Origin of the sequence: Photorhabdus aballayi (assembly GCF_026153155.1) — a bacterium.
Classification (GTDB): Bacteria; Pseudomonadota; Gammaproteobacteria; order Enterobacterales; family Enterobacteriaceae; genus Photorhabdus; species Photorhabdus luminescens.
This window is the reverse complement of sequence record NZ_JAPFCD010000032.1, coordinates 1-57,671: the sequence shown is the minus strand read 5'-3', so window position 1 is coordinate 57,671 and position 57,671 is coordinate 1. Positions and strand designations below refer to the sequence as shown.

The following is a 57,671-nucleotide window of genomic DNA, read 5'->3' as shown; positions in this document are numbered from 1 at the left end:
ACGACATATCTGGAATCTGATTCATTCCATTGCCTACTTTCAAGTTTACAGCTTTATCTAAACCTAAGTTTTTCACAAACTCATTTTTATTAGGAATATCTGCGCCATTTTGCGTTTTTTCCAGTCTGTTATTGGCATTATTATTGATATCGGAGACAAGCTTTTGTGTTGCAGCCAGTGTATTACTATTGCCAATGATATCTGTGAGTTGAACAACACCTTTTTGTGTTAATGAGGCATCGGGAATTTTTCTTGTAATTTTTTGTTCTAGCGCTTTATTTAATTGTGCAGTGAGTTTGGCTATATTACCATCATCCAAAACATCACTGCCAGATTCTGCCGAAATAAAATCAGCTACAACAGATGATATTGTTGATGACTGACGTAATGCCTTATTTAATACATGAGTGGTAAGACCTATTGGCGGAAATCCAGACTGTAGTTCTGGAAGCTCTTCATATAAATTTTGAGCCACCACATTAGCACCATCTCTAACAGAAAACGCTTTAAAATCATTCTTGAGATTCATATATATTTCCCTAAAGTTCTATAGGTCATTTTTAAAATTATTGTAAGGATGATTTCCTATCGCTCATAGTCTAGAGATAAAAGATAATAATTAAATATTTTTATATCTCATGGGATTAATTATTTTTCATATATTTTAGTGATAAATAATTTCTATGCTGAAATGTTTATTATGGAAAGTAAATTCCAATGACATATAATTTACTAATATCGCATGAGCTGAAAAATATTGGCGTAAAATAGCTTATACCCTATGGATTTCAAGATGCATCGCGACGGCAAGGGAGCGAATCCCCGGGAGCATAGATAACTATGTGACTGGGGTGAGTGAGCGCAGCCAACAAAGAGGCAACTTGAAAGATGACGGGTATATATAATGACAGAGCATTTACTGCTGTAATATTAGCAATAATAAAATGATTAAGACCGGGTTCTTCCTGAATCCCGGTCTTTCTATTAATTACGATAATGGCGTAATTGGCCAGTCAATTTCTGGTGCATTTGACGTATCAACCCGGTTAAGCATGACGCGGTATTTTTTCCATTCTTTGAGTAATAGCATTTCTTCGTCTGTTGCTATATCAAGTTCTTCTGCATCAGAAAGTGGGGTTATTTTTTCATTTGCAATAGATATAAATTGCGCTCTTTGGGCTTCTGCAATAGCTATCAATTCCTCTTTTGTCGGTGGTGGAATATCTTCCCAACAAGGAAGAGCATCTTCTCCAGAGGACAGTATTTTTCCTTCTGGCGGTATTCCTGAAAACTTATGGAATATATTATCAGTTACAGATATGGGATCGTTTGGCCATGAGTCTGCTGCAATGTAATCCTGCTGTAATGATAGCGGATAAAATGCTTTATTTAATGCACTAAATACGTAGTTTTTCTCGTTCATATTAATACCCTATTGCCCTATAAAATGCTGCTACAGGAATTTGTAAATATGGAATACTGCTAAAACATTGGAATTGGGAATTATTGACCGTCATTATTGAAAATGTGCCAGCATGTTGAGGGGCGTTACCAACGTGAGTTAACGTGACGTTGAGACATTTATTAGGAAAGGGAATTGGAAAGTTATTTAAAGTACCTGGTTCGGCATAAGCATTGCCTTTAACTGATGCTATTCCCCACATTTCAATTAAACCCGAAGGTAATTTTTGCCATCCGACCTGATTCAGATTAGAGGTGAAAAACGACATATTAGGTACTTGATTTTCACCATTCCCTATCGTTATATTTGTTGAATCTGATAAACCAAGGTTCTTTATAAATGCAGCTTTATCAGGAATGTCTGCGCCGTTTTGGTCTTTTGCCAGTCGATTATTAGCATTATCATTTACATCAGAAACAAGCTTCTGAGTTGGCGCGAGTGTATTACTGTTGCCTATTTGATCTGTGAGCTGAATAATTCCTTTTTCTGTTAATGAGGCATCGCGAGTTTCTGTTGTGTTTTTTTGTTCTAAGGCTTTCTTGAATTGAGTGGTGAGTTTGTCTACATCCCCATTATCCAGAACGTCTTCGCCAGATTGTGTTGCGATAAAATTAGCGACGACAGTGGATATGGTTGACGACTGACGTAATGCTTTATTTAACAGTTCAGCGGTAATATCTCCTGTTGGAAACCCAGTTTGCAATTTTTGCTCTTTTTCATATGCGTCTTGTTTCACTATATTTGCATTGTCACTAACAGAAAAAGCCTTAAAATCATTCTTTTGACTCATATATTTTTCTCCAATTAAGTATTGCATTTTATAAACAATATAGTGAATTGTTATAAAAATAATTTCTCCCTATTCACGGCAGCTACAGTTTAGTTAGAAAAAAGAATAATGGAATATTCTTATAGCTTATAGGGTTAACTATTTTTATATAATTGATGGTAATGAATATGTTAATGATTTGTAATATTAAATGTTTACATTTGATATTTGAAAATAATTTTTATTAATTCCATTTGTGGTCTGAGAAGGTTGGGTAATTGCTATTATTTAAGTCTATTTGTTCTAATTATTTGTAGTGGGTATGTATATATGTGGTATTACTGAATGGGTTTAATATTTTAATGATTATTGATGTTGAATAGATACAAAATACCAGAATCAATAAAATGATAAAGACCGGGTATTATCCTATTCCCGGCCTTTTTATTAATTACGATAATGGAGGAATTGGCCAATCAATTTCAGAGGCCGTTGAAGTATCAACTCGATTAAGCATCACACGGTATGTTTTCCACTCTTTAAGCAATAGTGTTTCTTCATTTGTCGCTATATCAAGTTCGACAGCATCGGCAAGCGGCGTTATTTTCTCATTTGAAAGAGATATGAATTGTGCTCTTTGGGCTTCTGCTATCGATATCAATTCCTCTTTTGTTGGAGGTGGGATATCTTCCCAACAAGGAAGACCATCTTCGCCAGAAGAAAGTATTTTTCCTTCTGGCGGTATTCCTGAAAATTGATGGAATATGTCATCAGTTACAGATATAGGATCATTTGGCCATGAACCTGCTGCAATATAATCTTGTTGTAATGATAGTGGATAAAATGCTTGATCTAACGCACTGAATACATAATTTTTATCGTTCATGATTTTTTTTTGCCAATTTTAGTTAAATAATCATCATAGTAAATTAATTATTTTTAATTAATATCCTATTGCTATAAAAGCTGTCTGAACAGCGGGAGTATAACCAGTATTACTTCTATAACACCGAAATTGACTCTGGTTTTCTACTTTTGCTCCAAATATTCCTGCTGCGCCAGGGTCCCAGCCAGTGTGAGTTAATGTGATACTAAAACATTTATTTGGAAATGGTATTGGAAAGTTATTAAGATATCCGCTATTAGGTTGTCCACTTCCACCGAAAGCAACTAGTGCTATTCCCCACATTATAATTAGACCTGAAGGTAACTTTTGCCAACCATTCTCAACTAAGTTTGCGCTAAAAGACGACATATCTGGAATCTGATTAATTCCAGTTCCTACTTGCCGTTTGGCGGCTTCATTTAAACCTAAGTTTTTCACAAACGCGTTTTTATCAGGAATATCTGCGCCGTTTTGCGCTTTTTCTAGTCTTTTATTAGCGTTATCATTTATATTGGAAACAAGCTTTTGAGTTGCAGCCAGCGTATTACTATTGCCAACCACATCTGCAAGCTGAACAATACCTTTCTGTGTTAATGAGGCATCGGGAATTTTTGTAGCAATTTTTTTTTCTAACGCTTTATTTAATTGTGTAGTAAGTTTGGTTGTATTACCATCATCCAAGACATCACTGCCAGATTCTATCGCAATAAAATCAGCTACAACAGAAGCTATTGTGGATGACTGGCGTAATGCTTTATTTAATATATGAGTAGTAATATTTTCTGGGGGAAACCCAGTTTGTAAATTCTGACTTTCTTCGTATCTTTCTTGACTCACTACATTAGCGTTATTACCAATAGAAAACGCCTTAAAATCATTCTTTGGATTCATATATATTTTCCTTAAATAAAATAATGTTCTTCTGTAATTAACATATTGAGTTATAGTATAGGTAATTTATCGAGATTAATTTCAATTATAGTCTACCCCAAAAAGAGGATAGTAAGATTACATTATAAATCAAATGATTAATTATTTTTGTATAATTACTGGCAATAAATCGTTTAACATCTTGTAATCTAAAATATATTCGAAATGTTTATATTTTACATTTTGAAGTTATTTTATCTTATCTGTTTTGTGAATTTTTTAAATAGTTTTAACAAGGTTTATTAAAAATATAGGGTGTCAGAATGGTTGCTATGAAAATAATATTGTTTTTTCTGTTGGTTGGATTGTTATATTTGTTTTGTGTTTGTTCGATAAATATAGGTAAATATCTTTATTAGATAGGGGGATAAATTATCTCCTAAAAAATAAATGGGAAAAGGGCCGCCATGCAGCCCATAATTCTAGTCAGCAATATAAATTTCTATGATATCAGGGCAATCTTCTTTGTTTACTATAGATAATCTCAATCCGCCATCTGACGAATGCACAACAAGCCACCCTTTTGATCCATATCCAGTACCAACCAAAATATTATCGATCGGAGGCATTTGTAAAGGTAAAAATATACCAGGGTTACCAGTACGTAAATATATACATCTTCCTCTTATGTCCTGACTTAGTAATATGCTACTTCCGCTATCTCTGCTGGTTCCTATTTTCTGCCATCTCTGATTAGAGCCTTTCTTTTGATATCGTTCGTCAACTTCCGCACGTGAATACGCCCCCACATCTCCGGCTACCAGATTGATGTCTTCAGTTAACGCTTTGCCGTTAATTCTCCTGCTATTAGGAACCGCATTTCTCGCCAATGCTACGGTTTCTGATAAACCAAGTTCGTTGACAGTAGGTTTGTTTTTTGTTGTATAAATGTTAGTCCAATCTTCTTCAAATCCATAATTATCACGCGCCGAGCGATAAGCAATACCGCCGTTTTTGTAATGCACTTTCAACTGAAAAGCTGGACAACTCCCAACGCCATTATAGAAGTGCACAACATGATCACTAAATTTCGGATGCAGTAGGTCATATGATCCTGAATCTACATTCCACGGAACTTGGTTATCAACAGAATATTTTCCTGTTAATCCGAGCCTAAATGCTCCCACATCGCCAGCCTCTAAATTGATATCTCCAATCAGCGATTTACCATTAATTTTCCTACTATTCGGCACAGCATTTTTCGCCAAATTGACGGTTTCCAATAAGTCGAGATTTTTCACAAACTCATTTTTATTGGGAATATCCGCCCCATTTTGGTTTTTGGCTAATCTATTGTTAGCATTATCATTGACATCAGAAACAAGCTTTTGAGTTGCAGCGAGTGAATTACTATTACCAACCACATCTGTAAGCTGAACAATACCTTTCTGTGTTAATGAAGCATCGGGAATTTTTGGTACTATTTTCTGTTCCAGCGCCTTATTTAATTGAGCGGTGAGTTTCTCTATATTGCCGTCATCCAGAACATCATTACCAGATTGTGTCGCGATAAAATTAGCGACGACAGAGGATATTGTGGATGATTGACGTAATGCCTTATTTAATATATTAGTGGTAATACCATCGGGTGCAAACCCAGTCTTCAAATTCTGACTGTCTTCATATTTTTCTTGGTTTACTACATTAGCATTATTACTAATAGAAAAAGCCTTAAAGTCATTTTTAGGACTCATATTATACTCCTTAAATTAAGTGATGAACTTTATAAATAACATATTGAATTATTGTAAAAGTAATTCCTTATTTAATGCGTTGAATACATGGTTTTTATCGTTTATAGTCTTTTGCCATTTTAATTAAATGATCATGGCAATTTGATTTTTATTAAATTAATATCCTATCGCCCTAAAATATGTTATAACAGCAGGAGTCCAATTAGTAGGGCTTCTAAAACATCGAAACTCACGCTGATTTTCTATGATTACTGAAAATATTCCCGCTGCGTTAGGGCTATGGCCATTATGAGTTAACGTGACATTAAAACATTTATTTGGGAATGGTATTGGAAAGTTGTTTAAATATCCAGACGTGTAAGAGCCATAACCATTAACTTGAGCTATTCCCCACATTTCAATTAAACCCGAAGGTAACTTTTGCCAGCCGCTATAATTCAGATTTGCATTGAAAAACGACATATCTGGAACCTGATTAACTCCAACGCCTATTCCTCTTTTTGCAGCTTCATTTAAACCTAAGTTTTTCACAAATGTATTTTTATCAGGAATATCTGCGCCGTTTTGTGCTTTTCCCAATGCGGAGGTGGAAATTTTAGTTATAATTTTTTGTTCTAATGCTCTATTTAACTGGGCGATTAGTTTAACAATATCCCCATCATCCAGAACATCATCGCCAGATTGTGTCGCGATAAAATCAGCCACGGCAGAGGCTATTGTTGACGATTGACGTAATGCTTTATTTAGCACGTGAGTAGTAATATCTTCTGGTGGAAATCCAGTTTGTAAATTCTGGCTTTTTTCATATTCTTTTTGACTCACTACATTGGCATTATTATTGATAGAAAAAGCTTTAAAATCATTCTTGGGACTCATATACACTTTCCTTAAATAATATTATGTTATAATTAATATGTTAAGTTATAGTATAGGTAATTTATCGAGATTGATTCTAATTATAGTCTACTCCAAAAAGAGGAGCGTAAGATTCTATTATAACTTAAGTGATTGATTATTTATATATGACTGATGACAATAAATCGTTTAACATATTGTTATCGAAAGTATATTCAAGATGTTTATATTTCACGTCTGGAAATTATTTTATCTTATTTATTTTAGGAAATTATTTTAGGAAATTTTAAATATCTTTCATAAGTATTGTTAAAATACATGGTGTAAAAATATTAGCTACGAAAGTATTATAATTTTGTCTTTTGGTTAGGTTATTATATTTGTTTTATATTATGTTCCATAAGTATAGAGGATATATCCAGTATTAACTTAGTGGTAATATAATCGGGTACAAACCCAGTCTTCAAACTCTAACTTTCTTTATGTTTTTATTGGTTCATATTATACTCCTAAAGTTAAGTGATAATCTTTATAAATAATATATGGAATTATTGTAAAAATAATTCCATATCTAATATACTGAATACATGGGTTTTATTGTTTATAATTTTCCGCTAATTTTAATGAAGTAATTGTAGTGGTTTGATTTTATTAAATTAATATCCTACTGCTCTAAAATATGTCAGAACATAAGGTTGGCTGTCATTTATGCCTCTATAACATTTGAACTGCTGTTGATTTTCTACGATTACTGAAAATATGCCTGCTGACTGAGGGCCATAACCAAAATGAGTTAATGTGACATTAAGACATTTATTTGGAAACGGTATTGGAAAATTATTCAAATATCCACCATAAGAAGCATTACCCATTCCCCACATTTCAATTAAACCTGACGGTAATTTTTGCCAGCCATTCTGAGTTAAATTTGCAGTGAAAGACGACATATTTGGAATCTGATTAATTCTATCATTTATATCGGAGACAAGTTTCTGAGTTGCAGCCAATGTATTACTATTGCCAACCACATTTGTAAGTTGAACAACACCTTTCTGTACTAATGAGGCATCGGGAATTTGTGTTGTAATTTTTTGTTCTAACGCTTTATTTAATTGGATAGTGAGTTTAGCGGTATCACCATCATCGAGAATATCACTGCCAGATTGTGTCGCGATGAAATTAGCCACAATAGAAGCTATTGTTGACGATTGACGTAGTACTTTATTTAATAAGTGAGTGGGAACATTATCTGGGGGAAATCCAGAATACAAACTCAGGCTTTCTTCATATCTTTCTTGGCTCACTACGTTAGCATTACTACTAGTAGAAAAAGCTTTAAAATCATTCTTGGGGCTCATACATTTTCCTCGAGTTAAATGATGTATTTGATGATTAGTACATTGAGTCGTTGTAGAAATAATTTCCTGCCATTTATAGTTTAGTTCGTAAAAAGAATAATGAAATACTTTTATAACTCAGAATTCTGACTATTTATGTGTATTATGTGCGGTTGGTAGTAATAAATATTCAATATTTTTTTGGTCGAAAATATATCAAAGTTATTAATGTCTTATTTATAGAAACTATTTTCAATAGTTTCTATACTGAGAGATTTATACTGGAGGTTGGAATAATATGGGGACAGAAAGAGATGAAAAAGGGTTAGATGATTTATTATTTTTCGTGCCGAAGTATCAGTGATATTAAATAATGCTTTCTATATTGGAAAAATATAATTAACTCTTGAAATCCTATTTTTAATTAAATTTATGTTCCATCATCATATTGTTTCCTTGTTATTACAATTTTCTGGTGTATTTTCTTTAATAATATAATGGTTAAAATAGATTGATTGTTTGCACACAGATGTTAGCTTTGTATTTTAAAATTCTTATGTAAGCAAGCTTTTAGTAAATGAAATATATTATTTTTTTGTAAGGGGAATAAATGAGTAATAAAAATGATTTTAAAGCATTTTCTATTAAAGATGGTGCTAATGTGGTGTCTCAATATTTATATGAAAATAGTCCAGAGTTGCAGACTGGATTTCCTCCAGTAGGTCTCACCACGCATGTATTAAATAAAGCATTACGTCAGTCATCAACAATAGCCTCTGTTGTGGCTAATTTTATGTCCACGCAGTGTGGCAAGGATGTTTTGGATAATGGTGATTTGGCAACCCTTAATCAGACGTTTACTGATTCATTACAGTGTCATATGAATAAACAGCTTCCTGGTAACTTATCACCTAATGGTTATCAACAACTGCCTGGTGGATTAATACTTCAATGGGGAAGACATAATTTTACTCCGTTAGCGAGAAACAAGGTTGTTTTACCAACACCTTTTAAGCGTGGTTGTTTGAAAGTTTTTATGTCACCTGTTGGTGATTGGATATTTCCGATGTCAGCAGCACCTAACGGAACGTTGAATACTTTTGATTCTTGGGTTGCTGCGCGAACAGTTAACGCTTATGGAACTGAAATCAAGTTATCTGCTAATGATACTTATGTATATGGAGATTATTTCGCAATTGGTTTTTAATTAATGTTTTAGAATGAATAATAAGCCGAACTTGTTTCGGCTTATTATTGAAATGGAATATGTTAATGTCATGGAATAGAACGGTGTTATATATTTTCCTATTAATTTTTTGGATATTATAGTAATAATGGATATATAAAATTATCTCGAGGGTATATTCCCAATGGATTAATAAGAAAATATATCTGGAAAACAGGTAAAACAAATCGTTATAATTGCCCCTGATGTAATCAAATGAGATACCGTAGTGATTGAAATATATAGTGACGAATATTGGATGCAGCAGGCGATAGAACGAGCAATGAACGCGCAAGAACAGGGGGAAATACCTGTTGGCGCTATATTGGTTGCTGATAATAAAATCGTTGCGGAAGGTTGGAATCAATCTATTATTGCGCATGATCCTACCGCTCATGCTGAAATTATTGCGTTACGTAAAGGGGGAGAGCAGTTACACAATTATCGTTTGATAAATACCACCTTATACGTCACCCTCGAACCTTGCACTATGTGCGCTGGCGCCATGATACATAGTCGAATACAGCGGTTGGTTTATGGCGCCAGTGATATGAAAACTGGCGCCGTAGGTTCTTTGGTTGATATATTGCGCCATCCTGGCATGAATCATCAAATTGATATTACCAGCGGCGTGCTTGCTGAGGAATGTTCGACGATGTTGAGCGCTTTTTTCAAACAACGTCGGCTGCAACATAAAGCAGTAAAAGCCGCCAGAAAACAGCAGGAAGAAAATCAATAGATATTATTGACTCACTCTTTTAGTACCCATATATGGTACTCGCCGTTTATCATCTCTGCACCTTCCAGGATTTTTTCAAAGCCTGGGAACTTTTTATTCCATTCACCGATCTGGCGAATATATTGTAACCGGGGAGCATGTTCATCGCCAAAACGTTCTCCCGGTAGGATTATTGGTATACCTGGCGGATAAGGAATGACACTAACAGCCGATATGCGCCCTGCCAGTTCATTAAGCGGTATATGTTCAGTACGGCCTCCCATATGATCAAGGTGTGCTTGTCGGGGCAGTTTCACTATCTCAGGTAATTGGCTAAATGATTTCTTTTGCTCAATATCTATTTCATATTGTTTTATATACGCAAATATTTTATCCGAAATATCTTTTAGCCCCATATTTTCATAATATTCAGGGTATTGCTTCGCGAGTTTTGGCAAACATTGTTTAAGTGAAGTGTTAGCGTCATAGTGTTTCTTAAAATTCAACAATACATTGATCAACGTTCCCCATTTACCTTTGGTGACGCCGATAGAAAACAGGCAAAGAACAATAAAATCGGTGGTACGTGCCGGCACAATATCATGCTGACTGAGATAAGCGGAAAGAATTTCGGCTGGAATGCCATTTTCCAGCAATTCATCATTATCATTCATTCCTGGGCACAAAATACCGACTTTTGTCGGATCTAGCAGGCACCATTCTTCTGATAGATTGGTAAATCCATGCCATTTATCTCCCTCTTTTAATACCCAACAGGCAGGATCTGTTGCCAATTGTTCTTTGTTTGCTTCATGGAAAGGAATTAATTTACCGTTATCTGAGCTGATAATCTCTCTGGCATTCCAGGGCGAGAAGAACCAATCATCTTTTTGTTTAAATTGATGATGGGTTTTTGCTAATGTCAGACGGAAGTCGACGGCTTCATTAATCGCATTTTGTATTAGTCTTTGCCCTTGTGGGCCATCCATCATGGCAGCGCCAATTTCATTAGTGGCGATCAGCGAATATAGCGGTGAAGTTGTAGAATGCATCATATAAGATTCGTTGAAACGAGAATGTTCAACGGGTTTTTTACCATTGCGAATATGGATATACGATGATTGTGATAATGCTGCCAACATCTTATGCGTAGATTGAGTGGCAAATATTGTCGGGCCATGACTGTCAAAATCTTTTGGGTCATCACGCATTGAATAACGGTGTTTATACATAGGGTTAAAACGAGCATAAGCAAACCAAGCTTCATCAAAGTGAATTTGATCAACACTTTTTGCTAGTAAATTTTGTGCTTGTTCTGCGTGATAACATATTCCATCGTAAGTACAGTTGGTCACGACCGCATAAACAGGTTTACTGTCTATCGCGATCGCTTTTAACGGATGTTCATCAATGATTTGTTGGATATATTCTGGTTGAAATTGATCTCTGGGTATGGGACCAATAATGCCATAGCGATTGCGTTGAGGAATAAGATATACGGGCAAAGCCCCAGTCATTATTAAACCTTGTCCAATGGATTTATGGCAATTGCGATCGCATATAACAATCTCTTTCTCGCCAATAATGGCTCCCATGATAATACGGTTAGAACCCGAAGTGCCGTTAAGAACGCAATAACTTTGATGCGCGCCAAAAACCATTGCTGCATATTCTTCTGATTCTTTAATCGCACCTGTATGATCTAGCAGTGAGCCAAGTGTTTTTCTTTCTATGCCAATATCACTCCGGAATAAGTTTTCCCCAAAGAAATTAATTAATTCTCTTCCTGCCGCCGTCTTAGTCAGCGCGACACCGCCTTGATGTCCCGGCGCAGTCCAGGAATATTCCGGTGATTCTTGAGTATATTGCAGTAATGCACGAGTGAAAGGCGGTAATAATTGGGCATAATATTTCTTAATTAGTGAACTGGCGCGAGAGGCGATAAATCCAGCCGTGTCTTCAAGCATCCAGACGAATTCATCTGCCAATCCCATGATTTCAAGCGTCAGCGTGTCGATGCTGGAATATTCCGCAGTCAACAATACCGGAATGGTTGTATTGTGTTTGCGTATTTCTTTCAGTAATTCTAGGACTTGTTTATGAGATTCATAGTTATTATCTCCTGAAGTCCAATCAACAAAAATACAGCATAGTGAAGAATCAGAACAAACTGTGGCTATGCCATCTTGAAATGTCGCAGCCAGGATAACAGCGAAATTGTTCTTTTTTAATGCTTCTATTAACTCTGTAAAGGCGCGACCATTCGCCGTCGTCGGACTAAATACATGGCTGCTGACGACCATAATTTTATTTTGTTCGTTAATATCTAAATTAATCATGATTTATCCTTTGGGAGAGATAGTGTCCTGACGAATTTAATATGATTAGTTGGATTAGCTGTCAAACATAATATAACTGAGGATATATAATGGCTGTAATTGACTTCTTAGAGCCTTATATTTGTTTACTTATTTTGGTTGGTTTTCTTGGAAAATTAATTTTTTCCGGTTTTCTTTGGCCTGTAAATATCCGACTAAACTAAGCTGATAACGGCGAATATTTTCAATATAGCGATAAGCTTCATGTCCACGGGCATAGCCATAGGTGGTATTTGTATAATATTTTTTCTGGCTTAATAGCGGCAGCCGTTTTTTGACATCGAGCCAACTATCAGGATTTCCTTTCTGTGATGCCGTCAATTTGCGAGCATCTAACATATGTCCATAACCCATATTGTAAGCAGCCAGTGCAAACCAGATACGCTCGTCTTTAGGAATATTTTCGGGTAGTCGTTTCATTAGATCTTGCAGATAGATCGCGCCTCCCTTAATACTCTCTTCCGGATCAAGGCGATCAATAACGCCTAACCCTTTAGCCGTCTGACTGGTTAACATCATCAGGCCACGCACACCCGTGGGCGAGGTTGCCTGTGGGTCCCAATGAGACTCTTGCCAGGCAATGGCAGCAAGTAGTTGCCAACTGATATCACCGGAATATTTTTCAAATAGTGGCCGATAGGTAGGCAGAATATTATTGATGGCGCTTAAAAAAGAGAGTGTATCGAAATAATCAAATGAGTTGACGTGACCAAAATATTTTTCCTCCAATCGCGGCATGACATTTTGTTCCGTTAGCTGGCTGAAAAAATCCAGCATGGCAGCATAAAGGCTGTAGTCGTCAATGCGTTTTAAATACCATGTCAGCGGGTTATCTTCGCTAACATCAAAAGCAACGGCCAGATTAGGGTGAGTACGTTGTTGCAACGAGACATTAATTGAGTCGCCTAATGTATAATCCAGTTTACCTTCTGATACCTGTTCCAGTAGCTCGCGAGTGTTATATTGCTGTGTCTCCTCCCATTCGAGTTTTGGGAATTCTGTATTTAGCTTTTTCAATGTGCTGGCATGAGCAGAACCAGAAGCGACTAGCAGTTTACCTTTTAAGTCTTTAAAAGAGCGAGGGCGTGGAGTTCCTTTGCGATAAATCAGTTGTTGAGAGATAGAATAGTAAGCTGGACCTGCGCGGGTTTGAGCCAATCTTTCTTGATGATAGGTCAAGCCAGCGGCCAGAAAATCAGCTTCACCCTTTTCCAGGTCATCGAATAATTGATTAATATTTGTTCTAAATTTAATTTCTAATTTGACGCCAAGGTAATCAGCGAAGCGTTTTGCCAGCTCGTAATCAAATCCATTGGGTTCTTTCTTACTGGTAAGGTGAATCAGAGGTGAGCTAATGGTGCTGATCCGTAGCTCTCCTCTGGTCATAATCCTGTTCATCTGCTCCTGCTGTTTATTCGGCCAACTGATGTTCAGACTGATGATAGCGGCAGAAAAAAGAGCGATAACAATGATAACGAAATAATTTATTTTTATATTATTCAAACGGTTATCTCTGTGTGACGCGGTATGGTGCTATGTGGAAACGCGCTATATTGTTATGGTTAAATTTCCAGTGATTGAGCATTTTGCGGAACAAAAACTGGCTGTGCAACTTAATTGATACTATTTGTATGGTCCGGCGATAGAATAAGAGGCTTTAATAATCGTCACGCAAACGGTTTCGTCGTGGGTGACAATCCTCTATAATGGGTTCATTTCCCCTTAGGCATCTATTAAGCTTTGCTTCTAAGATGAGAGAATTGATTACTATGAAAATTCTGCGTGGCTCACCTGCTTTATCTGCATTTCGTATCACTAAACTCCTTTCTGTATGTCAAGAACAGCAACTTCCGGTGGATGATATTTATGCCGAATATGTTCATTTTGCAGAGATTAATGCACCTTTGAGTGATGCTGATTCAGCGAAGTTACAACAATTATTAAAATATGGACCTTCGCTGGCTGAGCATGAACCCCAAGGTGCGTTGTTGTTAGTGACACCTCGTCCGGGAACGATTTCCCCGTGGTCTTCCAAAGCAACGGATATTGCTCACAATTGTGGCCTGTCCCAGGTTGTGCGTCTGGAGCGTGGCCTGGCTTATTACATCCAGAGTAGTGAAATGAGTGATGCACAGTGGCAAATATTGTCATCATTGCTGCATGATCGGATGATGGAAACGGTCTTCACTCAATTGGAACAGGCGGAGAAATTGTTTTCTCGTCAGCAACCCGTTCCGTTAAAACGCATTGATATTCTGCAAGCAGGACGCGGTGCGTTAGAAACCGCCAATATTGAACTTGGATTGGCGTTGGCCTCGGATGAGATTGATTATCTGATGGATGCTTTCCAGAAATTGGGGCGTAATCCAACAGATGTAGAGCTTTATATGTTTGCTCAGGCTAACTCAGAACATTGCCGTCATAAAATCTTTAATGCTGATTGGATTATTGATGATCAGGCACAGCCTAAATCATTGTTTAAAATGATTAAAAACACCTATGAGCAGACACCTGATTATGTCCTGTCAGCCTATAAAGATAATGCCGCGGTGATGGAGGGATCTGCTGTTGGCCGTTTCTTTGCCAGTGCGGAAAACGGTTCATATGATTACCATCAGGAGCAGGCCCATATTCTGATGAAAGTTGAAACCCATAATCACCCGACTGCGATTTCGCCTTGGCCGGGGGCATCGACAGGTTCTGGTGGTGAAATCCGCGATGAAGGGGCGACCGGTCGTGGCGCTAAGCCGAAAGCGGGTCTGGTGGGATTTTCGGTATCCAATCTGCGGATACCGGGTTTTGAACAGCCGTGGGAAGAGGATTTCGGTAAGCCTGAGCGTATTGTCAGCGCCTTGGATATCATGGTGGAAGGCCCTTTAGGGGGCGCGGCATTTAATAATGAATTTGGCCGTCCGGCGTTGTTGGGTTATTTCCGTACCTATGAAGAAAAAGTAAACAGTCATAACGGCAGCGAATTACGTGGTTATCACAAACCCATTATGCTGGCGGGTGGGATCGGTAATATTCGTGATGAACATGTCAAAAAGGGTGAAATTTCCGTTGGCGCAAAACTAATTGTGCTTGGCGGCCCGTCCATGAATATTGGCTTGGGTGGCGGGGCCGCATCTTCTATGGCATCGGGGCAATCTGACGCGGATCTGGATTTTGCTTCGGTTCAACGGGATAACCCGGAAATGGAGCGCCGTTGTCAAGAGGTGATCGATCGCTGTTGGCAGCTAGGCGAAAACAACCCGATTCTGTTTATTCATGATGTTGGCGCGGGTGGGCTTTCCAATGCGATGCCTGAGTTGGTCAGTGATGGTGGCCGCGGCGGACGATTTGAGTTACGTAAAATTCTCAATGATGAACCGGGGATGAGTCCGCTGGAAGTTTGGTGTAATGAGTCACAAGAGCGTTATGTACTGGCCGTTGCGCCGGAACAACTTCCGCTGTTTGAAGAGATTTGTCGGCGTGAGCGTGCGCCTTATGCCATTATCGGCGAGGCAACAGAGGAACGTCATTTGCTGCTTAATGATGAACATTTTGATAACCAGCCAATCGATATGCCTCTGGATGTACTGCTCGGTAAAACGCCAAAAATGTTGCGTAATGTCAATACATTAAAAGCGAGAGGTGAAAGCCTTGAGCGTCGGGATATTGATCTGGCGGAAGCGGTGAAACGCATTATGCATTTGCCGGCGGTGGCAGAAAAAACCTTCCTGATCACGATAGGCGATCGCTCTGTTACTGGCATGGTGGCCCGCGATCAAATGGTTGGACCGTGGCAGATCCCGGTTGCGGACTGTGCTGTTACCACTGCCAGCCTTGATAGCTACTATGGCGAAGCAATGTCTATGGGTGAACGTGCGCCGGTCGCGCTACTGGATTTTGCTGCCTCCGCTCGTATGGCGGTTGGTGAAGCCCTGACCAATATCGCTTCTGCTTATGTCCAGGATTTGAAACGCGTTAAACTTTCAGCTAACTGGATGTCTGCTGCGGGTCACCCCGGTGAGGATGCCGGTTTGTATGCGGCGGTTAAAGCGGTGGGTGAGGAGTTGTGTCCTGCGTTAGGGCTGACTATTCCGGTGGGTAAAGACTCCATGTCGATGAAAACCCGTTGGCATGACCAAGGCGAGGAGCGTGAGATGACGGCGCCTTTGTCACTGGTGATTACCGCTTTTGCCAGAGTGGAAGATGTACGCCGTACAGTGACGCCGGAGCTTTCCACCGATGAAGATAATGTGTTGTTATTAATCGATCTGGGTCAAGGAAAGAACGCATTGGGCGGTACCGCATTGGCGCAAGTTTACCGTCAACTGGGTAATAAAACCGCGGATGTACGTAGTGCTGAGCAATTGGCTGGTTTCTTTAATGCTATTCAGCAACTGATTTCGGAACAAAAATTACTGGCTTATCACGACCGCTCTGATGGTGGTTTATTGGTAACGTTGGCTGAAATGGCTTTTGCCGGGCACTGTGGCATTGAAGCTGATATCAGCGTGTTTGATGAAGATATTCTGGCTGCGCTCTTTACCGAAGAGTTGGGCGCGGTGGTTCAGATTCGAGCATCGGATAGAGGATTTGTTGACAGCGTTTTGGCAGAACATGGTCTGGCCGATTGCGTGCATTATCTGGGTAAAGCCAAAGCAGGTGATGATTTTGTGATCTTTAGCGGCAACACTGAAGTTTATCGTCAGAATCGCAGTACTTTGCGTTTATGGTGGGCAGAAACCACATGGCAAATGCAGCGTCTGCGCGATAACCCGGAGTGTGCAGATCAAGAACATCAGGCTAAACAAGATAATCAGGACCCTGGACTGAATGTAAAACTGACCTTTGATATTTCAGAAGATATTGCAGCGCCTTACATTTTGCAGCAGGTAAGGCCGAAGGTGGCTGTACTGCGTGAACAGGGTGTTAACTCCCATGTTGAAATGGCCGCGGCGTTCCACCAAGCAGGTTTTGAGGCGATTGATGTTCATATGAGTGATTTGTTGTCTGGGCGCATTGGATTGAGCCAATTCCAGACACTGGTTGCTTGTGGTGGCTTCTCATATGGTGACGTGTTGGGGGCAGGTGAAGGTTGGGCGAAATCAATTTTGTTCAATGAGCGTGTTCGTGATGAATTTGCGGCTTTCTTTGCACGACCTGATACCTTGGCGCTTGGTGTTTGTAATGGTTGCCAGATGATGTCTAACTTGCGGGAGTTGATCCCAGGTGCCGAACATTGGCCGCGTTTTGTCCGTAACCGTTCAGAGCGTTTTGAAGCACGATTCAGTTTGGTGGAAATTACGGACAGTCTGTCGCTGTTCTTGCAAGATATGGTAGGTTCTCGTATACCGATTGCGGTTTCTCATGGGGAAGGGCAAGTGGAATTCCGTGATAGACAGCATCTTGAGATGCTTGAAAGCAACCAGTTAGTGGCGCTGCGTTATGTGAATAACTATGGTCAGGTCACGGAAAACTATCCAGCTAACCCAAATGGTTCAGTGAATGGCATTACCGCAGTGACTAGCCTTGATGGTCGAGCAACCGTGATGATGCCGCATCCAGAAAGGGTATCCCGCACGGTGAATAACTCCTGGCATCCAAATGAATGGAGCGAAGATGGCCCGTGGCTGCGAGTTTTCCGTAATGCTCGTAAGCAGTTAGGGTAATCAGGTGGTTTTTTAAACGATAGTATTGATTGGCTTCATTGAGATTCTTTATTTCGTAATTGATATAAGATCACAATTGAAGCCATTTTTTTATTTGTTTTAGCGTTCCATCCAGAGGTATAAGCGGCTATGTTTGGATGGCCTGGTAATGAATCTAGATAGAAAGGTTTTTCACGTTTTGGCTAATATAATTATACAAATTTTTTAAACTTATATATTGAACGTATGGAAATGAGCTGGTTTTGTCGAATACGAAGTTGATAGATAAACCGATTTCGATCCCAGTCGTGTTGTTTGAGGATAGACCTATAATAAGGGGTTGGAGTCCAATAGAACGAATAGCAAGAATCACATCATCCTGACCTCAGAGAGTAAATCGGGGTGACGATCCAACACTTTAAGCAACTTCACTAAAGCTAGAGATGGCTTGGTCTTGCCGTTTTCATAGCGCGAGAAAGCATTGATGCCGCCGCCGAAGATTTCAGAAGCTTCCCGCTGATCAAGCGCGAGCTTCTTACGTACTCTGGCAATGAACTTAGGATCGACTATGGCCGCGTTGACTTGCTTCGAGAATGTCTGCATTTCGCACATGACGCGTTCCGATTCCGCAGCATCCAAAATAGATTCGGCGCAGGCAGGGCAGAAGTCGCCTGCCATCTTATACTGCTCATAATTTTATCTATAATAAATAATGAGTTGAAGAAGGCCATGTGTAGCAGAATGATGAAACGTTATTTATATTCTTTTTTCTAAATTAATAAACTTCGTAGTTTTGTCCGGTTTGAGCTCCGTCGACACTTTTCCTAAAAGCAAGAGCTACACGGCTTGCAGGAACAGCGTTAAAACCTGGGAAAAACTCACCGTATTTATCCAATGATTCCTGTAAGACATTAGGGCTAACGCTGTTTATGCGTATTCTCCTTGGCATTTCAATTGCTGCACATTTTACAAATGCCTTGACACCGCCATTTGCCATAGCTGCTGATGCTCCTTGTCGGATAGGGTCGTCCATTATAATTCCAGTTGTTAAAGTAAAACTTCCGCCATCGTTAATATAGTCCATCCCTAACAGTACCAAGTTAATTTGGCCTTTAAGTTTACTGTTGATTCCTATTTCATTTAACTCTGGAGTTAATTCTGAAATTGATCCAAAATGCGCGCTACCTGTTGCACTGACTACAGCATCAACTTTTCCAATTTTTTCATACATACGCTTAATGCTATCAATGGAAGTGATATCAACTATAACATCTAAACCATTCCTTCCAGCACGAATGATTTCGTGATTTTTTTCTAATTCTTCCGAGATTGCTTTTCCTATCGTACCGCTTGCTCCAATAACAATAACTTTCATTTCTATTTACCCTTTCCTAATTAATAAAAATATCGTTGCATAGTGAATATTACTCATAACTCGATATAGGTGGAAGCCTCCAATAATGCTAGAACATAAAATTAAATTTACAACTCGAATAGTTTAATCAGGCAATAGTGTAAGGTGGAATTTGTATTAAATAAGCTTAATTCGGATGTTTTTAAGACATTTTTGGCGCATTTTTAAGATGTTTTTTAAATAGTATTCATAAAAATATAGTCTAAATTGAGTGCATATTATACATTTTGGTGTTTTTTTTCATCTAAAAAATGTTAAAAAATAGAATTTTTTAATGATAATTTAAGTTTGAGTATATTTTTATGGAACTCCAAAGCACATTGTCAGAAATTTATAGCATCTAAATGAATGGAACGAAGATGGTCCGTGGCCGCGAATTTTCCGTAATGCTCGTAAGTAGTTAGGGTAGTATTGCAAGATAAGTAAATAGCGATAATGGAGTTAAACTAGTTGAAGGACACTTTCAATTCATACCAAAAGGGTGAGCAAAAATCGCTCTCCCTTTTGGTTAATAGAATGTCAGAAGTTCAGTCTCTACGCAGGCAGTATTGGATCAGTGCTTGGCGTAAATTCTGTCGTGTATTTAGGAACAGTGTAGCAATTACGGTATGGTTGGCTTCATCTATTTTGTAGATCGCTCGAAGTTGCAATTTAGTATCCACATAGTCATGGTAGCTGGTTAACCCTATATCAGCCGTTTCCTCGCATAGTGGAGTACTTTTAGGATGTTTAAGAACACGGGCTTCAAAGCTGTATAAAAAGGTTTCCAGTATTTCCCAAGATGTTTCTGCGCCGATATGTCTGGTTAAATAGTTAAAACGTTCATGAAGCTGGTTTTCAAACGTCTGAGTATATTCAATTTTATTTACTATCACCGTTTGCTAAGTTCCGTAAGTTATTTCGTAGTTCACTGGATGACACGATTCGTCCAGATTTTATGTCTTTTTCAGCAAAAGATAGCAGGCGTAGCAATGCCATTTGTTCTTGCTGCATTTCAAACTGAACAGGATCTTGAACCACATATAGCGGCTCCCCGTTTTGGGTTACTGTGACTGGCTGTGATACATCCATAGAAGCTAGTTCTTTTTTAAACGCAGAGACTGTCGTAATTCGCGAATTTGGGGTTTGATACATATTGTCCTCCGGATAGAAACCTTGTTGCCTCTTAATAATACATCATTTGCTGATAAAGGCCATATGTGGGGCAAATATGGACCATTGATAACTCAGATGTGAAAATTTTAACTCGGTAAATTGTCACAAATTTAACTCTGTTTTTCGTTGTCTCAATTACCCGACAAACATGCGTTATAGGTGTCTCAAAAAGGAGACATTTAACTGTTTGATTTTAATCTATTTTTATTTGCATGATTTTAGGTGTCTTTAATTGGCGACAAAAAATAAATTTCACTCATACCGGAAAATAAGGCGTTTGGTCGCTGAAACGTTACGTTTAACTTTTTATAAAGTAAAAACAGTTAGTTATGATTTTAATTTTAATGTTGGCATGGAATCTGCATTAAACTGGCGCAGTTGCTCATTCAACTTCTTATGTCGGCCCACATTAGGTGGAGAAATGCCACATAAACTATCGAATGATGCCAAAGTAAGGTGCCTACCGTCCAACTCAGTGATATCGCTTTCGAGCCTTATCAAACATCGGGCGACACGTGGAGTGAGGCACCACCTATGCCTGACTGTAGATAAACAACAGGCATAAGTATCCTCACTGGCGGGATAGTAGCAAAAACTGTTATCCCGCCGTCATCGCTCAGGTGTTTACCTGCCCCTTTGTACTGTTTGCGTCTAAACTGATTTTCAGTCACAGCAGAATTTATCAGCCGATGGGTTTTTCTATCAGCCCTTTGTCGGTTAGCATTGGTGTATTGACAGGTTACGAGATGATTTCCTTGAAAAAATGGCGTTTATTTCCGCGCTCATTGCGCCAATTAGTTGTCATGGCCTTCTGGCTGGTGTTATTGCCGTTGTTGGTTTTGGCTTATCAGGCTTATCAGAGTCTTGATCAACTCAGTGAGCAAGCGGCTGATATAAACCGTACCACGCTAGCGGATGCCCGCCGCAGTGAGGCTATGACAGGTATTGCGTTGGAGATGGAGCGCAGTTACCGCCAATATTGCGTGTTAGGGGATAAGACGTTGGAAAACCTTTACCAAAGGCAATATGGGCAATATTCTAAAATGCTGAAAGATCAGATGGCTATACTTGATGATCAAAAATATATTAAGACGCTTAACAGTTTATTGTCGCAATTGACAAAGATCACTTGTCTTAATAGTGAACCTACCCAACCTGCCGCTCAATTACTTGAGCAATTCTCCAATGCTAATAGCCAGATGGTACAGGCTACCCGTGATATTATTTTCAGCCGGGGAGAACAGCTACAGAGAGATATTGCTGAAAAAGGGCAATTTTTTGGCTGGCAGAGTCTTATTTTATTTCTACTGAGTGCGTTATTGGTCGCGTTATTTACTCGCATGATTATCGGGCCGGTTAAAGGGATTGAGCGCATGATTAACCGATTAGGGGAAGGGCAATCATTGGGCGTGCGTATAGATTCTTTTAAGGGGCCGCGAGAACTCCGTTCTTTAGCACAGCGAATTATCTGGCTTAGTGAACGTTTAGCCTGGCTGGAATCACAGCGCCATGAGTTTTTACGTCATATTTCCCATGAACTGAAAACACCGCTGGCAAGTATGCGGGAAGGAACAGAATTACTGGCTGATGAAGTGGCAGGGCCATTAACGGCCGATCAGCAAGAAGTGGTTGCTATTCTTGATAATAGTAGTAAACATTTACAGCAATTGATCGAGCAATTATTGGATTATAACCGTAAACTGGCGGATGGCCCGACGGAGCAACAGCAGATTTCTCTGCGGGAAATTGTTAATGAAGTGGTTTTATCCCACAGCTTACCTGCGAGATCGAAGAATATTCGGACGGAAACTCAGCTTGATGCTGATATTTTATGGGCAGAGCCTACGTTATTAATGCGGGTTATCGATAATCTCTACTCTAATGCGGTGCACTATGGCGCCGAATCCGGTAACATCTGGGTTTCAAGTCGTCAGGTTGGCAAATATGTTCAGATTAATGTTGCTAATACAGGTACGCCAATTCCTGAATCGGAACGCAGTATGATTTTTGAACCGTTCTATCAGGGAACGCTCCAGCGTAAAGGTGCCGTGAAAGGCAGCGGTCTTGGGCTAAGTATTGCGCAGGATTGTATTAAGCGTATGGGGGGCGAACTGATATTAATTCAGAGCGAATTTGCTGACGTATGTTTTCGTATTAAATTGCCATTAGCTGCTGAGAATGAATAAATAATGCATAACAGGTCTACTTACCGTTTTGTACAAAAGACGGATCGGCAGAATATTGCAGTACAACCTGGGAAAAACGTGTTGGTTGCCAGATTGTTATTACCACGAGTTTCAGTTTGGGGTTTTGGCATGATGCTGTTGATCTTCGTCGCTTTTTTATTGGCGGGTTGCGTCAAAAATCCGGTTAATAATAATTTGACGGCAGTGACGCAAATGGTAATACCAGAGCAACGGATAACGGATTACCGCATTGCAGAGTGTGAGTTAATGTGGGATTTAGAGACGACGTCGTCGATTGAGAATGCGCTTTACTGGTTGCGATTGATGAGCTGTTCAGATCGTCTGACATCAGCGAAAGCACGTAATATGGCGAAATACACGCTTCCGGGTACTTGGGATATGGCGTTTAAACAAAGTATCTTACTTAACAGTGCCGGGCCTACGCTGTCTGAGCGTCGGAAAATAGTTGAAAATCTCAACAAATATCGGCTGAAATTCCCAGATTCATTGCGGTCGTTATTACAGTTATGGCGCGAACAGCAGGTTCAGCAAATTGCCGTGGCTGAGGAGCGGGCAAGATTCCAAAAATTACAGGCAGATACGGATAATAAACTTGATCGTCTGCGTGAAAGTCGCGCACGGTTGGAATTTGAGCTACAAGAAACTTCGCGTAAACTGGAAAACCTGACAGATATTGAGCGTCAGCTCTCTTCCCGTAAGCAAAATCAGGGAAGTGCTGGATCAGGCAATTCAGATAAACATGCTGAAACGCCAGCGACGCCGGCATTACCTAACAACAAAAACAGTACGCCAAACAATACCTCTGAATCAGATAAAGGAGCAGCACCATGACAGCGCGTAAGCCAGCCCATCTTCTTCTGGTTGATGACGATCCTGGTTTGTTGAAATTGTTGGGAATGCGTCTTACCAGTGAAGGTTTTCGTGTCACAACCGCAGAAAGTGGCGGTGAAGCGTTGAAACTGTTGACTAAAGAAAAAATCGATTTGGTGATCAGCGACCTGCGTATGGATGAAATGGATGGTATGGCGCTGTTCGCTGAAATCCAGAAACAACAACCGGGCATGCCGGTTATTATTCTGACGGCTCATGGTTCAATTCCAGAGGCAGTGGCGGCCACTCAACAGGGGGTTTTTAGTTTTCTGACTAAACCGGTTGATCGGGATGCGCTTTATAAAGCGATTGATGGCGCATTGGCGTTAACCACGCCCGCCAGTGATGAACAATGGCGGGAGCAGATAGTTACCCGCAGTCCTGTTATGTTGCGTTTGTTGGAGCAGGCGCGAATGGTCGCGCAATCTGATGTAAGCGTGCTGATCAACGGTCAGAGCGGTACCGGGAAGGAAGTGTTAGCCCAGGCAATTCACCGCGCCAGCCCTCGGGCGAAAAAACCATTTATCGCGATTAACTGTGGTGCTTTGCCGGAACAACTCCTTGAGTCAGAACTGTTTGGTCATGCCAAAGGGGCATTTACCGGCGCGGTCAGTAGCCGTGAAGGGCTGTTCCTTACTGCACAAGGGGGAACGCTGTTTCTTGATGAAATCGGCGATATGCCGCTGGCTTTGCAGGTTAAATTATTGCGGGTATTGCAGGAACGTAAAATACGCCCGCTCGGAAGTAACCGCGATCTGGATATTGATGTACGGATTATCTCCGCGACTCACCGTGATTTACCGAAGGCAATGGCAAAAAATGAGTTTCGCGAAGATCTCTATTACCGCCTAAATGTGGTGAACTTGAAAATTCCAGCTTTGAATGGCCGGGTTGAAGATATTCCTTTATTGGCGAATCATCTGTTGCGTGAATCAGCGAAGCGCCATAAACCTTTTGTCCGTAGTTTCTCCGTTGATGCCATGAAATGCCTGATGGCGGCAAGTTGGCCTGGCAATGTGCGTCAGCTTGTTAATGTGATTGAACAGTGTGTTGCGCTCACTACCGCGCCGGTTATTAGTGAAGCCTTGGTTATGCAGGCGCTGGAAGGGGAAAATACAGCGTTACCCACGTTTGTAGAAGCCAGAAATCAGTTTGAACTGAATTATCTGCGTAAATTACTGCAAATGACCAAAGGGAATGTGACTCATGCGGCGCGTATGGCGGGACGTAACCGGACTGAATTCTACAAATTACTGGCGCGCCATGAATTGGATGCGAATGATTTTAAAGAATAACTTTTCTGCTGCTCAGGAAGTTTTTACACTGGTATAAAGATTGGTGGCTTGGGAGAGCCAAATTTTATGAGCCGTACTCTTAATATTGCCCTTGCACAGCTTAATTGGATGATTGGCGACATTGAAGGCAACTGTGAACGTATGTTGCAGACAGTACAGGAACAACAGCAACAAGGTGCTGATTTGGTGATGTTTTCTGAACTGGCGATATCCGGTTATTCTCCAGAAGATCTATTATTCCGGGCTGATTTTCATCAGCGTTGCCGTGAGCAATTAGCGCGTTTACAGGCGGCCAGTTGTCAAACGGCTATTTTAGTTGGTCATCCTTGGGAGCAGGACGGGGAGATTTACAACGCGCTTTCCTTATTCTGGCAAGGGAAAATTTTGGCCCGTTATTTCAAACAACGGTTACCAAATTATGGTGTTTTTGATGAAAAACGCTATTTTAAAGCGGGCGATCAAAGCTGTGTTGTGCCATTTAAGGGCTACAATCTCGGCTTATTAATTTGTGAAGATTTATGGTTTGATGAACCGATTGATGCCTTAAAACAGGCCGGTGCAGACTTAATTCTTTCTATTAATGCTTCTCCATATAATCGTGAAAAACCTTATATTCGTTATGAACTGATTAGAGAACATTGCCAACGTACAGATTTATCCATGATTTATCTTAATCAGGTTGGTGGTCAGGATGAGCTGATTTTCGATGGCTGTTCTAAAGTTTTTAATGCAAATGGTGAAGTGACTCACCGGCTAGCCGCATTTAATGAACAAATCCAACAATGCCGCTTTAATGAATTAAAGATTGAACCTATGGTTAATCCGGCGCTTGAATTACCGCCATTGCAACAGGTATATCAGGCATTAGTCCTTTCAGTGCATGATTACGTGCGCAAAAATGGTTTTCAAGGCGTGTTGTTAGGCTTATCCGGGGGAATTGACTCTGGTTTAACGTTGGCAATTGCTGTTGATGCATTGGGTAAAGATCATGTTCAGGCTGTTATGATGCCATTTCGCTATACATCTGAAATGAGTATAGAAGATGCTAAAGAACAAGCTGATATGTTGGGCGTTGAGTTTAATGTGGTATCGATCGAACCGATGTTTGATGCATTTATGGCACAATTTGAACCGCTATTTGCGGGTACGGCCAAAGACACCACCGAAGAGAATTTACAGGCGCGTTGTCGTGCCGTTATTCTGATGGCGATGTCTAATAAACGCCATCGTCTGGTGCTGACGACCAGTAATAAGAGTGAATCAGCGGTGGGATATTCCACATTATATGGTGATATGGCGGGTGGTTTTAATGCGCTGAAAGATGTACCGAAAACGTTGGTATTTGAATTAGCAAAATATCGTAATACTGTTTCGCCGGCGATACCTCAAAGAGTCATTGATCGTCCGCCATCGGCAGAATTGGCGCCTGGGCAGCTTGATCAGGACAGTTTACCGCCTTATGACATTCTGGATGATATTCTGGAAGGTTATGTGGAACAGGATAAGTCGGTTGATGAGCTGGCGGCAGCGGGGTTTGATGAGCAGATTGTACGCAAAGTTGTTCGTTTGGTTGATATTAACGAATATAAACGTCGTCAAGCTCCGGTGGGTCCGCGTATTACGCACCGTAATTTTGGTAAAGACAGACGTTACCCGATTACCTCTGGTTTCGGCCGTAAAAATTGGTAACAACAGGAAAACTTCATGAAAAAGATTGATGCGATTATCAAACCTTTCAAGCTGGATGATGTGCGTGAAGCTCTGGCGGAAGTGGGTATCACCGGAATGACGGTAACCGAGGTAAAAGGTTTTGGGCGCCAGAAAGGACATACCGAACTGTATCGCGGTGCGGAATATATGGTGGATTTTCTGCCAAAAGTGAAAATCGAAATTGTCGTGCCAGATGATATTGTCGATACTTGTGTTGAAACTATTATGCAGACTGCACAGACCGGAAAAATCGGCGATGGTAAAATATTTGTATTCGATGTGGCGCGTGTTGTACGTATTCGTACCGGTGAGCAGGACGAAGAGGCGATTTAATCCAATTTAAATTTTGAGGGTGGTGATAGGCGGAAAAAAGCTATGGTCACCCTCGATAAAAATCGCCGGAGTTTTCGATAGGTAATCGCTAAAGCAAAATAGGATATTGGCATTCAGAATTAAGATATTGGCTAATATAGAAAATATTGAGAGTGGAGTAAAACCCCTGTCAATATAATATAAAGATTAGATAAATATATTAATCAGCCATAATCAGGGATGTGGTTAATTAAATAATTATTTGAAAATACAGTATAAATTAATTATTCTCAAGGTGGCCGTATGCCGTTTTGATAAATAAATTTATCTTTTGTAAATTACTGAATGTGTTTTAAATCAATCATCTAACCTTAATGGCTATTATCAATTTAAATTTATTGGGAGAATTTAAGGCTATCTTTAAAAAACCGATTAAAGATGGTTCCTGAGATAATCAAAGCATTCTATGCCACATGGCGCTGTTTGGGATATGGATGATAACAGAGTTGCGGAAAGTTCGTTTGAAAGTTACCAAACTCCACTGTGGCGCCAATGTTGTATTTCATCATATTTTCTTATGATCTTATTGCCTGATTGATTAAAAAATATCATAATTGATTCTTTTGTGATCATTTCGTGTGGGTATATTGCGGACTGACAACTCAATTATAGGTAATAATGCTTATGGTTAATGATCTTAATGTGGAACGAACCGGACTTGTTTTTACTCTCACAGCCGGTAATCTCCCTGTGAAAACTTTTGCTGTGGTTGAATTTACACTGAATGAAGCCTTGTCAACGCTATTCAGTTTGCAAGCCACACTAACTTGTGCCAATCCAGACATTGATTTTGCGGATGTTCTGGATAAATACGCTACATTGACCGTTTATCGTGACGGGCAGCCTGAGCGTTATATCACTGGGATTGTGACTCATTTTGTGCAGGAAACAACGGGCCGTTATCGTAGTTGTTACTACCTGACCCTCCATCCTTCCTTGTGGCGTGCCGGATTGCGGGTTAACTCCCGTATTTTTCAGAATAAATCCGTTGCCGATATTATTGATAGGCTATTGAAAGAAAATGGCATTCGTCAATTCTCTTGTCTATTGCGTTATGAACATCCAGCGCGGGAATTCTGTGTTCAGTACGATGAGAGTGATTTGGCTTTTTTACAGCGTCTGTTAGCTGATGAAGGGATCTTTTATTACTATTACTTTGATCAGGGTAAGGGCGAGCCGACAATGGTTTTTGTCGACTCTTATGCCAAGAATGGCTCTCTTTCACTGCCCTACAACCCAGAACTTGATGCCACAGGCAACCAGTGTTGCATCAGCCAGTTTCGTTGGGGGGAAAGGGTGGGCATTGCTGAAGTTTCGGTGAGAGATTACACATTTAAACATCCCCGGTGGTATGCTGATTTTCAATTCCATGAGAACCATAGGTACATCAATAATCAGCGTTCGGATTTAAATAGCTACTATTACTATGACTTTCCCGGACGTTATAAAGATGGAAATGGGCAACGGATAAGCCAATATCGGTTGGAGGCATTGCGTAATGATGCTTTGCTCGGCAGTGGGCAGAGTGACAGTTTTGCTCTCTTGCCGGGCATGTGGTTTACGCTTACCGATCATCCGAAAGAAAAATTTAATGCACCGTGGCAAATAATCCAAATTACTCACCGTGGCCATCAACCTCAAGCAGATGAATCTCATTTTGATCGCAGAGGGACGACTTTGACGAATGGTTTTACCTTTGGTAGTCCCAACCGGGTATGGCGTCCCTTGCCTTACCCCAAGCCACATATTGATGGCCTGCAAATTGCCACCGTGGTGGGTCCAGAGGGAGAAGAAATATTTTGTGATGAATATGGACGGGTACGGGTGCAATTTGCCTGGGATCGGTATGGCAAGCTTAATGATCAAAGTTCTTGCTGGATAAGAGTTAGCCAAGCTTGGGCTGGACACGGTTGGGGAATGATTACCATCCCGCGTGTTGGTCAGGAAGTATTGGTTGATTTTATGCATGGCGATCCTGACCAGCCGATTATTACTGGACGAACCTATAATGCCGTCAATATCCCACCGAACCGTTTACCGATGGCAAAAACGCAAATGTTAATCCGATCAAAAACCCATAAAGGGGAAGGGTTTAATGAACTGCGTTTTGACGATGATAAAGGCGATGAAGAAATCTATATTCATGCTCAGAAGAATATGAAAACTGAGATTTTAAACGATGAAATGGTCAATATTGCACATAATCGGACTCATCATATTAAACACGACGCCCACTTACGTGTTGATAATGAATATCGTGTTCTGGCGAAGCATGATATTTCCGTTTCAACCGGGCAAAAACTTCATATCAAAGCTGACGATGCGTTGTTGGTACAAAGTGGAAATGAAATTCATCTCAGTTCCGGGGCGAAGGTGGTTATTGATGCCGGCAGCGAGCTCACCTTACAGGCTGCGGGGCATTTTATTAAAATTGATGCCAGTGGTATCAGCAGTAGTGCCGGGATTAGTTTTGCCAGTGGAACACCGGGCACAGGTTCGGGTTGGGGAGGAAAGTTGCCGGATATGCTGGATAAACTGAAACAGGTCAGTGCTGAAATATCCACTCCTGTTGCTAAAGCACCACTTAAAGAAATTTGTCTCAGTTGTTTGATGAAAGCTGAGCTTGAAGAAGCAATAACCGTTATCCGGGGGTAATTATGACACCTGAATTAAGCGAAAAACTGGTTAATTATCAGAAAGAACATCCCGGCGTTCGGCTTTATGCGTTGGTGAGTGGTTTGCAGTATGAGCGCTGTTTTGGTGAAGAAATTAATTATATCGTGGGTGTCAACAACCCACTATTCCGGCACTATCCAGATTCAAAAGTTGCGTTTGCAGGCCCGTGGCTGTTTGATATGGAATATGCTCATCAGTGGCAAGATAAATTATCAACTCTTGAAGAAACATATCCGGCAGTATCATGGCTGTTAACCGCTCTATCATTAGATAAGTTGACCCACCATCTTGTGCCATATTTGAATATTCAACTGCCGACAAAACAGACGGCACTGCTACGTTTTTATGATCCCCGTATTTTGCATCGCATCAGTGACATTTTTAGCCATGAGCAATTGTCTGCATTTACGCATGGTATTGATAAATGGGTTTATCAATACCATACCACTTATTATTCGGTGTCAGGAGCTCCATTATGATTGAATTGACTCAGGAACAGTTTGATATTATCACCAGATTGGAAAAACAGACGGTTATTGATCGTATACAAGCTGAACTTCTTGCCAAACATGCGGATTTAATTCCTTCTCCATCTTCGCTGAACGAGCGGCTAATGGCTGCTTATGATTATTTGCTGACGTTAAACTTTCAGGATAAATACTTGATTCAAGCCTATTTATCTCTGGTCGCATTTAATCCTGATTTTCAGCATGCCTCGTCAATCAAGTCTGCTTTGGAATCTCCTGATCAGAAATCCGAACAACAGTTTAAAGATATTCTTTGTATTGCAAAAAATAAGATAAACAGGAGACGTTAATATGCCAATACCCTTATTAGCCCCTGTTGCAGTGGGTGCGGCTGAATATGTCGCCAGCGCCTGTGCTGGAGTATTAATTGCAGTCGGTATCATGGAAGCGGGTAAAGATAAATCCGTGATAGACGATGACAACATTCGACATAAAAAAACGGACTTTGTAATCAGCCCTGACATCACCGACGAAGATCGAAATATCGTCTGGAGCGCCGAAGCGCATGCGGATTTTTGGGAGGACGATGATTTAGGGGAGGAATCCGTTGATACCAGTGCAGTTCAGACTAAAGCACAGTCTAAGACGGAAGAGTGTGAAAAAACGGAAACTAAAAAAGAGTGTCAGGCTTGCCTGGCTATTCCGGTGACGAGTGAAAAGTATCGTAAAGTTAGTCGTTGGAGCGCCATCACGATTAACTATCAGCGATTTATTGCTAAAACTAAATATGACCCGACCACACAAATGATCCAGGAGTTTCAGTGCCTGAAAGTCACCTTTGATGGCTGGCGGCCAGCATATTGCTTATTTCTAGAGGCCAAGGCTCGGTATGATCAATTTTTTAATAGTGAAGGAAATCCTAAAAATTGGTGGCAGGGAATTTATTCCGCTAAAGGCCAAGCACGCAGACATCAAGTAGTTTGTGATGCATTGGAAAATACTCCCCAGGTGGAATGGCATTTTTTACAACCTGTCAGTTCTAGCTATTTTAAGATATTGTTCGGTGAATATAAAAATATCAGTGTTCACTATACCCCTTGCGACAGTTTAGTTTAACACGAGGTTAACATGGCAATAATTCATATAAAATTTAATGTACGTTATGAGCAACAAGAAAACATTACTCCTAATATCGCATTGATAGATTTGTTTCATATTACTCGACAAATAGATATCTTTCTGGGACAGAAAAAAAACTGGTTCTTAAAGGGATATTCCCGTAAAGATGCCTTGAAACATATTGTATTTGATGAGCAGGGGCCAACTGAAGTTGCCATAAGAAGTTTTGAAAAAGATTATAGGAAAAATTTTCCTGCTCTTATTACTGGTATATGGGATGGTGAAAAGGATGAATTGGATAGTGGAATTGATTACTTTAAATCATCAACTTTTCGTCCCAATTGGGTTTGGTTAGTATTAAATTTAACGACTGATACTAGTCAGCTTAGTCTATCCCGATTAATTGATTTAGTTAAATACTTAGCGACCAGTCGTGATTTTCCTTATATTCAAGTAGAAACTAACGGCTATACCTTAAAAGGCAAACAAGTTTTCCCTGATCGCCTCAGTGTCGGCTGGATGCTTTACCAGCCCCGCATTATTGATAAATCCTATCTGCCTATGGCGGAGGATGTGCTCCCTGTGTATCAAAATAATGAACAGGTTGGCACGTTGATTATTACCAAAAAAGGAATTTTTGATGGAAGAAATCAGGATGATATTGATAAATCCAATGATATTGAAATTCAATTGGTGAACTTGGGATTACTGCCATTAATTACCGAAGTTTAATGGGGGAATGATGTTATTTACCAATCGAAAAACGAGAGAGAACTTTTATGTCAAAAGCGGTTATTCTGTTAGGTGATACGACAGATCATGGCGGTAAGGTTATTACCGCTATTGATGAATATACTCACAATGGTGTGCCTATTATTGCAAAAAAATAAGATGAACAGGAGAAATTAATATGCCAATACCCTTATTAGCCCCTGTTGCAGTGGGTGCGGCTGAATATGTCGCCAGCGCTTGTGCCGGGGTATTAATTGCAGTCGGCATCATGGAAGCGGGTAAAGATAAATCCGTTATAGACGATGACGACATTCACCATAAGAAAACGGATTTTGTGATAAGCCCTGAAATCACCGACGAAGATCGAAATATTGTCTGGAGTGCCGAAGCCTATGCGGATTTTTGGGAGGACGATGATTTAGGGGAGGAATCCGTTGATACCAGTGCGGTTCAGACTAAAGCACAGTCTAAGACGGAAGAGTGTGAAAAAAAGGAAACTAAAAAAGAGTGTCAGGCTTGCCTGGCTATTCCGGTGACGAGTGAAAAGTATCGTAAAGTTAGTCGCTGGAGCGCCATCACGATTAACTATCAGCGATTTATTGCTAAAACTAAATATGACCCGGCCACACAAATGATGCAGGAGTTTCAATGTTTAAAAGTGACCTTTGATGGCTGGCGGCCAGCGTATTGCTTATTTCTGGAGGCTAAAGCGCGATATGACCAGTTTTTTAAGGATAATAAACCTAAAAGATGGTGGACGGGCAGTTATTCAGCTAGGAATCAAGCAGAAAGGCATCAAATGGTTTGTGATGCGCTAGAAGGAACACCTTTCGTGGAATGGCACTTTTTACAGCCCATCAGTTATGGATATTTTAAGGTACTATTTAGTAAATATAAAAATATCAGTGTCCACTATACCCCCTGCGATAATTTAGTTTAATCCGAGGTCAACATGGCGATAATCCGTTTAGAAATCAATGTATATTATCAACAGCAGGAAACCATTACCGCTAATACGGCATTAATAGACTTATTTAATATCACACGGCAAATTGACATCTTTTTTGGGCAGAAAAAGACTTGGTATTTAACTGGTTACTCCCGAAAGCAGGCTCTGCAACATGTTGTGTTTGATGAGCAGGGGCCAACTGGAGTTGCTATAAAAAGTTTCGAAAAAGATTACAAGAAAAATTTTCCGGCTCTTATTACTGGTATATGGGATGGTGAAAAGGATGAATTATCTAGTGGCATAGATTATAGCAAAATGCCAAGTGTTCGTCCTAACTGGGTTTGGCTGCAATTGAATCTAAATATTGACAGTCATCAGCTTGATGTATTGAGGTTAATTAATTTGGTTAGCTATTTGGCCTTGAGCCGTAATTCATCGAATATTCAGGTAGAGTCGAATGAATATACCTTAAAAGGCAAACAAGTTTTCCCTGATCGCCTCAGTGTTGGTTGGATGCTTTACCAGCCCCGTATTATTGATAAATCCTATCTGCCTATGGCGGAAGATGTGCTCCCTGTGTACCAGAATAATGAACAGATCGGCACTCTAATTATCACCAAAAAAGGAATTTTTGATGGAAGAAATCAGGATGATATTGATAAATCCAATGATGTTGAAATTCAATTGGTAAATCTGGGATTATTACCATTAATTACCGAAGTTTAATGGGAAAATGATGTTATTTACCAATCGAAAAACGAGGGAGAACTTTCATGTCAAAAGCGGTTATTCTATTAGGTGATACAACAGATCATGGCGGTAAGGTTATTACCGCTATTGATGAATATACTCACAATGGTGTTCCTATAGCAGGTCAAGAAGATTTGGTCGAGTGTCCTCAATGTAAAGGTGTATTTCCTATTATTCAGGGTTCTGGCTCTTTAAAATATAAAGGAAAACCTATTGCGCTTGAAGGAATGCAAACAGCTTGTGGAGCAAAATTAATTGCTAGTCAGAGTAAACTTACCCATGACTTTTGAAATCAATGGAGCTGACGTCCAATAGGACGGGCTCCATGATAAATAAACTCCATAAAGTCATCTAAAATAGTAATGAATTGGTTTTTTCAGCCACATTAAATACATTCAATACACATGAATATTAGAGCCTATAAATTAAATATAGTTTTTGTTTAGTTCGCTATATTGGCTATTATCGCCGCATAACATTTTTAATATTAAGCTGAAAATTTAAATCACTTTATGTGGACCAAAACATTCATAGTGAATAAATTGTTGATCAATTCCCATATCCAATAACTGTTTCGCTACATATTGCATGAAGGGAACTGGACCACAGAAATAGAAATGCATTTCTTCTGTTTTCAACGCTTCATTCAGAACTGTCAGATCCATAAAACCTTTATGTTGATAATGAATACCTTGTTGATCTTCATCCCTTGGTTCACGGTACCAAATTGTGCTAGCAAAATTTGGCATTGCTTGCGCCATTGTTGTGACTTCATTGCTAAACGCGTGATGGCCGCCATGTTCCGCTGCATGTAACCAATTAATTTGGCTATTATGGTTTTGCTGGTGGAGGTGATGCAACATACTCATCATGGGAGTCAAGCCAACGCCGGCAGAAATCAATGTAACCGGCGTTTCTGGTTTAATATCAAGGAAAAAATCACCGCGTGGGGCGGCTAGCCAGACGGTATCGCCTTCTTGCATCTTATCGTGCATATGGTTGGAAACAGTTCCTTGCGGCTCACGTTTAATTGCAATCTGGTAGCTGGAACCGTTTGGCGCCGCCGTCAATGAATACTGGCGAATTTCTCGGTTAGCAAAACTATTATCTTCCAGATAAATGCTCAGATACTGACCAGGTTTGTAATCCATCACTTTCCCGCCATCTTGTGGGACAAATTCAAAGCTGCAAATGACATCGCTTTTTAGCTCTTTCCGGTTGATACGGAATGGGCGCAAACCACGCCAACCGCCATCGGTTGATTCGCCGTTATGATAGATTTGCTCTTCGCGATTGATAAAAACATCAGCGAGTACGCCATAAGCTTTTCCCCAGGCATCCAGAATTTCATTTCCCGGCTGGAACATTTCATCCAATGTTGCCAACAGATGAGTACCGACAATTTGATAATGCTTTGGTTGAATATTCAGACTAGCGTGTTTATGAGCGATTTTTTCCACTGCCGGTAGTAGCACCTCTAAGTTATCAATATTGGCTGCATAGGCGCAGATCGCATTGAACAAGGCTTCACGTTGATCGCCATTAAGTTGATGGCTCATATTAAAAATATTTTTCAGCTCAGGGTTATGTTTAAACATCCGTTCATAGAAGTGTGCTGTCAGTTTTGGACCAGTGGCGGAAAGGAGGGGAATAGTTGATTTGACAGTTGCAATAGTTTGGCTATCCAGCATGGTGAAGCTCCTGAATTTCTTTCAAGTGGGTAATGAAAGTTATAACATATATTTTAAATACAACTTATACCCTTTTTGGGGTTTTGTAAATATAGAAGGCGGTCTTTATGGTGAGAAAAACATGCCTAAAAGATATTTACCCTAAGTAATTGTTTATTTTAGGTCATAAATTCCGACGAAGAGGAAAAATACAGCGCAATTTTCATTATGCTATTTAGCGCCGATACCTCGCTTGCAATAGATATGCAATCGTTTGCGTAAAATATTTTGTCAAGACTATCTCATTCGGTGAAAAGGGTTTACACTGTGTGCCATTCGGCCCCTTGGGGTGTTTTTGAAGAGAAGTTAGCTGAGTCAGGAGAACCCAATGTTAAAGCGTGAAATGAATATTGCTAGTTATGATCCCGAACTATGGCAGGCGATGGAGCAGGAAGTTGTTCGTCAGGAAGAACATATTGAGTTAATCGCTTCTGAAAACTATACCAGCCCAAGAGTTATGCAGGCACAAGGCTCTCAACTTACTAACAAATATGCTGAAGGTTATCCGGGTAAACGCTACTACGGTGGCTGTGAATATGTAGATGTTGTTGAACAATTAGCTATCGATCGTGCGAAGGCGCTGTTTGGCGCTGATTATGCCAACGTTCAGCCACACTCTGGTTCTCAGGCGAATGCGGCAGTTTATATGACTTTATTGCAACCGGGCGATACGGTTCTGGGGATGAATTTGGCGCATGGCGGTCATTTGACTCACGGCTCTCCAGTTAACTTCTCTGGTAAGTTATATAACGTTGTGCCTTATGGCATCGATGAGAGCGGTAAAATCGATTATGACGATATCGCGGCACAAGCTCAAAAACACCAGCCAAAAATGATTATCGGTGGTTTCTCGGCTTACTCCGGTGTGGTTGACTGGGCAAAAATGCGTGAAATTGCAGACAGCATTGGTGCTTATCTGTTCGTTGATATGGCGCATGTTGCTGGTTTGATCGCCGCAGGCGTGTACCCGAACCCGGTTCCTCATGCTCACATCGTTACGACCACGACCCATAAGACACTGGCCGGCCCACGTGGTGGTTTGATTCTGGCGAAAGGCGGCGACGAAGAGCTGTATAAGAAACTGAATTCTTCTGTGTTCCCTGGTTGTCAGGGTGGGCCGCTGATGCATGTTATTGCAGGTAAAGCGGTGGCATTGAAAGAAGCAATGGAGCCAGAATTCAAAGCGTATCAACATCAGGTGGCTGATAACGCGAAAGCTATGGTTGAAGTGTTTTTGGCACGTGGTTACAAAGTGGTATCTGGTGGTACGGAAAATCACCTGTTCCTGTTGGATTTGGTTGATAAAAACATCACGGGTAAAGATGCTGATGCTGCGTTGGGTCGTGCAAATATCACGGTAAACAAAAATAGTGTGCCTAATGATCCGAAGAGCCCATTTGTGACTTCTGGTGTGCGTATCGGTACGCCTGCGATTACCCGTCGTGGCTTTAAGCAAGCTGAAGCACGTGAATTGGCTGGCTGGATGTGTGATGTATTGGACAACATCAATGATGAAGCGACCATTGAAGCCATTAAGCAGAAAGTTTTGACTATTTGCGCAAAATATCCGGTTTACGCATAAATTAAAATTTCAATAAATCATTATATACCCTATGGATTTCAAGATGCATCGCGACGGCAAGGGAGCGAATTCCCGGGAGCATAGGGAACTATGTGACCGGGGTGAGTGAGCGCAGCCAACAAAGAGGCAACTTGAAAGATGACGGGTATAAAACCTGCTCCGGCTAACATTGTTTGCTTAAGTGAGAAATTGAAGAGTGATGTGTGGATATTCCTTGGGGAATATCCATTTCAAGATAACTCTCAATATCTAATTTCTTGAGCTAACTAAGTTAGTTAAGGGCGGGTTTTTTGCATTTTTTACCAGGGGGACTAATGGTTATTCAATCGACGCGCTGGCTGGCGTTAGATTACTTCACATATTTCTTTTCTTACGGGATATTTTTACCTTTCTGGGCAACCTGGCTCCAGGGTGAAGGTATAGAGCACGATATGATCGGGGTTATATTAGGTGTAGGCTTAATTTCCCGTTTTTTAGGCAGTTTATTGATTGCGCCTACAGTTAAAGATCCCGCAAAACTTATTTCTGCACTGCGTATATCAGCATTGATAACCTTTATTTTCGTTGTTGGTTTTACATTAGGAAATCATTGGGCATGGCTCCTATTTGTCATGATTGGTTTCAACCTATTTTTTTCGCCGATGATGCCATTGAGTGATGCGTTGGCGGGAACATGGCAAAAGCAATTTCCTTTTGATTACGGCAAAATACGGGTTTGGGGTTCAATTGCCTTTATTATCAGTTCAGCATTAACTGGGGAATTAATCTCTGTTTGGGGACATCGTGCCATCCTCATCACGATATTGTTTAGCGTCTTCTCTACGTTATTGGTGACATTACTTCGGCCCTCTATCATGCCGGTTGGTGAAGCCAAATCCGCTAAAGTGGATGTCGTGTCATTTAAACAGTTGTTGTCTGAAAAATCGGTACGTCGATTCCTGTTATGTGTGGCTTTATTGCAGGGCGCCCACGCGGGATATTACAGTTTCAGCGCAATTTACTGGGGAAACGCGGGTTATTCTGCCTCGGTAATCGGTTATCTCTGGTCATTGGGCGTAGTGGCTGAAGTGATTATTTTTACTCTGAGTAATAAATTATTTCGACGCTGGAGCGCCCGTAATCTTCTGCTGCTTTCTGGTATCTGTGGTGTTGTTCGCTGGGGATTGATGGGAACATTCACCTCATTACCGGTGTTGATCATCATTCAAATCTTGCATTGTGGTACGTTCACTGTCTGCCATTTGGCAGCGATGCGTTTTATCGGTTCGAGAAAGGAAGGAGAAATTGTGCGTTTGCAAGCGGCTTATTCCGCATTGGCGATGGGGGGCGGTATCGCTGTCATGACGGTAATTGCCGGATTTATGTATGATTATCTGCACAGTGGCATTTTCTGGATGATGGCTTTGGTTGCTTTTCCTGCTATCTTCTTGCGACCACAGGTTAAAGCTTATAATTATTAACAATATAAATTTACTGCCTATCCCAATAAGGCTATTTTATTTGCCGTTCTTTGCCATAAAGAGCGAACTTGGGCAGTGCTCAGACATTGAACGCACGTTAGTGCGGCCCGTAGGGCGAGCGGAGCGAGTCATCCTCACGTACTACGTGTACGCTCCGGTTTTTCCGTGCTGTCCGTGTTCACTGTTCATTTATAAGAATGGCCTGCAATAATTACGCCTATTGGGACAGGCACTTAGTTTCTTACAATATTTTTGTAAGAAACTAAAGACCTCAATAATATTTTTATGAGATATCATGTCGAATAAATTAACAATAAAAGATATCGCTCGCTTGGCTAATGTCGGTAAATCAACAGTCTCGCGGGTATTAAACAATGAAAATAGCGTAAGTCCACAAGTACGTGAAAGAGTTGAAGCGATTATTCAACAAAATAATTTTATTCCATCTAAGTCAGCAAGAGCGATGCGAGTAAAAAGTGACAAAATTATTGCTTTAATTGTGTCGCGTCTGGGATCTTTTTCAGAGAATTTATCGATAAGTACTATGTTGCCTCTGTTTTACCAGCATGGTTACGATCCGATTATTATGGAAAGTAATTTTGATCCACTGCTATTACAGGAACATCTACGTCAGTTGGCATTACGTCATGCAGATGGCATTATTTTGTTCGGTTTTACCGGATTGCCAGAAGAGCTTCTCTGCCCTTGGCGTGACAAAATAGTGGTATTTGCCCGTGAATATACCGGTTTTTCTTCTGTATGTTATGACGATATTGGCGCTGTCCGTTTATTGATGAATGAATTCTATCGGCAGGGGCACAGAAATATCAGTTTTCTCGGCGTAGACGATTGTGATACCACAACAGGTTTGCTTCGCCATCAATCCTATCTGGCTTGCTGTGAACAGAAAGATTTGCGCCCGCTTTCTGTTCAATGTGATTTAAGCTATCAGAGTGGGTTTCAGCATGTTAATAAGGTATTGAGAGAGAAAACAACAGCTTTAATCTGTGCAACCGATAGTTTGGCTTTAGGTGCATATAAATATTTGCAGCAGAATAATCGGGAAGATATACAAATAGGTAGCATTGGTAATACGTCTTTATTGAATTTTTTATACCCTAACACGCTTTCTATTGACTTGGGTTATAGTGAGGCAGGTAAATATGCAGCCGGTCAATTAATCGCGCAAATAAATCGCCAATACGCCAAACAACAAGTAATCATTCCGAGTAAGTTGGCTTAAAAATAAGAAATATTGCTGTCTCAATGTGATCTTCAACCCATTTTTGGGAACGTTCCCATGACAAGCATAAGCAAATGATATTAGGATGAAATTAGTTTACTAAGCATGCTAATTAGTAATTGATATTCACTTATGATGACTGGCTATTATGAAAAACAAAATAAATTCTAAAGATATAGAAAAACTAATTACATTAATCGGTGGTTGTGAAAATATAGCCAGTGTAACTCATTGTATTACCCGATTGAGGTTTGTATTAGTAGAACCAGTTAAAGCCAAGCCAGATGAGATAAAAAATTTACCGATGGTTAAAGGCTGTTTTACCAATGCAGGGCAATTTCAGGTAGTGATAGGCACGAATGTTGGTGATTATTATCAGGTTTTAAATAGTTGTCTTGGTCAATCTGAACTGAATAAAAAAGATAAACAACAGGTTGAAAAGCAAAATATGAAATGGCAAGAGCGCTTCATTTCTAAGTTTGCGGAAATATTTTTTCCTCTCTTACCTGCATTAATTAGCGGCGGGCTTGTTCTAGGTTTCCGTAATATTATTGGTGATATTCCTTTTAGCGAAGGTAAAACTTTAGCTCAAATGTATCCCGTTTGGAAAACGATATATGATTTTTTATGGTTGTTAGGAGAGGCAATATTCTTCTATCTGCCAGTGGGTATTTGTTGGTCGGCGGTTAGGATGATGGGTGGAACACCGATATTAGGCATTATATTGGGAATAACATTGGTTTCGCCGCAATTAATGAACGCTTATCACTTAGGGCAACAAATCCCTGAGTTATGGAATTTTGGCTTGTTCACAATTGGAAAAGTGGGTTATCAGGCGCAGGTTATTCCGTCACTTTTGGCGGGTATTACTTTGGGGTGGATTGAAGTTCAGTTAAAGCGGGTGGTTCCTAGTTATCTCTATTTAGTTATTGTTCCGGTCGTCTCGTTAATATTGGCAACCTTTTTAGCACATAGCCTTATTGGGCCATTTGGTCGGTTACTTGGCGATGGAGTAGCTTGGGTTGTTAAGGCGTTGATGACCGGAAGTTTTGCTCCTGTTGGGGCAGCTTTATTTGGATTCTTTTACGCGCCGTTGGTGATTACCGGTATCCATCAAACTACATTAGCTATAGATATGCAGATGGTTCAAAGTATAGGTGGAACACCGATTTGGCCTATTATTGCATTATCCAATATTGCTCAGGGATCAGCGGTTGTTGGTATTATTTTAGTCAGCAAAAAGCATAATGAACGTGAATTATCCGTACCTGCGGCTATCTCCGCCTATTTAGGGGTCACTGAGCCGGCAATGTACGGTATTAATATTAAATATCGATTCCCTATGCTCTGCGCCATGATTGGTTCTGGTTTAGCCGGGTTGATTTGTGGGTTGAGTGGTGTATTGGCAAACGGTATTGGTGTGGGTGGTCTGCCAGGCATTCTTTCGATTAAACCGCAATTTTGGCTAATTTACGCATTAGCTATGCTTGTCGCCATTATTGTTCCGTTGATTCTCACGACCCTTGTTTATCGAAAGAAGAATATGACCGGTATGTTAGCCGTTGAATAATATTATTAAATCTTTACAAATAACGGATATAAAAATAGCCAATTGGGTTATTTATACCTAATAGATTTCGAGTTGCAGCGCGGCGGCAAGTGAACGAATCCCCAGGAGCATAGATAACTATGTGACTGGGGTGAGTGAAAGCAGTCAACAAAGCAGCAGCTTGAAAGATGAAGGGTATAATTCAGGAAATATATTGATAAGGTGTTTTTGATGAACAAAATCATTCCGTGGTGGTTACAAGGCGTCATCTATCAGATATATCCTAAGAGTTTCCAGGATACGACGGGTAGCGGAACAGGCGATCTTAACGGCATTACTTACCGGCTTGATTATTTGAAGAAACTGGGCGTAGATGCTATTTGGGTGACGCCTTTTTACCTCTCGCCACAGGTAGATAACGGTTACGATGTCGCTGATTATTGTGCGATTGACCCGGCTTACGGCTCAATGGATGATTTTAAGCGTTTGGTTGATGAGGCGCATCAACGCGATATCCGTGTCATTGTGGATATTGTTTTCAACCATACCTCAACTCAACATCCTTGGTTCAAACAAGCGCAGAATATTGATAGCCCTTATCGGCAATATTACATCTGGCGGGATGGGGTGCCTGAAACCCCGCCTAATAATTGGTTGTCGAAATTTGGCGGCAATGCTTGGGCGTGGCATGAGGAGAGCAAACAATATTATTTGCACCTGTTTGCTGTCGAGCAGGCGGATCTAAACTGGGAACATGAGCCAGTACGGGCTGAGTTGAAAAAGATTTGTGAATTCTGGGCTGGCCTTGGCGTTGATGGCTTCCGGTTGGATGTCATCAACTTGGTTTCTAAGCAGCAGGATTTTCCTGAAGCAACTCAGGGCGATGGGCGTCAGTTCTACACCGATGGCCCACGTATTCATGAGTTTCTACAAGAAATGAACAGAGAAGTATTCCAGCCAGCCGGAGTAATGACGGTTGGGGAAATGTCTTCTACTTCATTGGAACATTGTCAGCGCTATTCTTCATTGGATGGTGAAGAGTTGTCGATGGTTTTTGCTTTCCATCACTTAAAAGTCGATTACCCCAATGGCGAAAAGTGGGTTGCAGCGCCACCCGATTTTATTGAATTGAAGAAAATTTTTGCCAAGTGGCAACAAGGCATGCATCAACAGGCATGGAATGCGCTGTTCTGGTGTAATCACGATCAGCCGCGTATTGTTTCACGCTTTGGCGGTGAAGGTGTTTGGCGGGTGCCGTCCGCTAAAATGTTGGCAATGGTACTACATGGTATGCAAGGAACCCCTTATATCTATCAAGGGGAAGAGTTGGGGATGACTAACCCTCATTTTTGCCAAATTGAAGCGTATCGAGATATAGAAAGTTTAAATATTTATCAAGAGAAGATTGAGCAGGGCAATGATAAGCAGCAAATCTTATCGGTCCTGGCAAAGAAATCTCGTGATAATGGGCGAACGCCGATGCAATGGGATACGACTTCCAATGCTGGATTTACTCAAGGGGAACCGTGGATAGCGTTGAATAGTGATTATCAGGAAGTGAATGCTGAAAACGCTATGCAGGATGAGGATTCAGTTTTTCATTGTTATGCACGCTTAATCAAGCTGCGTAAGGAGTATCCTGTATTGACTTATGGCAGCTATGAAGATTTGTTGCCGTCTCACCCTTGGCTATGGTGTTATGTTCGCCGTTGGGAGAACCAAACATTGTTGGTTATTGCTAACCTCAGCGCGGAAGTGCAAGAGTGGTCGTTGGATGCTGCTTTATCCGATTGTTCATGGGTGAAATTGATGGGGAACTACCCTGAAAACCAATTGCCGACAAAAAATATGCAGTTACAGCCTTATGAAGCTGTTTATTGGTTAGCAGAGTAACAATGGTCTTTATTGTTAGTTAAATGAATCGCAGGGTAGACCGCACTTTTTGCGGCCTACCTAAATTACCATCTGGCAATGTTTATTTAGAATTCATTTGAATTAACGTTTCAATGCTTCTGATAATTCATCACGCATTTCAGCCAGAATATCTTTAACAACGCGTGGATTACCGGCAACAAGGTTGCCAGAATGAATATAATTATGACCGCCGACGAAATCAGTTACGATACCGCCAGATTCACGAACTAACAGCTCGCCACCCATAAAATCCCACGGTTTTAGGCCAATTTCAAAGTAACCATCTACCCGACCAGCCGCAACATAAGCCAGATCCAGTGCAGCCGAGCCGGTACGACGGAAATCAGCGCAACGAACAAATAATTTACCCAACGTATTAATAAAAACAGTGGAATGATGTTTTGCTTTGAATGGGAAACCTGTTGCCAGAATAGTGCCATCCAAGTCGCGGGCATTAGTGCCACGCAGACGGTAGCCATTCAACTGCGCCCCTTGACCGCGGGTTGAGGTGAAAAGCTCATTACGCATTGGATCGTAAACAACTGCAACTTCGGTACGGCCTTTAATGCGTACTGCAATGGAAACCGCGAAGTGCGGGAGGCGTTTGATAAAGTTGGTCGTGCCATCCAGTGGATCGATTACCCATTGAATATCAGCCTCTTCGCCTAACAGCTCGCCACTCTCTTCGGTAATAATCGAGTGCTTGGGATAAGATTTGCGAATAACGTCGATAATGAGTGCTTCTGCGGCTTTGTCAACGTTGGTAACAAAGTCGTTGCTGCCTTTTTGGCTAGCTTCAACCGCATCGGGAGTTTCATAATTTTTGGCAATTAGATTGCCGGCTTTACGCGCTGCGCGTATGGCGATGGTCAGCATCGGATGCATGGGATATCTTCCACCAGGATGTTAAAGAACGGGTAATTAATCGGCGCGCAGTATAGCAGTAGTTCGGAAAAATGACTAATGCTGTGTTAAGATATTTGGCTCTTATAACTATCCAGACTATTCAGAAGTTGTCATGTTAGAAAATATCCGCATTATCCTGGTTGAAACTTCCCACACTGGAAATATGGGATCAACCGCCCGGGCAATGAAAACAATGGGATTAACCAACCTTTATTTAGTAAATCCATTGGTCCAGCCAGATTCTCATGCAATTGCGCTTTCTGCGGGCGCCAGTGATGTTATTGGTAATGCGACGATTGTCGATAGTTTGGATAAAGCGCTGGCGGGTTGTGGCTTGGTGATTGGTACCAGCGCTCGCTCAAGAACGTTATCATGGCCGGTGGTCGAACCTCGTGAATGTGGTGAACGCAGTGTTCAGGAAGCTGCACATGCGTCGGTTGCCATTGTTTTTGGCCGTGAGCGGGTAGGGTTGACCAATGAAGAATTGCAGAAGTGCCATTATCATCTGAATATTCCAACTAACCCGGAGTACGGTTCGTTAAATCTGGCGATGGCGGTTCAACTTGTTAGTTATGAAATCCGTATGGCCTATTTGGCGCGTCAGGATAAAAATGAGCAAAAAACCGATGAGACGGAATACCCATTAGCTGATGATATGGAACGCTTTTATCATCATCTCGAATCTGTGTTAAATGATTCAGGTTTTATTCGAAAAGCGCATCCAGGCCAAATAATGAATAGATTAAGGCGGCTTTTTACCCGTGCCCGGCCTGAAGCGCAGGAACTGAATATTCTGCGTGGTATCTTGTCCTCCGTTGAGAAATGGGCGAAGAAATAGTTGAGTAAATTACTAGGTTAAATAGTTGACTAAAATACTCAGGAATGACACAATTTCGCTCATATTTCACCACGGGGTAATTCATTTATGAGATTGACATCTAAAGGGCGTTATGCAGTAACTGCCATGCTTGATGTGGCATTACACTCACAAGAAGGTCCGGTACCGTTGGCCGACATTTCTGAACGTCAGGGTATTTCCCTCTCCTATCTTGAACAACTATTTTCCCGCTTGCGCAAAAATGGTTTGGTTTCAAGTGTCCGTGGTCCGGGTGGTGGTTACTTATTGGGCAAAGATGCCAGTGAAATTGTTGTTTCCGAAGTGATTTTCGCAGTTGATGAATCGGTAGATGCTACTCGTTGTCAGGGTAGAGAAGGATGTCAGGGCGGCGATCGTTGCCTGACTCATGCTTTATGGCGCGATTTAAGTGATCGTATTACCGGTTTCCTGAGCAGTATCAGTCTAGAAGAATTAGTCAATAACCAAGAAGTATTGGATGTTGCTGGTCGTCAGGATAACGATAAACGCCGTGCACCTAACGGCAGAGCACAAGAAACAATTAATGTCAATCTGCGTCCATAAGCAGAACTTGTGATGAATTAAGTATTAGAAGTAGGGAGCATGTGAGCAATGAAATTACCAATTTATTTAGATTACTCAGCAACGACGCCGGTTGATCCGCGTGTTGCTGAAAAGATGATGAACTATCTGACCAGGGACGGGATATTTGGTAACCCAGCTTCTCGTTCACACCGTTTTGGCTGGCAGGCTGAAGAAGCGGTTGATATTGCCCGTAATCAGATTGCTGATTTGGTGGGTGCAGATCCGCGTGAAATTGTTTTTACTTCTGGCGCAACGGAATCTGACAACCTTGCCATTAAAGGGGCGGCGAATTTTTACCAGAAAAAAGGTAAGCATATCATCACCAGTAAAACCGAACATAAAGCGGTGCTGGATACTTGCCGTCAGCTGGAACGTGAAGGATTTGAAGTCACTTATTTAGCGCCTCAGACCAATGGGCTGATTGATTTAAATGATCTGGAAGCCGCAGTGCGTGATGACACCATTCTGATTTCTATCATGCATGTTAATAACGAAATTGGTGTGGTACAGGATATTGCCGCCATCGGTGAAATGTGCCGTAGCCGCGGTATCGTTTTCCATGTTGATGCTACTCAGAGCGTAGGCAAACTGTCGATTGATCTGGCCAAACTGAAAGTCGATCTGATGTCTTTCTCTGCTCATAAAATTTACGGACCGATGGGGATTGGCGCGCTGTATGTTCGCCGTAAACCACGTATTCGTATCGAAGCACAGCAACATGGCGGCGGTCATGAACGCGGTATGCGTTCTGGTACTTTGCCTGTTCATCAGATTGTGGGGATGGGTGAAGCTTACCGTATCGCCAAGCAGGAAATGGAGAGTGAATCTCAGCGTCTGCGTGGCCTGCGGTTGCGTCTGTGGCAGGGTATTAAAGATATCGAAGAGGTCTTCCTTAACGGAGATTTGGAGCACGGCGCGCCGCATATTCTGAATGTCAGCTTCAACTATGTTGAAGGTGAATCACTGATGATGTCATTAAAAGATCTGGCGGTCTCTTCGGGTTCTGCATGTACTTCCGCCAGCCTGGAGCCTTCCTACGTACTGCGTGCGTTGGGGATGAATGACGAACTGGCTCACAGCTCTATCCGTTTCTCTTTAGGGCGCTTTACGACAGAAGAAGAGATCGACTACGCCATTGAACTGATTCATAAATCTATTGGCCGCCTGCGTGAACTTTCTCCATTGTGGGAAATGTTTAAACAAGGTGTGGATCTAAACAGTATCGAATGGTCTCATCATTAATCAGACGGTTTCAGGAGTAACAACATGGCTTACAGCGAAAAAGTAATTGATCACTATGAAAATCCACGTAACGTCGGTTCTTTCGATAGTGAAGATCCAATGGTTGGCAGCGGCATGGTCGGCGCCCCTGCGTGTGGTGACGTGATGAAACTGCAAATCAAAGTCAATAATGAAGGCATTATTGAAGATGCGCGTTTCAAAACTTACGGTTGCGGTTCTGCTATTGCTTCCAGTTCTTTAGTCACAGAATGGATGAAAGGCAAATCTCTGGAGCAAGCGGAAGCGATTAAAAATACTGAAATTGCAGATGAATTAGAACTGCCGCCAGTGAAAATCCACTGTTCTATCTTGGCGGAAGATGCGATTAAAGCAGCGATTGCGGATTACAAAAGTAAACGCCAGGGCAGATAACACGGCCCTTGATAATAAGAAGATAGAAAAAAATTTGGCGGATACTGGCTGTTACATACCGTCTGGTATCCGCCTTTGCTGGTTTTTAAAAGTGAGGTTGTTGTATGTCAATTTCCCTTACAGAAAGTGCTGCACAACGCGTTTCGTCATTCCTGAATAACCGTGGAAAAGGTGTTGGTTTGCGTCTGGGGGTCAGAACATCTGGCTGTTCAGGTATGGCTTACCTGCTTGAATTTGCCGATATGATTAACGAAGACGACACAGTGTTTGAAGATAAGGGCGTCAAAGTTATCATAGATGGCAAAAGCATGGTCTATCTCGACGGTACAGAGCTGGATTTTGTTAAAGAGGGCCTTAACGAAGGCTTTAAATTCAACAACCCAAACGTATCCAGTGAATGTGGTTGTGGAGAGAGTTTTAACGTTTAATTCCGTTTTTCGGCCAAATCCAGAGTAAGTTTAGATTATGGACTATTTCACTTTATTTGGGCTGCCGGCTCGTTATGCTGTTGATCGTGAACAACTGGCAAGCTGTTATCAAGAATTGCAACGTCAGTTTCATCCGGATCGCTTTGCTAATCAGCCAGAGCGTGAAAAAACGCTGGCGTTGCAGCAAGCCGCGACTATCAATGACGGTTATCAAACGCTCAAACACCCACTGAAACGCGCTGAATATATGCTCTCTCTGCATGGCTTTGATTTAGCCAATGAACAGCACACCATGAATGACAACGCTTTCCTGATGGAACAGCTTATGTTACGGGAAGAGTTGGAATGTATTGCCAGCAAAGCTAATCCAGAAGCGGCATTAGCTGATTTTGCCGCTCGCCTGAGTGGGATGATTAAAACCCGTAGTCAGCAAATGGTGCGGCAATTGGATGAACAGCAGTGGGAACAAGCTGCCGATACGGTGCGTAAATTACGTTTTCTGGATAAATTGCAACAGCAGGTTGAACAACTGGAAGAACGTTTACTGGACGACTTTTAAGGAAAGCGTATATGGCTTTATTACAAATTAGCGAGCCGGGGTTATCCGCTGTACCACATCAACGTCGTTTAGCTGCCGGTATTGATTTAGGCACGACACATTCATTAGTTGCCACTGTTCGCAGTGGACAAGCGGAAACATTAATGGATAGTGAAGAACGTTACCTGCTTCCTTCGGTTGTTCGCTACCATGAAAAGGGGCCTGAAATTGGTTGGCAGGCCCGTCGACAGGCTGCGTGCGATCCTGTGAATACCATCAGCTCAGTAAAACGTATGATGGGACGCTCTTTGGCTGACATTCAGCAACGTTATCCAAATCTTCCTTACCAATTTCAAGCGAGTGAAAACGGGTTGCCGTTAATCAACACCGCAACGGGTTTGGTCGATCCTATTCAGGTTTCTTCTGACATTCTTAAATCGCTGGCGCAGCGTGCAGAAGAAACACTGGATGGTAAGCTTGATGGCGTTGTGATCACTGTTCCTGCCTACTTTGATGATGCACAGCGTCAGGGAACAAAAGATGCGGCGCGTTTAGCCGGGTTACACGTTCTGCGCTTGCTGAATGAACCGACTGCGGCTGCGATTGCCTACGGACTGGATTCTGGTCAAGAAGGTGTGATTGCCGTTTATGATTTAGGCGGCGGAACATTTGACGTTTCTATTCTCCGGTTAAGCCGTGGTGTTTTTGAGGTGCTGGCAACTGGCGGCGATACCGCACTGGGTGGTGATGATTTCGATTTGCTACTGGCTGATTGGGTCCGTGAACAGGCGGGCATTGGCGATCGAGAAGATCATCGTCTGCAACGCCAGTTATTAGATATGGCTACTCAGGTAAAAGTCGCCTTGAGCGATACTGATATTGCAGAGATAAACATTGCCGGCTGGCAGGGTAAAATCACCCGTTGCGAATTTGAAACCCTGATAACGCCATTGATAAAACGGACTTTACTGGCAAGTCGCCGGGCATTGAAAGACGCAGAAGTCTCTGCGGATGAAGTTCTACAGGTGGTTATGGTGGGTGGTTCAACCCGTGTACCGCTGGTTCGTCACATGGTTGGCGAATTCTTTGGCCGCGAACCGCTGACTTCCATTGATCCTGATAAAGTCGTTGCTGTGGGTGCTGCGATTCAGGCGGATATTCTGGTGGGTAACAAGCCAGATAGCGACATGCTGCTGTTGGATGTGATTCCGCTTTCGCTTGGGCTGGAAACGATGGGGGGCTTGGTTGAAAAAGTTATCCCACGCAACACAACTATTCCGGTTGCCAAAGCGCAAGAATTCACCACCTTCAAAGACGGCCAGAGTGCAATGAGTATTCATGTGGTGCAAGGGGAAAGGGAATTGGTAAGTGATTGCCGTTCACTGGCCCGTTTTACCCTACGTGGCATTCCGCCATTGCCGGCTGGCGGGGCTCATATCCGGGTCACTTTTCAGGTAGATGCTGATGGCTTGCTGAGTGTCAGTGCGTTGGAGAAATCCACTGGCGTTGAAGCTTCTATTCAGGTGAAACCTTCCTATGGCTTATCTGATGAAGAAATCGCCCGCATGATAAAAGATTCTATGGCGAATGCTCAAGAAGATATCAGTGCGCGTAAACTGGCGGAACAAAAAGTTGAAGCGGCGCGAGTACTGGAAAGTGTCACCAGTGCGTTAGAAAAAGATGCCGATCTACTGGATGAACAAGAACTGGCGGCAATTGATGCTGCCGTGGAAATACTTATAACAAGCGTTCAGGGCAATGATCCTGAAATTATTGAAAACGCGATTAAACAACTGGATAAGCAAACGCAGGAATTCGCTGCGCGCCGGATGAATTCATCTATTCGCCGGGCGTTGGCGGGCCATTCTGTGGATGAGATTTAATTATGCCGAAAATTGTATTTTTACCTCATAACGATCTTTGCCCTGATGGTGCAGTTTTGGAAGCCAAAGAGGGGGAATCCATTCTGAATGTTGCATTGCGCAATGGGATTGAAATTGAACATGCTTGTGAAAAATCCTGTGCTTGCACAACTTGCCATTGTATCGTGCGTGAAGGTTTCGATTCACTGGAAGAGAGCTCTGAACTGGAAGATGACATGCTGGATAAAGCTTGGGGGCTGGAACCGGAAAGTCGTCTGAGTTGTCAGGCTAGAGTTTCTGACGAAGATTTGGTGATAGAAATTCCAAAATACACCATTAACCATGCCCGTGAGCACTGATTGGCAGGAGAAAAATAAATGAGCCTAAAATGGTCTAACAGCCGTGAAATCGGTGAAGCGCTATATGACAAATTTCCTGAGATAGATCCAAAAACCGTTCGCTTTACTGATATGCACCAGTGGATTTGTGAACTGGACGATTTTGATGATGCGCCTGAAAAATCCAATGAAAAAACTTTGGAAGCAATCCTGCTCGTTTGGTTGGATGAGTTTGAATAACAAATAGCATTAATTTGTTATTTATCTGTCATCGTTTTAGGTTAGGCTGAACTTTTGAAAAACTGGCTTTGGCCGGTTTTTTTATAGATTAATATCTGGCAGACGAAGAATTATATCGGTAGAAGCTTGAATAAGCTCCTCGTTGCCATCAAGCGGTAATAATAAGAGGTGAGAAAAGAATGACTAAACAAATCATGCCAATAACACTGTCTTATGAACCAGCAGCAGCTTGCTGGGGTGAAAAAGCGCTGATTAGTTCGAGTGATCAAGGAGTGACGATTCATCTGGTTGGTAAAGGTAAATTAGGGGCAGTGCAACGTGCCGGGCGTAAAATTGACGGGCAGGGAATTCGTCATGTGGCTCTGGTTGGCGAAGGTTGGGATTTAGAAAAAAGTTGGGCTTTCTGGCAAGGATTTCGTGCGCCAAAAGGCAGCCGTTCTATTGAATGGCCTCAATTGCCTGCGGCTGAAAAACAGGAATTGGAAAGCCGAATTAAAATTATTGATTGGGTGCGTGACACCATCAATATGTCGGCAGAAGAGCTTGGGCCGGAACAATTGGCGAAGCGTGCGATTGACCTGATGTGTGGTATGGCTGGCGAGTCAGTAAGTTATCGCATTATTAAAGGCGAAGATTTACGTGAACAGGGTTATGCTGGCATTCACACCGTCGGCCGTGGTTCTTCTCGTGATCCGATTATGTTGGCGTTGGATTACAACCCAACTGGCAACCCGCAATCGCCGGTGTTTGCCTGCTTGGTAGGTAAAGGCATTACATTTGATACCGGCGGCTACAGCCTGAAACAATCTTCCTTTATGGATTCCATGAAATCGGATATGGGTGGAGCAGCAACCCTGACAGGCGCATTGGCGCTGGCAATCGGTCGTGGCTTGCAACAGCGAGTTAAACTGTTCCTCTGCATAGCGGATAACATGGTCAGTGGTAACGCCTTTAAACTGGGTGATGTTATTCATTACCGTAATGGCAAATCTGTTGAAGTGATGAATACGGATGCGGAAGGTCGTCTGGTTCTGGCTGATGGTTTAATTGATGCCAGCAGAGAGAAAGCGAAATTAATCATTGATGCGGCAACTTTGACCGGTGCAGCGAAAACGGCTGTGGGTAATGACTACCACTCTGTACTCAGCTTTGATGACAAACTGGCGGCTGATCTGTTGGCGGCGGCTGCATCCGAGAATGAACTGTTCTGGCGTTTACCATTAGCTGAATTCCATCGTAGCCAACTGCCATCAAATTTTGCTGACTTGAACAACGTTGCTGCGTCACCGCATACTGCGGGCGCCAGTACCGCGGCAGCTTTCCTGTCTCACTTTGTGGAAGAATACCAAAAAGGTTGGGTTCACATTGATTGCTCGGCAACTTATCGTAAATCCGCGGTAGAACATTGGTCCGCTGGTGCAACAGGTTATGGGGTTCGTTCGATTGCTAATTTGTTGTTGGCGAAGGCAAAATAAATTTATTTTATCTAAAAAACTGATTGGAGATTTTTATGAGTTCATTAAGTGAATTAACTTCGGTTGAGATTGATGTTCCAAGTGGTAGTAAAATAACACTTAGCCAACCGGAAGAATATCCTTCGCAGCTCATTGAAGCTTTGGTCAGTTTATTTAGCCAACGTAAACCTGTTCGCCGTGCTTTTATCATTCAAGCCCATGATAAAAATGTGGATGAAAACCCCAATTTGTTAATTGGACTGGAAATAAATGGCGCCACAGACGAAATTGAACAACTAATCCATGAAGCGGGCAGTATTGCCTGTGAATACACATCAGAAGAAGAACCGATTGATTTCTGTTTAGTTGATGAAAAAGAGCGTGGCATCAGCCATTATTTGATTCAGCATACGCAGCCATTCTATCAGCGTAAATTAGGTAGTTGGTTGCGGGGAAGTATTCCGGTAATGAATAAGTGATTATTTAGCAGGTGATAAATGGTTGTCGGTAGAATTGGAGGCTTCCATTTATTACCCCATTACTGAATCAAGTAGAAATTAAAGAGTCTGAGTCCAGTAAAATATCGGGCTCAGATCTTGATGATCGAGTGATTTAAATTGCTCAATTTTTTTGGAATAATTCACAAGATTGGGGTGGTTTTGGCTGTTATATTTTTTGAATAAGTATTAGTTACAAAAATTTTAATTACTCTTATTGAATTTTTTTGCAAAATAACTTAATTTTGTTTCATATATAATGAGATAACATTAAATAATTGATTGAAAATAATAAAATAAAAACCAAATTAATATATGATGGAGATATTAAGATATTTACAGTCTATCAGAATCTTAGTTTATTTTTTTGTTATTATCTTTGACATTGAATTTTACTTTTTTTATTTATAAAAAAGACACTTTTATTTTACATTAAATTTTTTAATTTTAAATAAATGAAATTATTCATAATTGCCATTCCCATTTTAGATAATAAGTCTAATTTAATTCTCGCAGAAAAAAACTTTATAGAATAAGTGTGTGGGAGTAATGAAGTTTGTATCCTTGGGTTAATGAGCTAACTTCTTAACCTTGGTGAATAATATGGCTTAAATTATAAAACACGCTAGAAGACCTTGTCTCGCTTGGCTTAGTGCATGTTCTCTAAGTCGTCATAATTTATGTCATAAAATATTGAGTTTATCAGTTAAAATACAGACAAATAAGTCATAAAATTACTGCCTTCGATGACCGCGTTGTAGTAACCAAAATTCATGCTGCTAATATTTTGTTCAATGTATGTACCAGCTTTTGTGTTGATGCATAATTGTTTAATTTAAAGTGTGAAACAAAGATAGTTCAAAGATTCCTTTCTAGCACTCTAAGCAACTAGCAGCCTTATCTGTATTTGGTAGTAAAACTTGATAACTTTTACCAGGTTTTTAACTTAAAAAGCCGACCGGATTCTCCTTCGTCATGCAGTTGAAGAACAATTTCTGTACTGTCAAACACTGGCAGTTCTTTAGGAGATCTAGCAGGAAGATCTGAATCTATTAGTGTGATAACAGACTGAATACCTAGTTCAACGTAATCACGTAAAATAGCCAATAAATTCTCTTTCTTTCTATTATCCAAAGACTCGAATACTCCATCGTGAAAGGCAAAATGAGGAAATTTTTCATCTTTATGAACTCTTAGTACTGCTAAATCAAAAGCGATACATAGCAGCTTTCTATAAGTATGTCCTAAGTCTGCACTCGTTGCGTTGCCTGATTCATCAAGGATTTCCGCTTTAAATTGCAAGTGTCCCTCTCGATTCGGAGATACACTAAGTAATGCCTTACGGCTAATGACAGTATCAACAATTTCACTAAAATAGAGCCGGATTTGAGAGAAAACGCTAGATTGATCTGAGTTCTGAGACTCAACATTATCCTCAATTTTGGATTGTAAATGACTACACTCTTCGGAAAGTGCTCGAATTTCAGTTCTAAGCTCTTGCAACTTGTGTAGATGTGCCTTTTGTCTCTCTAAAGTCTCAATATCCGCACGTAGGGAAACTAGTTCTCTTGAGAGAATTTTATATTTGGAAAAAACCTCCGTGTCACTTAAAAATGACAAGTTTTTCGAGCGATGTTTTCCTAGTTCGTTTAGTCGAGTGTTTATACTTCTCAATTTGTCTTCAATTTCTGACTTTTCTTCAGTCAGATATCCAAATCGTTCTTCAGTTATAGCTTTGTTAAATCCTAACAACTGTTCGAAGTCCTTTTTTATCTGACCGCTAAAAAGCACCCCTGCTTCATTGAAAAGCTTTTCAGCTTCTTCAGTATTGAATAAAATTTTATCCTCCTCTAAGGATTTTAGGATTTTCTTTCTACTCTGATTTAATGAATATCTTTCTTGATTAAGACTAGCGATCTCTTCATCTATCTCTTCAACAAGTACTTTTGTTTTCTCTTTGTCTTGTTGTCGGAAATCAAATACATCAAGAAGTTCCTGCTTCTTCTCCGCATCTTTCTTCTTTAATAGCAAAATGCCTTCAATTTTGCTGATGTCTTCGAGCGACCCCCCCAACTCTTTCTTTACTGCTTTTTCAGTTGTCTGTTTCTCTTCCAGAGCCTTTTCTTTTTCATAGTGTTCTTTTATAAGCTCTGCATTAAACCCGAGTATATGAGAGAGATAGGGCTTCCATGATGCATCTTTAGAACGAAACTTTCTCAATTGGAAGACATCGCTATAATCATCCTGAGATCGAATAAGGTATCCAATACTATTGCGATAACTCCAAGGTTTTATCACGTTAAGATCAAGTAAACTATCTAACAGCTCTTTGGCTTTATCAAAGGAAACATCTTCATGATCCCATTGCTCTGTAGGCAAAAGAGAGTAATCTTGATTTTTTTCTTGATGTTTCTTAAAACGTATCTTTGAGGCTTGGGCGACATCCCTACGGATAGTCAAAAAACTTGAATCTTTTAGTTCGACCTCAAGAAAAAAGACAAACTGATTAAATATATCAGGGTGTTTAAATAGGAAGAAGTTTGGATTTCGCTTAGATAATAGTGTGAAGTCTATCACACGACCCAATGTGCTTTTCCCTAGATTATGTGTGTCTTTTTCTTTGTTTTCTGGGAGCCGAATTTCACCATATATAACATTAAGCCCTTCGTAAAAAGTAACGGGCTCAAAAAGAGATGGCTTGTTTGAATAAATCTTAGACAGTTTCATTGTTATTAGCTACATATTCAATGGCATCAGTTTTAGGACGATATTCAATGATACCCATAATAAATAAAAAGTTTAGAGCTGGGAGAAACAATACATCACCACCGGAAACTGCTTTCTTTGTATAGCTCAACAGGTCGCTATAATTCTCGATTCTCAGTCCCTTAAGACGTGAAAGAATAATCAAAGCTACATTGATTACTGTCTTGTCTGGATGAGAGTGTTTAGTTGGTCGCAGCATATTCTTCTTCACTACCGATGTCGCAATTCCAATACATGTAAAAAAGCATTATTTTAGTAAGCCGTCTATGCTTTTTTAGAACAGGGTCCCTTCCAAAAAGAAGATCGAAAAGGTAATTCATTACGCTATCAAAGTTTTGATATTCCTTTCTTTTTGCAATTATTTTCAGTTGAAACTCCTCAACTACATTTTCATAGAGCTGCATAATCTCTGCATTTTCTGGTGCAGCCAGAAAAGCTTTAATCTGAGCTGTTTCTTTCAAATATCTCCTTCTTAATATTTCAGCATATTCGCTGCTCATGTTGTTAATTTGGTTTTTCTGGCTATAGGGTATCCTAGGAGTGGGTGGATCGTCTTTCGTAGATAAACCTTTCTTTTGCTGAGCCGCTAAAGCGTATACAACATCAGAAAGATCGTCGGGGCTTACGATTAAAGGGGAGTCTACCGGATCAAGAGCAGCTCTCCCAGCAACTTTCGGAAAAGATTTAAGCCATGTTTCCAATAATTCTATACCGCAAAGGCAAATAGAGGATTCGGGTATATCGCACTCTTTTGCTAGATAGGATCTTATCTCGCTTTCTGCATTACCTGCCAGTCGCCTGTTAGAAAACAACATGTAGTGATCTAATTTTTTCGCACTTCGTAGCTTTTAATCCTGACAATTTCTTTACTTAATACACTTGAGTCGCCATCAGGGCTGTAGAAGTCAGATTCCGAAAAAAGCCTGTTGTACCCGTTAGTATGTTTTGCTTGGATAATGGTGGTACCACTCCAAGGTGCAGACGTACTGGGATAAAGAGCACTGGTACCTACAAACTTGGCATCTCTGCCTCCATCGGGGCCTTTCGAGAAGCCTTGTACGGCAATGCCATGTAGTTCTTGGCATAAAAAAACAATCAGTTGCTCAAATTGGTCGTCACTTAAGTCTTCATAAGCATACTTCATTTATCTATACATTCTCTTGTTGGTTTAATAGGGGTAATTTTAAGCTGCATTCCAACTGCATTTAATGATGAACACAGAGTTCTTATGGTCGGATTTCCAGTTGTTGAGAGCGCTCTGTAGAGAGATTCTCTAGATAAACAGTCTCTTTAGCAATAGAAGGATAATCCACCATGAGCCTCGGCAACTTGTCTTGCAGTTTTCAGTAACAAACGAACATCTTGAGTTTTTCTGCCCTCATTCGATTCTGGGCTAAGGTGTCTAATAGCACTCTTGTTTTTTACAGATTTACCCAATTTTCTTACCCCCCTTTAACCAGCTATCAGAAGTTAGAATACTGTAGCTTAAAAGAGATAAAGTATAAATAGCAACCTTAGCTAAGCGACTGGAAGAGTCTATTTATCAACAGGCTATTTAACCATTGCACGGAAAATACTCTTTGACCATGATGGCGATATGAGCTTTTACTTTATGATCACATAGCATGTAAGTAGATCCAGTTCATTTGGTCTTTACTACTTTTTTGAGCTTGGATTCTTCTAACAACTGAGCTTTATTATTTATACCTGTCATCTTTCAAGTTGCCTCTTTGTTGGCTGCACTTACTCACCCCCGGTCACATAGTTCTCTATGCTCCCGGGGATTCGCTCCCTTGCCGTCGCGATGCATCTTGAAATCCATAGGGTATATATCTAGATATTACTACGACCATTACCGAATCAAGTAGAAATTAAAGAGTCTGAGTCCAGTAAAATACCGGATTCAGATCTTGATGATCGAGTGATTTAAATTGCTCAATTTTTTTGGGAATAATTCACAAGGTTGGAGTAGTTTTGGCTGTTATATTTTTTAACTAGAATGGATACAAGAAATAAGAGCGAGATAATTATAATTCAGTTTTATTTCATATATATGGTAATGTTAAATAAGTTATTGAAAATAATAAAATCCAATGCCAAAGATAATTGCGAAACTAATAAAATCAAATCATAATAACCTATAAATAATTCAGTGATTATATTAACTATTTTTTAAATAAAATCATTCTCAATTGATATTTTTATTTTTTTACAATAAATCCAATTTAATTTTCTCAAGAGAAAACTTTATAGGGTAGATAAAATTATTATCTGGCAATACATATTTTTCTTATTTTTGTGCCCTATTCCAATAGTCACTTTATAAAATAATTAATAATGATTTTATAAGAATTTTTAAGTTCACTGAATTGATAGTTAAATTGGTAATAATTTTAAAAGAAAATACTGATAAGAAATTAGAGATATTTTTTGCCTTAAATAGCTATGTTATATAAAACAATTG

The 57,671-nt window shown here is 40.8% G+C and carries 51 protein-coding genes and 3 pseudogenes (1 of these 54 running past the window's edge); 33 read left to right on the top strand and 21 right to left on the bottom strand.

Annotation, left to right across the window (positions count from 1 at the left end; translation table 11 throughout):
• The 8 genes from OO184_RS15800 to OO184_RS15765 form a co-directional block, all read right to left on the bottom strand.
• Window positions 1–529: the 5' portion of a phage tail protein gene (locus OO184_RS15800; RefSeq protein ID WP_265380001.1), read on the bottom strand. The gene continues 299 nt to the left of window position 1, outside the view; 529 of the gene's 828 nt are visible here — the first part of the coding sequence; its start codon is at window positions 527–529; its stop codon lies off the left edge, out of view.
• Window positions 530–988: 459 nt separating this feature from the next.
• Window positions 989–1,423, bottom strand: coding sequence for a tail fiber assembly protein (locus OO184_RS15795; protein ID WP_265380000.1), 435 nt, complete (start codon window positions 1,421–1,423; stop codon window positions 989–991).
• Between the two features lies 1 nt (window position 1,424).
• Entirely contained in the window at window positions 1,425–2,252 is an 828-nt protein-coding gene (locus tag OO184_RS15790; protein ID WP_265379999.1) for a phage tail protein, read from the bottom strand.
• A 430-nt stretch (window positions 2,253–2,682) separates the two neighbouring features.
• Window positions 2,683–3,117: a tail fiber assembly protein gene (locus OO184_RS15785; protein WP_265379998.1), complete on the bottom strand. Its 435-nt coding sequence runs from the start codon at window positions 3,115–3,117 to the stop codon at window positions 2,683–2,685.
• A 57-nt stretch (window positions 3,118–3,174) separates the two neighbouring features.
• On the bottom strand, window positions 3,175–4,008 hold the full coding sequence (locus tag OO184_RS15780; protein ID WP_265379997.1) for a phage tail protein: 834 nt from the start codon (window positions 4,006–4,008) through the stop codon (window positions 3,175–3,177).
• Between the two features lie 461 nt (window positions 4,009–4,469).
• Window positions 4,470–5,741, bottom strand: coding sequence for a phage tail protein (locus OO184_RS15775; RefSeq protein ID WP_265379996.1), 1,272 nt, complete (start codon window positions 5,739–5,741; stop codon window positions 4,470–4,472).
• 156 nt (window positions 5,742–5,897) lie between these two features.
• On the bottom strand, window positions 5,898–6,617 hold the full coding sequence (locus tag OO184_RS15770; RefSeq protein WP_265379995.1) for a gp53-like domain-containing protein: 720 nt from the start codon (window positions 6,615–6,617) through the stop codon (window positions 5,898–5,900).
• Window positions 6,618–7,252: 635 nt separating this feature from the next.
• The gene (locus OO184_RS15765; RefSeq protein ID WP_265379994.1) at window positions 7,253–7,954 is read right to left on the bottom strand and encodes a phage tail protein; all 702 of its coding nucleotides are present in this window, start codon (window positions 7,952–7,954) and stop codon (window positions 7,253–7,255) included.
• 589 nt (window positions 7,955–8,543) lie between these two features.
• Here OO184_RS15765 and OO184_RS15760 point away from each other — a divergent pair.
• Both OO184_RS15760 and tadA read left to right on the top strand, forming a co-directional pair.
• Entirely contained in the window at window positions 8,544–9,140 is a 597-nt protein-coding gene (locus OO184_RS15760; protein WP_244161609.1) for a gp53-like domain-containing protein, read from the top strand.
• A gap of 247 nt (window positions 9,141–9,387) precedes the next feature.
• Window positions 9,388–9,897 carry a tRNA adenosine(34) deaminase TadA gene (tadA, locus tag OO184_RS15755; protein ID WP_265379993.1) on the top strand — a complete coding sequence of 170 codons (510 nt, stop codon included), beginning with the start codon at window positions 9,388–9,390 and terminating at the stop codon, window positions 9,895–9,897.
• An 11-nt stretch (window positions 9,898–9,908) separates the two neighbouring features.
• On the opposite strand, the gene OO184_RS15750 is transcribed toward tadA, so the two are convergent.
• On the bottom strand, window positions 9,909–12,215 hold the full coding sequence (locus tag OO184_RS15750) for an Orn/Lys/Arg family decarboxylase (RefSeq protein ID WP_265379992.1): 2,307 nt from the start codon (window positions 12,213–12,215) through the stop codon (window positions 9,909–9,911).
• A gap of 129 nt (window positions 12,216–12,344) precedes the next feature.
• Window positions 12,345–13,757, bottom strand: coding sequence for a membrane-bound lytic murein transglycosylase MltF (gene mltF, locus OO184_RS15745; protein ID WP_265379991.1), 1,413 nt, complete (start codon window positions 13,755–13,757; stop codon window positions 12,345–12,347).
• Between the two features lie 266 nt (window positions 13,758–14,023).
• On the opposite strand from mltF, the gene purL reads away from it, so the two are divergent.
• Complete coding sequence (purL, locus tag OO184_RS15740; protein WP_265379990.1) at window positions 14,024–17,911, top strand: phosphoribosylformylglycinamidine synthase; 3,888 nt, start codon at window positions 14,024–14,026, stop codon at window positions 17,909–17,911.
• A 348-nt stretch (window positions 17,912–18,259) separates the two neighbouring features.
• Here purL and OO184_RS15735 read toward each other — a convergent pair whose 3' ends face one another.
• The 4 genes from OO184_RS15735 to OO184_RS15720 all read right to left on the bottom strand — a co-directional run bounded on the left by OO184_RS15735 (window position 18,260) and on the right by OO184_RS15720 (window position 20,438).
• A complete protein-coding gene (locus OO184_RS15735) occupies window positions 18,260–18,568 on the bottom strand; it encodes a type II TA system antitoxin MqsA family protein (RefSeq protein ID WP_265379989.1) in 309 nt (102 codons plus the stop codon).
• Between the two features lie 97 nt (window positions 18,569–18,665).
• Entirely contained in the window at window positions 18,666–19,265 is a 600-nt protein-coding gene (locus OO184_RS15730; protein ID WP_265379988.1) for a short chain dehydrogenase, read from the bottom strand.
• 566 nt (window positions 19,266–19,831) lie between these two features.
• A complete protein-coding gene (locus OO184_RS15725) occupies window positions 19,832–20,179 on the bottom strand; it encodes a type II toxin-antitoxin system RelE/ParE family toxin (RefSeq protein ID WP_265379987.1) in 348 nt (115 codons plus the stop codon).
• Window positions 20,166–20,438: a type II toxin-antitoxin system Phd/YefM family antitoxin gene (locus OO184_RS15720; RefSeq protein WP_265379986.1), complete on the bottom strand. Its 273-nt coding sequence runs from the start codon at window positions 20,436–20,438 to the stop codon at window positions 20,166–20,168. Before OO184_RS15720 ends, OO184_RS15725 begins: the two co-directional genes overlap by 14 nt.
• 767 nt (window positions 20,439–21,205) lie before the next feature.
• Here OO184_RS15720 and OO184_RS15715 point away from each other — a divergent pair.
• The 14 genes and pseudogenes from OO184_RS15715 (at window position 21,206) to OO184_RS15650 (ending at window position 33,896) form a co-directional block, all read left to right on the top strand.
• On the top strand, window positions 21,206–22,645 hold the full coding sequence (locus OO184_RS15715; RefSeq protein WP_265379985.1) for a sensor histidine kinase: 1,440 nt from the start codon (window positions 21,206–21,208) through the stop codon (window positions 22,643–22,645).
• Between the two features lie 3 nt (window positions 22,646–22,648).
• Window positions 22,649–23,497 (top strand): two-component system QseEF-associated lipoprotein QseG, encoded by an 849-nt coding sequence (qseG, locus tag OO184_RS15710; RefSeq protein ID WP_265379984.1) that lies wholly within the window; start codon window positions 22,649–22,651, stop codon window positions 23,495–23,497.
• Entirely contained in the window at window positions 23,494–24,831 is a 1,338-nt protein-coding gene (gene glrR, locus OO184_RS15705) for a two-component system response regulator GlrR (protein WP_265379983.1), read from the top strand. The genes qseG and glrR overlap by 4 nt, the downstream gene beginning before the upstream one ends.
• Before the next feature lie 66 nt (window positions 24,832–24,897).
• Window positions 24,898–26,520: an NAD+ synthase gene (locus OO184_RS15700; RefSeq protein WP_265379982.1), complete on the top strand. Its 1,623-nt coding sequence runs from the start codon at window positions 24,898–24,900 to the stop codon at window positions 26,518–26,520.
• A 15-nt stretch (window positions 26,521–26,535) separates the two neighbouring features.
• Entirely contained in the window at window positions 26,536–26,874 is a 339-nt protein-coding gene (gene glnB / locus OO184_RS15695; RefSeq protein WP_011147501.1) for a nitrogen regulatory protein P-II, read from the top strand.
• Between the two features lie 663 nt (window positions 26,875–27,537).
• Window positions 27,538–29,568, top strand: a complete 2,031-nt coding sequence (locus OO184_RS15690) for a type VI secretion system Vgr family protein (RefSeq protein ID WP_265379981.1) — start codon at window positions 27,538–27,540, stop codon at window positions 29,566–29,568.
• Between the two features lie 2 nt (window positions 29,569–29,570).
• Complete coding sequence (locus tag OO184_RS15685; protein ID WP_049584202.1) at window positions 29,571–30,068, top strand: DUF4123 domain-containing protein; 498 nt, start codon at window positions 29,571–29,573, stop codon at window positions 30,066–30,068.
• Window positions 30,065–30,406 carry a hypothetical protein gene (locus OO184_RS15680; RefSeq protein ID WP_265379980.1) on the top strand — a complete coding sequence of 114 codons (342 nt, stop codon included), beginning with the start codon at window positions 30,065–30,067 and terminating at the stop codon, window positions 30,404–30,406. The genes OO184_RS15685 and OO184_RS15680 overlap by 4 nt, the downstream gene beginning before the upstream one ends.
• Window position 30,407: 1 nt before the next feature.
• On the top strand, window positions 30,408–31,172 hold the full coding sequence (locus OO184_RS15675) for a restriction endonuclease fold toxin 5 domain-containing protein (RefSeq protein ID WP_265379979.1): 765 nt from the start codon (window positions 30,408–30,410) through the stop codon (window positions 31,170–31,172).
• 12 nt (window positions 31,173–31,184) lie between these two features.
• Window positions 31,185–31,907, top strand: coding sequence for an Imm52 family immunity protein (locus OO184_RS15670; RefSeq protein WP_265379978.1), 723 nt, complete (start codon window positions 31,185–31,187; stop codon window positions 31,905–31,907).
• A gap of 47 nt (window positions 31,908–31,954) precedes the next feature.
• A pseudogene (locus OO184_RS25070) lies at window positions 31,955–32,059 on the top strand (PAAR domain-containing protein); the annotation flags it as partial.
• 26 nt (window positions 32,060–32,085) lie between these two features.
• A complete protein-coding gene (locus tag OO184_RS15660; RefSeq protein ID WP_265379977.1) occupies window positions 32,086–32,847 on the top strand; it encodes a restriction endonuclease fold toxin 5 domain-containing protein in 762 nt (253 codons plus the stop codon).
• 12 nt (window positions 32,848–32,859) lie between these two features.
• Window positions 32,860–33,582, top strand: coding sequence for an Imm52 family immunity protein (locus tag OO184_RS15655; RefSeq protein ID WP_265379976.1), 723 nt, complete (start codon window positions 32,860–32,862; stop codon window positions 33,580–33,582).
• Between the two features lie 47 nt (window positions 33,583–33,629).
• A complete protein-coding gene (locus OO184_RS15650; protein ID WP_049584217.1) occupies window positions 33,630–33,896 on the top strand; it encodes a PAAR domain-containing protein in 267 nt (88 codons plus the stop codon).
• A 210-nt stretch (window positions 33,897–34,106) separates the two neighbouring features.
• On the opposite strand, the pseudogene hmpA reads toward OO184_RS15650, so the two are convergent.
• A pseudogene (gene hmpA / locus OO184_RS15645) lies at window positions 34,107–35,300 on the bottom strand (NO-inducible flavohemoprotein); the annotation flags it as partial.
• A 364-nt stretch (window positions 35,301–35,664) separates the two neighbouring features.
• Here hmpA and glyA point away from each other — a divergent pair.
• The 5 genes from glyA (at window position 35,665) to treC (ending at window position 43,063) form a co-directional block, all read left to right on the top strand.
• Window positions 35,665–36,918, top strand: coding sequence for a serine hydroxymethyltransferase (glyA, locus tag OO184_RS15640; protein ID WP_265379974.1), 1,254 nt, complete (start codon window positions 35,665–35,667; stop codon window positions 36,916–36,918).
• A 314-nt stretch (window positions 36,919–37,232) separates the two neighbouring features.
• A complete protein-coding gene (locus OO184_RS15635) occupies window positions 37,233–38,378 on the top strand; it encodes a 3-phenylpropionate MFS transporter (RefSeq protein ID WP_265379973.1) in 1,146 nt (381 codons plus the stop codon).
• 295 nt (window positions 38,379–38,673) lie between these two features.
• Window positions 38,674–39,621, top strand: coding sequence for a trehalose operon repressor TreR (gene treR / locus OO184_RS15630; RefSeq protein WP_265379972.1), 948 nt, complete (start codon window positions 38,674–38,676; stop codon window positions 39,619–39,621).
• Window positions 39,622–39,769: 148 nt separating this feature from the next.
• Window positions 39,770–41,191, top strand: coding sequence for a PTS trehalose transporter subunit IIBC (treB, locus tag OO184_RS15625; protein WP_265379971.1), 1,422 nt, complete (start codon window positions 39,770–39,772; stop codon window positions 41,189–41,191).
• 210 nt (window positions 41,192–41,401) lie between these two features.
• Window positions 41,402–43,063: an alpha,alpha-phosphotrehalase gene (gene treC / locus OO184_RS15620; RefSeq protein ID WP_265379970.1), complete on the top strand. Its 1,662-nt coding sequence runs from the start codon at window positions 41,402–41,404 to the stop codon at window positions 43,061–43,063.
• Window positions 43,064–43,165: 102 nt separating this feature from the next.
• Here treC and suhB read toward each other — a convergent pair whose 3' ends face one another.
• Window positions 43,166–43,969 (bottom strand): inositol-1-monophosphatase, encoded by an 804-nt coding sequence (suhB, locus tag OO184_RS15615; protein WP_036812488.1) that lies wholly within the window; start codon window positions 43,967–43,969, stop codon window positions 43,166–43,168.
• Between the two features lie 133 nt (window positions 43,970–44,102).
• Here suhB and trmJ point away from each other — a divergent pair, with 133 nt between their 5' ends.
• The 11 genes from trmJ to OO184_RS15560 all read left to right on the top strand — a co-directional run bounded on the left by trmJ (window position 44,103) and on the right by OO184_RS15560 (window position 52,423).
• A complete protein-coding gene (gene trmJ, locus OO184_RS15610) occupies window positions 44,103–44,828 on the top strand; it encodes a tRNA (cytosine(32)/uridine(32)-2'-O)-methyltransferase TrmJ (protein WP_265379969.1) in 726 nt (241 codons plus the stop codon).
• Between the two features lie 87 nt (window positions 44,829–44,915).
• Window positions 44,916–45,410 carry a Fe-S cluster assembly transcriptional regulator IscR gene (gene iscR, locus OO184_RS15605; protein WP_139656953.1) on the top strand — a complete coding sequence of 165 codons (495 nt, stop codon included), beginning with the start codon at window positions 44,916–44,918 and terminating at the stop codon, window positions 45,408–45,410.
• 48 nt (window positions 45,411–45,458) lie between these two features.
• Entirely contained in the window at window positions 45,459–46,673 is a 1,215-nt protein-coding gene (locus OO184_RS15600; RefSeq protein WP_265379968.1) for an IscS subfamily cysteine desulfurase, read from the top strand.
• A gap of 24 nt (window positions 46,674–46,697) precedes the next feature.
• Window positions 46,698–47,084: a Fe-S cluster assembly scaffold IscU gene (gene iscU, locus OO184_RS15595; RefSeq protein ID WP_011147477.1), complete on the top strand. Its 387-nt coding sequence runs from the start codon at window positions 46,698–46,700 to the stop codon at window positions 47,082–47,084.
• 104 nt (window positions 47,085–47,188) lie between these two features.
• Window positions 47,189–47,512 carry an iron-sulfur cluster assembly protein IscA gene (iscA, locus tag OO184_RS15590; RefSeq protein WP_265379967.1) on the top strand — a complete coding sequence of 108 codons (324 nt, stop codon included), beginning with the start codon at window positions 47,189–47,191 and terminating at the stop codon, window positions 47,510–47,512.
• A 37-nt stretch (window positions 47,513–47,549) separates the two neighbouring features.
• Window positions 47,550–48,071 carry a co-chaperone HscB gene (gene hscB, locus OO184_RS15585; RefSeq protein ID WP_265379966.1) on the top strand — a complete coding sequence of 174 codons (522 nt, stop codon included), beginning with the start codon at window positions 47,550–47,552 and terminating at the stop codon, window positions 48,069–48,071.
• An 11-nt stretch (window positions 48,072–48,082) separates the two neighbouring features.
• Entirely contained in the window at window positions 48,083–49,933 is a 1,851-nt protein-coding gene (gene hscA / locus OO184_RS15580) for a Fe-S protein assembly chaperone HscA (RefSeq protein ID WP_265379965.1), read from the top strand.
• Between the two features lie 2 nt (window positions 49,934–49,935).
• Window positions 49,936–50,271 (top strand): ISC system 2Fe-2S type ferredoxin, encoded by a 336-nt coding sequence (gene fdx / locus OO184_RS15575; protein WP_265379964.1) that lies wholly within the window; start codon window positions 49,936–49,938, stop codon window positions 50,269–50,271.
• An 18-nt stretch (window positions 50,272–50,289) separates the two neighbouring features.
• Window positions 50,290–50,490, top strand: coding sequence for a Fe-S cluster assembly protein IscX (gene iscX, locus OO184_RS15570; protein ID WP_265379963.1), 201 nt, complete (start codon window positions 50,290–50,292; stop codon window positions 50,488–50,490).
• Between the two features lie 179 nt (window positions 50,491–50,669).
• Window positions 50,670–51,965: an aminopeptidase PepB gene (gene pepB / locus OO184_RS15565; protein WP_265379962.1), complete on the top strand. Its 1,296-nt coding sequence runs from the start codon at window positions 50,670–50,672 to the stop codon at window positions 51,963–51,965.
• 35 nt (window positions 51,966–52,000) lie between these two features.
• Window positions 52,001–52,423 carry an enhanced serine sensitivity protein SseB C-terminal domain-containing protein gene (locus OO184_RS15560; RefSeq protein ID WP_139656959.1) on the top strand — a complete coding sequence of 141 codons (423 nt, stop codon included), beginning with the start codon at window positions 52,001–52,003 and terminating at the stop codon, window positions 52,421–52,423.
• A 948-nt stretch (window positions 52,424–53,371) separates the two neighbouring features.
• Here the strand turns inward: OO184_RS15560 and OO184_RS15555 are convergent.
• From OO184_RS15555 to OO184_RS25245, 5 genes and pseudogenes are all read right to left on the bottom strand, one after another.
• A complete protein-coding gene (locus tag OO184_RS15555; RefSeq protein ID WP_265379961.1) occupies window positions 53,372–55,168 on the bottom strand; it encodes a DUF2326 domain-containing protein in 1,797 nt (598 codons plus the stop codon).
• The gene (locus OO184_RS15550; RefSeq protein ID WP_049584236.1) at window positions 55,155–55,406 is read right to left on the bottom strand and encodes an ABC-three component system middle component 8; all 252 of its coding nucleotides are present in this window, start codon (window positions 55,404–55,406) and stop codon (window positions 55,155–55,157) included. The genes OO184_RS15555 and OO184_RS15550 overlap by 14 nt, the downstream gene beginning before the upstream one ends.
• The gene (locus tag OO184_RS15545; RefSeq protein ID WP_265379960.1) at window positions 55,390–56,022 is read right to left on the bottom strand and encodes an ABC-three component system protein; all 633 of its coding nucleotides are present in this window, start codon (window positions 56,020–56,022) and stop codon (window positions 55,390–55,392) included. Before OO184_RS15545 ends, OO184_RS15550 begins: the two co-directional genes overlap by 17 nt.
• A gap of 8 nt (window positions 56,023–56,030) precedes the next feature.
• Window positions 56,031–56,351 carry a hypothetical protein gene (locus OO184_RS15540; protein WP_265379959.1) on the bottom strand — a complete coding sequence of 107 codons (321 nt, stop codon included), beginning with the start codon at window positions 56,349–56,351 and terminating at the stop codon, window positions 56,031–56,033.
• Window positions 56,348–56,476, bottom strand: a pseudogene (locus OO184_RS25245) (hypothetical protein); the annotation flags it as partial. The pseudogene OO184_RS25245 and the gene OO184_RS15540, both read right to left, overlap by 4 nt.
• Window positions 56,477–57,671 lie beyond the last annotated feature (1,195 nt).

Bases quoted from the DNA above. Each gene is read 5' to 3' on its own strand.
- OO184_RS15795 (WP_265380000.1), bottom strand. From the start codon at position 1,423: ATGAACGAGAAAAACTACGTATTTAGTGCATTAAATAAAGCATTTTAT.
- OO184_RS15790 (WP_265379999.1), bottom strand. From the start codon at position 2,252: ATGAGTCAAAAGAATGATTTTAAGGCTTTTTCTGTTAGTGACAATGCA.
- OO184_RS15785 (WP_265379998.1), bottom strand. From the start codon at position 3,117: ATGAACGATAAAAATTATGTATTCAGTGCGTTAGATCAAGCATTTTAT.
- OO184_RS15780 (WP_265379997.1), bottom strand. From the start codon at position 4,008: ATGAATCCAAAGAATGATTTTAAGGCGTTTTCTATTGGTAATAACGCT.
- OO184_RS15775 (WP_265379996.1), bottom strand. From the start codon at position 5,741: ATGAGTCCTAAAAATGACTTTAAGGCTTTTTCTATTAGTAATAATGCT.
- OO184_RS15770 (WP_265379995.1), bottom strand. From the start codon at position 6,617: ATGAGTCCCAAGAATGATTTTAAAGCTTTTTCTATCAATAATAATGCC.
- OO184_RS15765 (WP_265379994.1), bottom strand. From the start codon at position 7,954: ATGAGCCCCAAGAATGATTTTAAAGCTTTTTCTACTAGTAGTAATGCT.
- OO184_RS15760 (WP_244161609.1), top strand. From the start codon at position 8,544: ATGAGTAATAAAAATGATTTTAAAGCATTTTCTATTAAAGATGGTGCT.
- OO184_RS15750 (WP_265379992.1), bottom strand. From the start codon at position 12,215: ATGATTAATTTAGATATTAACGAACAAAATAAAATTATGGTCGTCAGC.
- purL (WP_265379990.1), top strand. From the start codon at position 14,024: ATGAAAATTCTGCGTGGCTCACCTGCTTTATCTGCATTTCGTATCACT.
- OO184_RS15735 (WP_265379989.1), bottom strand. From the start codon at position 18,568: ATGGCAGGCGACTTCTGCCCTGCCTGCGCCGAATCTATTTTGGATGCT.
- OO184_RS15730 (WP_265379988.1), bottom strand. From the start codon at position 19,265: ATGAAAGTTATTGTTATTGGAGCAAGCGGTACGATAGGAAAAGCAATC.
- OO184_RS15720 (WP_265379986.1), bottom strand. From the start codon at position 20,438: ATGTATCAAACCCCAAATTCGCGAATTACGACAGTCTCTGCGTTTAAA.
- OO184_RS15715 (WP_265379985.1), top strand. From the start codon at position 21,206: ATGATTTCCTTGAAAAAATGGCGTTTATTTCCGCGCTCATTGCGCCAA.
- qseG (WP_265379984.1), top strand. From the start codon at position 22,649: ATGCATAACAGGTCTACTTACCGTTTTGTACAAAAGACGGATCGGCAG.
- glrR (WP_265379983.1), top strand. From the start codon at position 23,494: ATGACAGCGCGTAAGCCAGCCCATCTTCTTCTGGTTGATGACGATCCT.
- OO184_RS15700 (WP_265379982.1), top strand. From the start codon at position 24,898: ATGAGCCGTACTCTTAATATTGCCCTTGCACAGCTTAATTGGATGATT.
- glnB (WP_011147501.1), top strand. From the start codon at position 26,536: ATGAAAAAGATTGATGCGATTATCAAACCTTTCAAGCTGGATGATGTG.
- OO184_RS15690 (WP_265379981.1), top strand. From the start codon at position 27,538: ATGGTTAATGATCTTAATGTGGAACGAACCGGACTTGTTTTTACTCTC.
- OO184_RS15685 (WP_049584202.1), top strand. From the start codon at position 29,571: ATGACACCTGAATTAAGCGAAAAACTGGTTAATTATCAGAAAGAACAT.
- OO184_RS15680 (WP_265379980.1), top strand. From the start codon at position 30,065: ATGATTGAATTGACTCAGGAACAGTTTGATATTATCACCAGATTGGAA.
- OO184_RS15675 (WP_265379979.1), top strand. From the start codon at position 30,408: ATGCCAATACCCTTATTAGCCCCTGTTGCAGTGGGTGCGGCTGAATAT.
- OO184_RS15670 (WP_265379978.1), top strand. From the start codon at position 31,185: ATGGCAATAATTCATATAAAATTTAATGTACGTTATGAGCAACAAGAA.
- OO184_RS15660 (WP_265379977.1), top strand. From the start codon at position 32,086: ATGCCAATACCCTTATTAGCCCCTGTTGCAGTGGGTGCGGCTGAATAT.
- OO184_RS15655 (WP_265379976.1), top strand. From the start codon at position 32,860: ATGGCGATAATCCGTTTAGAAATCAATGTATATTATCAACAGCAGGAA.
- OO184_RS15650 (WP_049584217.1), top strand. From the start codon at position 33,630: ATGTCAAAAGCGGTTATTCTATTAGGTGATACAACAGATCATGGCGGT.
- glyA (WP_265379974.1), top strand. From the start codon at position 35,665: ATGTTAAAGCGTGAAATGAATATTGCTAGTTATGATCCCGAACTATGG.
- OO184_RS15635 (WP_265379973.1), top strand. From the start codon at position 37,233: ATGGTTATTCAATCGACGCGCTGGCTGGCGTTAGATTACTTCACATAT.
- treR (WP_265379972.1), top strand. From the start codon at position 38,674: ATGTCGAATAAATTAACAATAAAAGATATCGCTCGCTTGGCTAATGTC.
- treB (WP_265379971.1), top strand. From the start codon at position 39,770: ATGAAAAACAAAATAAATTCTAAAGATATAGAAAAACTAATTACATTA.
- treC (WP_265379970.1), top strand. From the start codon at position 41,402: ATGAACAAAATCATTCCGTGGTGGTTACAAGGCGTCATCTATCAGATA.
- suhB (WP_036812488.1), bottom strand. From the start codon at position 43,969: ATGCATCCGATGCTGACCATCGCCATACGCGCAGCGCGTAAAGCCGGC.
- trmJ (WP_265379969.1), top strand. From the start codon at position 44,103: ATGTTAGAAAATATCCGCATTATCCTGGTTGAAACTTCCCACACTGGA.
- iscR (WP_139656953.1), top strand. From the start codon at position 44,916: ATGAGATTGACATCTAAAGGGCGTTATGCAGTAACTGCCATGCTTGAT.
- OO184_RS15600 (WP_265379968.1), top strand. From the start codon at position 45,459: ATGAAATTACCAATTTATTTAGATTACTCAGCAACGACGCCGGTTGAT.
- iscU (WP_011147477.1), top strand. From the start codon at position 46,698: ATGGCTTACAGCGAAAAAGTAATTGATCACTATGAAAATCCACGTAAC.
- iscA (WP_265379967.1), top strand. From the start codon at position 47,189: ATGTCAATTTCCCTTACAGAAAGTGCTGCACAACGCGTTTCGTCATTC.
- hscB (WP_265379966.1), top strand. From the start codon at position 47,550: ATGGACTATTTCACTTTATTTGGGCTGCCGGCTCGTTATGCTGTTGAT.
- hscA (WP_265379965.1), top strand. From the start codon at position 48,083: ATGGCTTTATTACAAATTAGCGAGCCGGGGTTATCCGCTGTACCACAT.
- fdx (WP_265379964.1), top strand. From the start codon at position 49,936: ATGCCGAAAATTGTATTTTTACCTCATAACGATCTTTGCCCTGATGGT.
- iscX (WP_265379963.1), top strand. From the start codon at position 50,290: ATGAGCCTAAAATGGTCTAACAGCCGTGAAATCGGTGAAGCGCTATAT.
- pepB (WP_265379962.1), top strand. From the start codon at position 50,670: ATGACTAAACAAATCATGCCAATAACACTGTCTTATGAACCAGCAGCA.
- OO184_RS15560 (WP_139656959.1), top strand. From the start codon at position 52,001: ATGAGTTCATTAAGTGAATTAACTTCGGTTGAGATTGATGTTCCAAGT.
- OO184_RS15555 (WP_265379961.1), bottom strand. From the start codon at position 55,168: ATGAAACTGTCTAAGATTTATTCAAACAAGCCATCTCTTTTTGAGCCC.
- OO184_RS15550 (WP_049584236.1), bottom strand. From the start codon at position 55,406: ATGCTGCGACCAACTAAACACTCTCATCCAGACAAGACAGTAATCAAT.
- OO184_RS15545 (WP_265379960.1), bottom strand. From the start codon at position 56,022: ATGTTGTTTTCTAACAGGCGACTGGCAGGTAATGCAGAAAGCGAGATA.
- OO184_RS15540 (WP_265379959.1), bottom strand. From the start codon at position 56,351: ATGAAGTATGCTTATGAAGACTTAAGTGACGACCAATTTGAGCAACTG.